The organism is Burkholderia sp. BCC1977, assembly GCF_905339595.1.
Taxonomy (GTDB): Bacteria; Pseudomonadota; Gammaproteobacteria; order Burkholderiales; family Burkholderiaceae; genus Burkholderia.
On the sequence record NZ_CAJPGQ010000032.1, the window covers coordinates 1 to 55,898 of the forward strand.

Annotated in this window: 55 protein-coding genes, 1 tRNA gene and 1 pseudogene (1 of these 57 running past the window's edge); 25 read left to right on the top strand and 32 right to left on the bottom strand. The window is 67.1% G+C overall.

Annotation, left to right across the window (positions count from 1 at the left end; genetic code table 11):
* Nucleotides 1–189, bottom strand: a pseudogene (locus U5771_RS23835) (malic enzyme); the annotation flags it as partial.
* Between the two features lie 100 nt (nt 190–289).
* Here U5771_RS23835 and thiL point away from each other — a divergent pair.
* Genes thiL through U5771_RS23850 form a run of 3 tightly spaced genes read left to right on the top strand, consistent with a single transcriptional unit; the run spans nt 290 to nt 2,391 of the window.
* Entirely contained in the window at nt 290–1,324 is a 1,035-nt protein-coding gene (gene thiL / locus U5771_RS23840) for a thiamine-phosphate kinase (RefSeq protein ID WP_322026234.1), read from the top strand.
* The gene (locus U5771_RS23845; protein WP_322026235.1) at nt 1,314–1,859 is read left to right on the top strand and encodes a phosphatidylglycerophosphatase A; all 546 of its coding nucleotides are present in this window, start codon (nt 1,314–1,316) and stop codon (nt 1,857–1,859) included. The genes thiL and U5771_RS23845 overlap by 11 nt, the downstream gene beginning before the upstream one ends.
* A gap of 31 nt (nt 1,860–1,890) precedes the next feature.
* Complete coding sequence (locus tag U5771_RS23850; RefSeq protein WP_322026236.1) at nt 1,891–2,391, top strand: CinA family protein; 501 nt, start codon at nt 1,891–1,893, stop codon at nt 2,389–2,391.
* A gap of 49 nt (nt 2,392–2,440) precedes the next feature.
* On the opposite strand, the gene U5771_RS23855 is transcribed toward U5771_RS23850, so the two are convergent.
* The 18 genes from U5771_RS23855 to mpl all read right to left on the bottom strand — a co-directional run bounded on the left by U5771_RS23855 (nt 2,441) and on the right by mpl (nt 22,369).
* Complete coding sequence (locus U5771_RS23855) at nt 2,441–3,499, bottom strand: haloacid dehalogenase-like hydrolase (RefSeq protein ID WP_322026237.1); 1,059 nt, start codon at nt 3,497–3,499, stop codon at nt 2,441–2,443.
* Between the two features lie 217 nt (nt 3,500–3,716).
* Entirely contained in the window at nt 3,717–4,559 is an 843-nt protein-coding gene (gene pyrF / locus U5771_RS23860; RefSeq protein WP_322026238.1) for an orotidine-5'-phosphate decarboxylase, read from the bottom strand.
* A gap of 39 nt (nt 4,560–4,598) precedes the next feature.
* Entirely contained in the window at nt 4,599–5,660 is a 1,062-nt protein-coding gene (locus U5771_RS23865; protein ID WP_322026239.1) for an aldose 1-epimerase, read from the bottom strand.
* 74 nt (nt 5,661–5,734) lie between these two features.
* A complete protein-coding gene (locus U5771_RS23870; RefSeq protein ID WP_322026240.1) occupies nt 5,735–6,550 on the bottom strand; it encodes an SDR family oxidoreductase in 816 nt (271 codons plus the stop codon).
* A gap of 23 nt (nt 6,551–6,573) precedes the next feature.
* Nucleotides 6,574–7,590, bottom strand: coding sequence for an L-arabinose ABC transporter permease AraH (gene araH, locus U5771_RS23875; protein WP_322026241.1), 1,017 nt, complete (start codon nt 7,588–7,590; stop codon nt 6,574–6,576).
* A gap of 90 nt (nt 7,591–7,680) precedes the next feature.
* A complete protein-coding gene (gene araG, locus U5771_RS23880; protein ID WP_322026242.1) occupies nt 7,681–9,192 on the bottom strand; it encodes an L-arabinose ABC transporter ATP-binding protein AraG in 1,512 nt (503 codons plus the stop codon).
* A 67-nt stretch (nt 9,193–9,259) separates the two neighbouring features.
* Nucleotides 9,260–10,255, bottom strand: a complete 996-nt coding sequence (locus U5771_RS23885) for an arabinose ABC transporter substrate-binding protein (RefSeq protein WP_322026243.1) — start codon at nt 10,253–10,255, stop codon at nt 9,260–9,262.
* Between the two features lie 102 nt (nt 10,256–10,357).
* On the bottom strand, nt 10,358–11,137 hold the full coding sequence (locus tag U5771_RS23890; protein ID WP_322026297.1) for an SDR family oxidoreductase: 780 nt from the start codon (nt 11,135–11,137) through the stop codon (nt 10,358–10,360).
* Nucleotides 11,137–11,814 (bottom strand): 2-dehydro-3-deoxy-6-phosphogalactonate aldolase, encoded by a 678-nt coding sequence (locus U5771_RS23895; protein WP_322026244.1) that lies wholly within the window; start codon nt 11,812–11,814, stop codon nt 11,137–11,139. Before U5771_RS23895 ends, U5771_RS23890 begins: the two co-directional genes overlap by 1 nt.
* Before the next feature lie 27 nt (nt 11,815–11,841).
* Nucleotides 11,842–12,867: a 2-dehydro-3-deoxygalactonokinase gene (locus tag U5771_RS23900; RefSeq protein ID WP_322026245.1), complete on the bottom strand. Its 1,026-nt coding sequence runs from the start codon at nt 12,865–12,867 to the stop codon at nt 11,842–11,844.
* Complete coding sequence (locus U5771_RS23905; RefSeq protein WP_040143370.1) at nt 12,864–13,763, bottom strand: IclR family transcriptional regulator; 900 nt, start codon at nt 13,761–13,763, stop codon at nt 12,864–12,866. Before U5771_RS23905 ends, U5771_RS23900 begins: the two co-directional genes overlap by 4 nt.
* Before the next feature lie 347 nt (nt 13,764–14,110).
* Complete coding sequence (locus tag U5771_RS23910) at nt 14,111–14,509, bottom strand: EF-hand domain-containing protein (RefSeq protein WP_322026246.1); 399 nt, start codon at nt 14,507–14,509, stop codon at nt 14,111–14,113.
* An 84-nt stretch (nt 14,510–14,593) separates the two neighbouring features.
* Nucleotides 14,594–16,204 (bottom strand): S10 family serine carboxypeptidase-like protein, encoded by a 1,611-nt coding sequence (locus tag U5771_RS23915; RefSeq protein WP_322026247.1) that lies wholly within the window; start codon nt 16,202–16,204, stop codon nt 14,594–14,596.
* 426 nt (nt 16,205–16,630) lie between these two features.
* The gene (gene mtgA / locus U5771_RS23920; protein WP_322026248.1) at nt 16,631–17,368 is read right to left on the bottom strand and encodes a monofunctional biosynthetic peptidoglycan transglycosylase; all 738 of its coding nucleotides are present in this window, start codon (nt 17,366–17,368) and stop codon (nt 16,631–16,633) included.
* A gap of 14 nt (nt 17,369–17,382) precedes the next feature.
* Nucleotides 17,383–18,249: a shikimate dehydrogenase gene (gene aroE / locus U5771_RS23925; protein ID WP_322026249.1), complete on the bottom strand. Its 867-nt coding sequence runs from the start codon at nt 18,247–18,249 to the stop codon at nt 17,383–17,385.
* On the bottom strand, nt 18,246–20,336 hold the full coding sequence (locus tag U5771_RS23930; protein ID WP_322026250.1) for an RNB domain-containing ribonuclease: 2,091 nt from the start codon (nt 20,334–20,336) through the stop codon (nt 18,246–18,248). Before U5771_RS23930 ends, aroE begins: the two co-directional genes overlap by 4 nt.
* 81 nt (nt 20,337–20,417) lie before the next feature.
* Entirely contained in the window at nt 20,418–20,987 is a 570-nt protein-coding gene (locus U5771_RS23935) for a YqiA/YcfP family alpha/beta fold hydrolase (protein WP_322026251.1), read from the bottom strand.
* On the bottom strand, nt 20,984–22,369 hold the full coding sequence (mpl, locus tag U5771_RS23940) for a UDP-N-acetylmuramate:L-alanyl-gamma-D-glutamyl-meso-diaminopimelate ligase (RefSeq protein ID WP_322026252.1): 1,386 nt from the start codon (nt 22,367–22,369) through the stop codon (nt 20,984–20,986). The genes U5771_RS23935 and mpl overlap by 4 nt, the downstream gene beginning before the upstream one ends.
* 233 nt (nt 22,370–22,602) lie before the next feature.
* On the opposite strand from mpl, the gene U5771_RS23945 reads away from it, so the two are divergent.
* The 10 genes from U5771_RS23945 (at nt 22,603) to U5771_RS23990 (ending at nt 30,864) form a co-directional block, all read left to right on the top strand.
* Nucleotides 22,603–23,247: a UDP-N-acetylmuramate--alanine ligase gene (locus tag U5771_RS23945; protein ID WP_322026253.1), complete on the top strand. Its 645-nt coding sequence runs from the start codon at nt 22,603–22,605 to the stop codon at nt 23,245–23,247.
* A 7-nt stretch (nt 23,248–23,254) separates the two neighbouring features.
* Nucleotides 23,255–23,809: a TlpA disulfide reductase family protein gene (locus tag U5771_RS23950; protein WP_322026254.1), complete on the top strand. Its 555-nt coding sequence runs from the start codon at nt 23,255–23,257 to the stop codon at nt 23,807–23,809.
* A 194-nt stretch (nt 23,810–24,003) separates the two neighbouring features.
* Complete coding sequence (gene aroQ, locus U5771_RS23955; protein ID WP_040143361.1) at nt 24,004–24,456, top strand: type II 3-dehydroquinate dehydratase; 453 nt, start codon at nt 24,004–24,006, stop codon at nt 24,454–24,456.
* Between the two features lie 64 nt (nt 24,457–24,520).
* Entirely contained in the window at nt 24,521–24,991 is a 471-nt protein-coding gene (gene accB, locus U5771_RS23960; protein ID WP_322026255.1) for an acetyl-CoA carboxylase biotin carboxyl carrier protein, read from the top strand.
* Between the two features lie 85 nt (nt 24,992–25,076).
* Nucleotides 25,077–26,444, top strand: coding sequence for an acetyl-CoA carboxylase biotin carboxylase subunit (accC, locus tag U5771_RS23965; protein ID WP_322026256.1), 1,368 nt, complete (start codon nt 25,077–25,079; stop codon nt 26,442–26,444).
* A 2-nt stretch (nt 26,445–26,446) separates the two neighbouring features.
* Entirely contained in the window at nt 26,447–27,349 is a 903-nt protein-coding gene (gene prmA / locus U5771_RS23970; RefSeq protein ID WP_322026257.1) for a 50S ribosomal protein L11 methyltransferase, read from the top strand.
* A gap of 45 nt (nt 27,350–27,394) precedes the next feature.
* Nucleotides 27,395–28,762, top strand: coding sequence for a DUF3426 domain-containing protein (locus U5771_RS23975; RefSeq protein ID WP_322026258.1), 1,368 nt, complete (start codon nt 27,395–27,397; stop codon nt 28,760–28,762).
* 72 nt (nt 28,763–28,834) lie between these two features.
* A complete protein-coding gene (gene tpx / locus U5771_RS23980; protein ID WP_322026259.1) occupies nt 28,835–29,338 on the top strand; it encodes a thiol peroxidase in 504 nt (167 codons plus the stop codon).
* Nucleotides 29,339–29,432: 94 nt separating this feature from the next.
* Complete coding sequence (locus U5771_RS23985; protein ID WP_322026260.1) at nt 29,433–30,371, top strand: carbohydrate kinase family protein; 939 nt, start codon at nt 29,433–29,435, stop codon at nt 30,369–30,371.
* Between the two features lie 19 nt (nt 30,372–30,390).
* Nucleotides 30,391–30,864, top strand: a complete 474-nt coding sequence (locus tag U5771_RS23990) for a glycine zipper 2TM domain-containing protein (protein WP_059465339.1) — start codon at nt 30,391–30,393, stop codon at nt 30,862–30,864.
* Nucleotides 30,865–31,083: 219 nt separating this feature from the next.
* On the opposite strand, the gene U5771_RS23995 is transcribed toward U5771_RS23990, so the two are convergent.
* The 7 genes from U5771_RS23995 to U5771_RS24025 form a co-directional block, all read right to left on the bottom strand.
* A complete protein-coding gene (locus U5771_RS23995) occupies nt 31,084–31,791 on the bottom strand; it encodes a histone H1-like DNA-binding protein (protein ID WP_044844205.1) in 708 nt (235 codons plus the stop codon).
* Nucleotides 31,792–31,819: 28 nt separating this feature from the next.
* Complete coding sequence (locus U5771_RS24000) at nt 31,820–32,146, bottom strand: hypothetical protein (protein ID WP_082088468.1); 327 nt, start codon at nt 32,144–32,146, stop codon at nt 31,820–31,822.
* An 82-nt stretch (nt 32,147–32,228) separates the two neighbouring features.
* The gene (locus U5771_RS24005; protein WP_044844206.1) at nt 32,229–33,440 is read right to left on the bottom strand and encodes a ribonucleotide-diphosphate reductase subunit beta; all 1,212 of its coding nucleotides are present in this window, start codon (nt 33,438–33,440) and stop codon (nt 32,229–32,231) included.
* 363 nt (nt 33,441–33,803) lie between these two features.
* On the bottom strand, nt 33,804–36,797 hold the full coding sequence (locus tag U5771_RS24010) for a ribonucleoside-diphosphate reductase subunit alpha (RefSeq protein WP_322026261.1): 2,994 nt from the start codon (nt 36,795–36,797) through the stop codon (nt 33,804–33,806).
* Between the two features lie 463 nt (nt 36,798–37,260).
* The gene (gene ampD / locus U5771_RS24015) at nt 37,261–37,848 is read right to left on the bottom strand and encodes a 1,6-anhydro-N-acetylmuramyl-L-alanine amidase AmpD (protein ID WP_322026262.1); all 588 of its coding nucleotides are present in this window, start codon (nt 37,846–37,848) and stop codon (nt 37,261–37,263) included.
* Nucleotides 37,845–38,162, bottom strand: a complete 318-nt coding sequence (locus U5771_RS24020; RefSeq protein ID WP_322026263.1) for a PP0621 family protein — start codon at nt 38,160–38,162, stop codon at nt 37,845–37,847. Before U5771_RS24020 ends, ampD begins: the two co-directional genes overlap by 4 nt.
* 13 nt (nt 38,163–38,175) lie before the next feature.
* Nucleotides 38,176–39,069: an inner membrane protein YpjD gene (locus U5771_RS24025; RefSeq protein ID WP_322026264.1), complete on the bottom strand. Its 894-nt coding sequence runs from the start codon at nt 39,067–39,069 to the stop codon at nt 38,176–38,178.
* Between the two features lie 89 nt (nt 39,070–39,158).
* Here U5771_RS24025 and ffh point away from each other — a divergent pair, with 89 nt between their 5' ends.
* A complete protein-coding gene (ffh, locus tag U5771_RS24030) occupies nt 39,159–40,526 on the top strand; it encodes a signal recognition particle protein (protein WP_322026265.1) in 1,368 nt (455 codons plus the stop codon).
* Between the two features lie 94 nt (nt 40,527–40,620).
* On the top strand, nt 40,621–41,172 hold the full coding sequence (locus tag U5771_RS24035; RefSeq protein WP_322026266.1) for a hypoxanthine-guanine phosphoribosyltransferase: 552 nt from the start codon (nt 40,621–40,623) through the stop codon (nt 41,170–41,172).
* A gap of 81 nt (nt 41,173–41,253) precedes the next feature.
* Here the strand turns inward: U5771_RS24035 and U5771_RS24040 are convergent, their stop codons facing one another.
* Both U5771_RS24040 and U5771_RS24045 read right to left on the bottom strand, forming a co-directional pair.
* Nucleotides 41,254–41,856 (bottom strand): MarC family protein, encoded by a 603-nt coding sequence (locus tag U5771_RS24040; protein ID WP_096472392.1) that lies wholly within the window; start codon nt 41,854–41,856, stop codon nt 41,254–41,256.
* A 21-nt stretch (nt 41,857–41,877) separates the two neighbouring features.
* Nucleotides 41,878–43,614, bottom strand: coding sequence for a proline--tRNA ligase (locus U5771_RS24045; protein ID WP_322026267.1), 1,737 nt, complete (start codon nt 43,612–43,614; stop codon nt 41,878–41,880).
* 227 nt (nt 43,615–43,841) lie between these two features.
* On the opposite strand from U5771_RS24045, the gene U5771_RS24050 reads away from it, so the two are divergent.
* The gene (locus tag U5771_RS24050; protein ID WP_322026268.1) at nt 43,842–44,489 is read left to right on the top strand and encodes an RNA pyrophosphohydrolase; all 648 of its coding nucleotides are present in this window, start codon (nt 43,842–43,844) and stop codon (nt 44,487–44,489) included.
* A 13-nt stretch (nt 44,490–44,502) separates the two neighbouring features.
* A complete protein-coding gene (locus U5771_RS24055; protein WP_322026269.1) occupies nt 44,503–45,111 on the top strand; it encodes a CNP1-like family protein in 609 nt (202 codons plus the stop codon).
* Nucleotides 45,112–45,214: 103 nt separating this feature from the next.
* On the opposite strand, the gene proB is transcribed toward U5771_RS24055, so the two are convergent.
* From proB to rplU, 4 genes are all read right to left on the bottom strand, one after another.
* A complete protein-coding gene (gene proB, locus U5771_RS24060; protein WP_059465328.1) occupies nt 45,215–46,333 on the bottom strand; it encodes a glutamate 5-kinase in 1,119 nt (372 codons plus the stop codon).
* 90 nt (nt 46,334–46,423) lie between these two features.
* Complete coding sequence (gene cgtA / locus U5771_RS24065; RefSeq protein ID WP_322026270.1) at nt 46,424–47,536, bottom strand: Obg family GTPase CgtA; 1,113 nt, start codon at nt 47,534–47,536, stop codon at nt 46,424–46,426.
* Between the two features lie 187 nt (nt 47,537–47,723).
* Nucleotides 47,724–47,987: a 50S ribosomal protein L27 gene (gene rpmA / locus U5771_RS24070; protein ID WP_006476999.1), complete on the bottom strand. Its 264-nt coding sequence runs from the start codon at nt 47,985–47,987 to the stop codon at nt 47,724–47,726.
* A gap of 24 nt (nt 47,988–48,011) precedes the next feature.
* Nucleotides 48,012–48,323 (bottom strand): 50S ribosomal protein L21, encoded by a 312-nt coding sequence (gene rplU / locus U5771_RS24075; RefSeq protein ID WP_027783472.1) that lies wholly within the window; start codon nt 48,321–48,323, stop codon nt 48,012–48,014.
* 210 nt (nt 48,324–48,533) lie between these two features.
* Between rplU and U5771_RS24080 the strand changes: the two genes are divergently transcribed.
* From U5771_RS24080 to zapD, 8 genes are all read left to right on the top strand, one after another.
* A complete protein-coding gene (locus U5771_RS24080; RefSeq protein ID WP_006752232.1) occupies nt 48,534–49,529 on the top strand; it encodes a polyprenyl synthetase family protein in 996 nt (331 codons plus the stop codon).
* Nucleotides 49,530–49,677: 148 nt separating this feature from the next.
* A tRNA-Pro gene (locus U5771_RS24085) sits at nt 49,678–49,754 on the top strand.
* 149 nt (nt 49,755–49,903) lie between these two features.
* Nucleotides 49,904–51,190 (top strand): HlyC/CorC family transporter, encoded by a 1,287-nt coding sequence (locus U5771_RS24090; RefSeq protein ID WP_322026271.1) that lies wholly within the window; start codon nt 49,904–49,906, stop codon nt 51,188–51,190.
* An 82-nt stretch (nt 51,191–51,272) separates the two neighbouring features.
* A complete protein-coding gene (locus U5771_RS24095) occupies nt 51,273–52,550 on the top strand; it encodes a GspE/PulE family protein (RefSeq protein ID WP_322026272.1) in 1,278 nt (425 codons plus the stop codon).
* A gap of 5 nt (nt 52,551–52,555) precedes the next feature.
* The gene (locus tag U5771_RS24100) at nt 52,556–53,761 is read left to right on the top strand and encodes a type II secretion system F family protein (RefSeq protein ID WP_322026273.1); all 1,206 of its coding nucleotides are present in this window, start codon (nt 52,556–52,558) and stop codon (nt 53,759–53,761) included.
* Between the two features lie 44 nt (nt 53,762–53,805).
* On the top strand, nt 53,806–54,717 hold the full coding sequence (locus tag U5771_RS24105) for an A24 family peptidase (protein WP_322026274.1): 912 nt from the start codon (nt 53,806–53,808) through the stop codon (nt 54,715–54,717).
* 84 nt (nt 54,718–54,801) lie between these two features.
* Nucleotides 54,802–55,410: a dephospho-CoA kinase gene (coaE, locus tag U5771_RS24110; RefSeq protein ID WP_322026275.1), complete on the top strand. Its 609-nt coding sequence runs from the start codon at nt 54,802–54,804 to the stop codon at nt 55,408–55,410.
* Between the two features lie 109 nt (nt 55,411–55,519).
* A protein-coding gene (gene zapD / locus U5771_RS24115) for a cell division protein ZapD (protein ID WP_322026276.1) crosses the window boundary here: on the top strand, nt 55,520–55,898 show its 5' portion. It continues 377 nt past the right edge of the window; the window shows 379 of its 756 coding nt (coding positions 1–379); it begins with the start codon at nt 55,520–55,522; its stop codon lies beyond the right edge, outside the window.

The following is a 55,898-nucleotide window of genomic DNA, read 5'->3' on the forward strand; positions in this document are numbered from 1 at the left end:
AACGCCCGGCGAATACGCGAGCGCGAGGTCGCGCTGGTTGATCATCTGCTTGGTCGGGGCGATCGCGATCTTCCCCGGCGTCGGGAACTCGTGATAGTCGAGAGCGGCTTCGCGGAGCTTGGCTTTGGAAGAGGATTGGGTCGACATGTGTCTCGTGACGGGCGGATTAGAATAACTGTTCGACGGCATTGTAGCGCCAATCGAAGGCCGTCAGACCGGCGATTCGGGTGCAACAGCCGCGACAAAAATGTACCGAACGGTGCAGGAACGGCGCCGTTCGCTGCGTACAATGCCGTTCCTTTCACCGCTTCCGGGTTCGTCCGCCGTGCCAGCCGCCCTGTCCGAGTTTTCGCTGATCGATCGCTTCTTCGCGCGCCGCGCGGCCCGGGGGGCGCGTGCGTCGACGCTCGGCATCGGTGACGATTGCGCGCTGATCGCGCCGCGATCCGGAAAATTGCTGGCTATTTCGACGGACATGCTGGTCGAAGGCCGCCATTTCTTCCCCGATGTCGCGCCCGACGCGCTCGGCCACAAGACGCTCGCGGTCAATCTGTCGGATCTCGCGGCGATGGGCGCCGAGCCGCGCGCGTTCACGCTCGCGTGCGCGCTGCCGCGTGCCGACGCGGCGTGGCTCGAGGCGTTCAGCAACGGGCTGTTCGCGCTCGCCGAGCGGTTCGGCTGCGAACTGATCGGCGGCGACACGACGAGCGGGCCGCTGAACCTGTGCGTGACCGTGTTCGGCGAAGTCGCGCCGGATGCGGCGCTGCGGCGCGATGCCGCGCGCGACGGCGACGACGTCTGGGTGTCCGGCACGCTCGGCGACGCCCGCGCGGGGCTCGGGCTCGCGCGCGGCGAATGGCGCGCCGGCGCGGACGAAGCCGCCGCGTTCCGGCAGGCGCTCGAGCGCCCGGAGCCGCGCATCGCGCTCGGGCTCGCGCTCGCGGGCGTCGCGCATGCGGCGCTCGACATCTCGGACGGCCTCGCCGGCGACCTGCGGCACATCCTGGCCCGCTCGAACGTGCGCGCCGAGATCGACGCGGACGCGGTGCCGCGCTCGGCCGCGCTCGCGACGCTGCCGCCCGACGTGCAGCGACGCTGCACGCTGGCCGGCGGCGACGACTACGAGCTGTGCTTCACCGCGCCGGCCGCGGCCCGCGCGGCGGTCGAGGCAGCGGGCGCGAGCGCCGGCGTTCGGGTCACGCGAGTCGGTACAATACACGCGTTGTCCTCGCCGTCGGAGCAGCCCGCGATCGCGTGGCGCGACGCCGCCGGCGCGCCCCTGACTCTTACGTTGCACGGTTTCGACCACTTCCATGCAGACTGACCCGACGACCGCGCACCCCGCGGCGGAGTCCGGCGCCGCCCGGAACGTGCCGCGGCGCGCCACCGCGCGCTTCATGCTGTCGCACCCGGCGCACATCGTGTCGCTCGGCTTCGGCAGCGGGCTCACGCCGTTCATGCCCGGCACGTTCGGCACGCTGTTCGGCTGGCTCACGTTCGTCGTGCTCAACCGCTATCTGACGGTGCCCGAATGGTGGGCGCTGATCGCGATCGGTTTCGCGGCGGGCACGTGGCTCACCGGGTTCACCGCGCGGAGGATGGGCACGACCGATCCGGGCGCCGTCGTCTGGGACGAAATCGTCGCGCTCTGGCTCGTGATGCTGTTCGTCACGCCCGCAACCTTCATCGGCCAGTTGTGGGCGTTCGTCGTGTTCCGCTGCTTCGACATGCTCAAGCCGCCGCCGATCCGCTATTTCGACCGTCGCGTGAAAGGCGGGCTCGGCATCATGGTCGACGACCTGATCGCCGCGTTCATGACGCTGCTCGTGATCGCCTTCTGGCGCTCCGTCGTCGGCTGACCGATTTCCCGACTCCCGTTTCCCGACGCGCATGCCAACCGATTCCGTCGTCCATCAGCTTGCGATCCGCGCAGGCAACAAGCTGCGTGACGAGCACCTGTCGCTCGCCACCGCCGAATCCTGCACGGGCGGCATGATCGCCGCCGCGATCACCGACATCTCCGGCAGCAGCCAGTGGTTCGAGCGCGGCTTCGTCACCTACTCGAACCAGGCCAAGATCGAGATGATCGGCGTGCCGCCCGACCTGATCGACAAACACGGCGCCGTCAGCGAGCCGGTCGCGCGCGCGATGGCCGAAGGCGCGCTGCGCAACAGCCGCGCGCAGGTCGCGCTGTCCGTCACCGGCATCGCCGGCCCGGCGGGCGGCAGCGAGAAGAAGCCGGTCGGCACCGTGTCGTTCGGCTGGAGCAACCGGCTGCATACCGACGTCGAGACCCTCGTGTTCAAGGGCGATCGCGAGCAGATCCGCACGCAGGCGGCCGTGCATGCGCTGCGCGGGCTGCTGAAGCTGCTCGACGAGCGCGAACGCTGATTCCCGATTCGCCCGCGCAACGGCAGGCGCGGCCGGCGCCCCTGCCCGCCTACTGGATCGCGTCGGGCTTCACGACGATCCAGTTCTTGTCCGCCGTGACCGGCAGGCCGAGCGCCTTCTGCTGCGCGGCCGATTCATCCGACCACGCGCGGATCTGCGCCATCTGCTTGTCCTTCTTGTTCACCCACACGCGCACGCCGCCGCGCGCCACGTCGGTCGCGTTCAGCAGCATGTAGCCGTCGGATTTCGGCGTGTCGCCCGCGACGAGCACCGGCTTCTTCCACTGGTCGATCCAGCCGGCGATCGAGCCCAGCTTGCCCTCGTACCACGTCATCGGGTTCATCAGGAACGGCGTGATCACGAGATCGCGATTCGCGGCCTCGTCGTACTTGCCGGCCTTGATCTGCAGCCGCGACGTGGTCAGCGCGCCCGTCGCCGGGTTGCGCAGCAGCGTCGTCACGCCGATCACGTTCTGCGGCTTCACGTTGTAGCCGTACTTCGGATCGGACAGCACCAGCCGCGCGAGTTCCTCGTGCGCGGCGGTCATCACGTAGACCTCGATCCCGTTCTCCCGCAGCGCGTTGTACAGCTCCTGCATGCCGCGGAAGAAGCGCGGCGGGTTCGCGACGCCGTCGACGACCTTGTCGCCCTGCCAGTAGCGGATCGGCACCGGCTTGCCGTCGGCGAGCATCGCGTCGACGTGGCGCTTCAGCTCCGCGAGCGACAGCCCCGCGAACGCCTGCGCGATCCACGGGTAGCAGACCAGGTCGTCGATCTCGCAGAGCCGGTAGTAGTAGCTCGTCAGCGATTCCTTGTAGTCGGCGGAATTCTTGAACGGGATCAGCTTCAGCGACGGATCGAGCGAGTCGCGCGTGAGCACGCCGTGGTTCTCGAGATACGGCAGCAGCGATTCCTCGAGGTCGTAGCGATAGGTCGTGTTGTCGGCATCGAACACCGCGTAGTCGCCGCGATGCGCGTGCGCGGCGATCAGCGCGTTCAGCGCCTTCGCGCTATCGGCCGGCCAGTGCGACAGGTCCGCCGCGTGGGCGAACGACATGCACAACGACGCGGCAAGCGCGCTCAGAAAACGTCGGGACAGCTTGGGCATGGCGTCGCTCCCTTTCTTGACATTCTGGTTACGGATCGATGACAAGCGGCAGCATCGCGCGATCGCGGCGCAGGCATGCGGTGCGGAAACGACGGGAAGTTGTTCGCGTGCGCCAGGGCGGCCGGCGCCGGAAACGTTGCGCGGCCCGCGGGCGCGGGGCGCAGCAAAAGGCCGCCCGGGCGGGCGGCCTGTGTCTCAACGATATTTCAGCGATATTTCAGCGATGCGCGTTGATCCTATCGCGCGTCTTCTGCGCGGCGAGCGCCGCGGCTTCGGCGAAATCCTCGCCCTGGCTCGCGTACAGGATCGCCCGCGACGAGTTGATCATCATCCCGGTGCCGTCGGCCGTGCGGCCCGCGTTGACGGTCGCCTGCACGTCGCCGCCCTGCGCGCCGATGCCGGGGATCAGGAGCGGCATGTCGCCGACGATCCCGCGCACGATCTCGATTTCGTTCGGGAACGTCGCGCCGACCACGAGGCCGAGCTGACCGTTCTTCGCATTCCACTTGTTCGCCGCGAGGTCGGCCACGACCTGGTACAGCGGCCGGCCCGGATGGCCGGCCCCACCGGTTTCCAGGAACTGCAGGTCCGACCCGCCCGGGTTCGACGTGCGGCACAGGACGATCACGCCCTTGCCTTCATGCTCGAAGTACGGCTCGACCGAGTCGTAGCCCATGTACGGGTTCACGGTGACCGCGTCCGCGCGATAGCGCTCGAACGCTTCGCGCGCGTACTGCTCGGCGGTGCTGCCGATGTCGCCGCGCTTCGCGTCGAGGATCACGGGCAGGCCCGGATGCTGGAGGTGGATGTGCGCGATCAGGCGCTCGAGCTGGTCTTCCGCGCGATGCGCGGCGAAGTACGCGATCTGCGGCTTGAACGCGCTCGCATACTGCGCGGTCGCGTCGACGATCTGCCGGCAGAATTCGAAGATCGCGTCGGGCTGGCCGTCGAACTGCACGGGAAAGCGCGACGGCTCGGGATCGAGGCCGACGCACAGCAGCGAATTCGTGCGCTGCCACGCGGCGCGCAGCGATTCGATGAAAGTAAGCGGGGAAGACATGGCGGATACTCGCGGCAAACCGTTGGTAGACCGCGTATTTTACCCGCGTCTCCGGCGTCCTTCGCGCGCGGCGGCGTCGATACGCGCATCGGCCCGCTCGACGGTGAACGCGAAACGCCGCGTGAGCCGCTCGCCCGGCGCGAGCAGCGTCATCCCGTGCTCAGCCGCGCCGCCCGGCAGGTTCACCGCATTGATCGGATGATCGACCGGCTCGAAGCAGAAGAAAGGCTCGCCGGGCGGCGTATAGAGCACGTATGCATCGGCGTCGGCCGCGACCGTCAGCGACAGCCCGCGGCGCGGCCAGCTCACCGTCGCGTGGCCGCCCCAGCCGGTGAACGCATGATTGACGAGCGTCGCCGGCAACGGATACGCGACGCCGAACTGCCAGGCCGGCGGCACGCTCACGTGCCGCACCGGCAGGAAATCCGCGCCCGACAGCCACAGGCCGCCCGCGGCCGCGGCCAGCTCGGTCGCGTCGTCACGCACCACGAACGGATGCATGCCGAGCCCGAACGGCAGCCGTGCGCGCCCCGCATTCTCGATCGTCAGCGCGATCGACAGCGTCGTGTCGTCCAGCGCGAACGACTGGATCGCGCGAAACGCGTACGGCGCGCCGCTCGCGCGATCGAGCGACAGCTGCAGCGTGGTGTCGGTCGCGTCGTCCACCTGCCACGGCGCGAGCCAGCCGTCGCCGTGAATCGGCAGCGGCTCGTCGCGGCGGTTGCGCGGCACCGCGACGCTGCGCCCGTCGCATTCGAAGCGGCCGTTGCCGATCCGGTTCGAGTACGGCAGCAGCGGATAGCACGCGAGCACGTTCGGGTCCGTCGCCGTTTCCGGGTGCTCGCAACGGCGGAACACCGGCACCAGCGCGCCATGGTCGCCGCGCCAGTCGAAGCGCGCGATGCCACCGCCCAGGTGCGGCAGCACGTCGAGACGCAGCGCCGCGTTCGACAGCGTGACGGCCGCCGCATGCGCGGCGCCGACGCCCTGCGCGAACGCGGCGGTCTGCGGGCCGGCGCTGACCGGCTGCGCGGCGGCAGCCAGGCGCGCGCGGCGCGACTGGCTCGTGGACGACGCTGCGCGCGAGGACGTGGCGGTCATGGTGAACTCCTTTCCTTCGTCGATGAAGCGATACGGGGCGTCGCGCGGTGCCGCGCGAACGCGAACACCGGCAATCAGGCCCAGCCGCCGTCGACCACCACATCCTGCGCGGTAATCATCCGGCTGTCGTCGGCCGCGAGAAACAGCGCCATCCGGGCGAGATCGTCCGGCAGCAGCTCGGCGTCGATGCACTGGCCGGCCTTGATCGCCGCCCGGCCCGCATCGTCGAGCCACAGCCTGCGCTGCTTGTCGGTCATCACCCAGCCGGGCACCAGCGAATTCACGCGGATCCCGAACGGGCCGAGATCGCGCGCGAGCCCGCGCGTGAGCCCCTGCACGGCCGCCTTCGCCATCACGTAGACGGGATAGCCGCCGTTCTTCAGCATCCAGCTGATCGAGCCGAGATTGATGATCGCGCCGCCGCCGCGCTGCTTCATGTCGTCGATCACCGCCTGTGCGGCGAAGAACTGGTGGCGCAGGTTCACCGCGATGCCCGCGTCGAACGACGCGGGCGTCACGTCGCCGATCGCGTGGCGCGTGTCGTTCGCCGCGTTGTTCACGAGCACCGCGATCGCGCCGATCCGTGCGCGGATCGCGTCGATCGCATGGCGCAGCGCGTCGATGTCGGTGAGGTCGCACGGGAGGAACAGCGGCGCGTGGCGTACATCCGGCGCCTGCGCGAGGCTTTCCGCGAGCGCCTGGCCCGCCTGCGCGTCGAGATCGACGAACGCGACGCGCGCGCCCTGCCGCGCGAAGTGTTCGACGAACGCCGCGCCGATGCCGGTCGCGCCGCCCGTGATCAGCACCGCGCGATCCTCGAGGCTCGGGTAGCGCGCAAAGCGCGCGTCGCTCGCGGCGTGCGGATCCTGCGCGGAAGTTTCGATGGTCATGCGAATCGTCTCCGTGGCATCGGTCAGTCGCGTACGCCGCGATTCTTCAGCTGGTCGAGCAGCACGGCCGCGAGCAGGATCGCGCCGCGCACCAGGTACTGGTAGAACGCGTCGATGTTCAGCAGGTTCATCACGTTCTCGACGGTGCCCATGATCAGCACGCCGATCACGACGCCCGAGATCGTCGCGCGACCGCCCATCAGCGACACGCCGCCGAGCACGCACGCGGAGATCACGTTCAGCTCGAAGCCCTGCGCGGCGTTCGGCTGGCCCGACGTGATGCGCGATGCGAGGATCACGCCGGCCAGCGCCGTCACCGCGCCCTGGATCAGGAAGATGTACACGCGCGTGCGTTCGACGTTGATCCCCGCGAGACGCGACGCCTCGGGGTTGCCGCCGATCGCGAGCGTGTTGCGGCCGTACACGGTCTGGTTCAGCAGCACGCCGAACACGATGAAGCACAGGAGCGTGACCCAGATCGGCAGCGATACGCCGAAGAGCGAGAGCCCGCCGAGCGCGATGAACGTATCCGACGACACGCCGACCGCCTGCCCCTTCGACACGATGAAGCCGAGCCCGCGCACGATTTCCATCGTCGCGAGCGTCGTGATCAGCGCGTTGATGCGCAGGTACGCGATCACCGCGCCGTTCACGAAGCCGATCGCCGCACCGGCCGCGACCGCCGCGACGATCGCGACGAACGTGTTGTCGGTCGCGTTCAGCACCATCGCGCACAGCACGCCCGAGAATGCGACGGTCGAGCCGATCGACAGGTCGAAGTCGCGCGAGGCCAGACAGAACATCATCGTGCACGCGACCATCCCGATCTGCGAGATCGACAGCGCGAGGCCGAGCATGTTGTCGATCGAGAAGAAGTGATCGACCGTCAGCGACATCGTCACGAACATCACCGCGAAGATCGCGATCAGGCTGTATTCGGTAAGGTGCTGCCACCACTTCTGGCGGTCGCCCTGCTGTGGAACCAGCGCGTCGGCCGATGGCTTCACGGCTGCGCTGGCGAGGTTTTCCCTGACTTGCATGGTTGTGTCTCCTGCTCCTGCATCGCGCGGCCCGCGCCGCGCGTGATCGATTCGAATGTCGTGCGTCGCCCGCGGCGACCTGAAACCGCGTCAGGCCGCCTCGACGACGCTCGTCTGCGGCAGCGCGAGGCTCAGCACCGCATGCTCGTTCGCCTGCTCGCGCGGCAGCTCGCCCGCAATCCGCCCTTCGCGCATCACGACGATGCGGTCGGACACGCCGAGCACTTCCGGCAGTTCCGACGACACCATCACGATCGCGCAGCCGCGCTCCGCGAGCCGGTAGATCACGTCGTAGATCTCGTGCTTCGCGCCGACGTCGATGCCGCGCGTCGGCTCGTCGAGGATCACGACCTTCAGGTCGGGCTCCGCGAGCCAGCGCGACAGGATCGCCTTCTGCTGGTTGCCGCCCGACAGGAAGCGGATCTTCTGCCGCCGGTTCGGCGTCTTGATCTTCAGCCGCTGGATGAAGCGGTCGGCCGTTTCGCTTTCGGTCTTGCGATCGATGAAGAGCCCCGCGCGCAGCGAATGACGGCGGCAGCTGATGTTGATGTTCTCCGCGACCGACGCCATCGCGATGATCCCTTCCTCCTTGCGGTCTTCCGGGCACAGCACGATGCCGTGGCGGATCGCGTCGCCGGTGCGCTTCACCTCGATGCGCTTGCCGTCGAGCGTCAGCACGCCCGCGCGCCGGCGGTCGGCACCGTACACGAGCCGCATCAGTTCGCTGCGCCCCGCGCCGACCAGCCCGAAGAAGCCGACGATCTCGCCCGCGCGCACCGAGAAGCTCGCGGGTTCGCGCAGCGCGGCGCCGTCGACGCCTTCTGCCGACAACCGCACGTCGCCGAGCGCGCGCGGCGCGTAATGGTAGATGTCCGCGATCTCGCGCCCGACCATCTCGGCGACCAGCCACTCGCGCGGCACGTCGGCGAGCGCTTCGTGCGACGCGATCTTGCGCCCGTCGCGGAAGATCGTGCACGCGTCGCACAGCCGGTAGATCTCGTCCATCCGGTGCGAGATGTAGATCAGCGCGCGACCCTGCGCACGCAGGTCGTCGACGAGCTTGAACAGCACCTCGGTCTCGCGATGCGACAGCGAGCTCGTCGGTTCGTCGAGCGCGATCACGCGCGCATTGCGCATCAGCGCCTTGCAGATCTCGACCATCTGCCGCTGCGCGATCGACAGCCGCCCGAGCTTCGCATCGGGATCGAGATCGACCCCCATCGCGGCGAGCCGCTCGCGCACGTGGCGCTTCGCCTCGCCCTTCCTCACCCAGCCGAGCGCATTCGGCAGGCGGCCGAGCAGCAGGTTCTCCGCGACCGTCAGGTCGGGCACGTACTGCAGTTCCTGGTGAATCACTGCAATGCCGGCCGCGATCGACGCGGCCGCACTCGAAAAATGCACCGGCTGGCCGTCGACCAGCACGCTGCCCGCATCGGGCTGGTATTCGCCGCCGAGAATCTTCAGCAGCGTCGACTTGCCCGCGCCGTTCTCGCCCATCAGGCCATGCACCTCGCCCGCGTGCACGTCGAACGAGATGCCGTCGAGTGCGCGCACGCCGGGAAACACCTTGCCGATATTGTCAAAACGCAGTGCCGCTGACACGTCGTCTCCCCACTTGCAGATCCATCGACCGCCGGCCGCCGCATCGCCGCGGCAGCCGGCGGGCTGCTTACTTCGACGCGAGCCCCATCTCCTCGCGCACCTTCGACACGTTGTCGCGCGTCGCGAGCATGCCGGTGGTCAGCGTGAGCGGCGCCGGCGCCTTGCCCTGCGTGATCCACGTGTACATCAGCTCGGAGGTTTCCTCGCCGTGGCGCTTCGGGCTGATGATCACGGTGCCGTAGAAGCCCGTCGGCTGCGGCTTCTTGAACTCGTTGAGCGCCGAATCGGAACCGCCGATGCCGATGCCGATCATGTTGTCCGCCTTGAAGCCGCGCCCTTCGGCCGCGCGCACCGCGCCAAGCACGGCCTCGTCGTTCAGGCCGTAGGCGACCCAGTGCTTGAACTGCGGGTTCTTGGTGAGCGCGATGTTCGCCGCGTTGAATGCGTTCTCGGTGTCGGTCTTCGCCTGCGGCGCCGTGATCACGTTCGCCTTCGGGAAGCCGGCCGCCACCAGCGCGTCGGTCGCGCCGCTCGTGCGGTCGTGCGCGGTCGGCAGTTGCTCGTAGGTGATGTCGATCGCGCCGACGTCCTTCATGTTCCAGCCGCGCTTCTTGATCTCGGCCGCGATGCCGTCGCCGACCTGCTTGCCGATGTTGTACGCGGAGATCCCCATGTGCGGCACCGCCTCGAGCGGCTTGCCCGCGCCGTCGACGAGGCGGTCGTCGACCGTCATCATCTTCAGGTTGTGCGACTTCGCCTTCGCGACGATGCCCGGCCCGAGCTTCACGTCGGGCGTGCAGATGATGAAGCCCTGCGCCTTCTGCGCGGACAGGTTGTCGATCGCGCTCATCACCTTCTCGCCCGACGGCGCGCCGATCTTCACGAGCGTGAAGCCCTTGTCCTTCGCGGCCATCTCGGCGAACTTCCATTCATCCTGGAACCACGGCTCTTCGGGCTGCTTCACGAGGAAGCCGATCTTGACCGGATCGGCCGCGTGCGCGACCGGGCTTCCCATCACCACCGCGGCCGCGGCGGCCAGCGTTACGAACGTTCTGCGTTTCATCTCCAGTGTCTCCTTGTCTTCATCGAACAGGAATCAGCCGCTTGTTGGTTTCGACGCAGCGTGCGCGCGGCCGTCGCACGTGCGGTCTTTCGAATCGTCGGGTCAATCGTGGTACAGCGCCGCGCGCCCGCCGTCGACGGTGATGCACGCGGCATTGATGAACGGCGCCTCGTCGGAGGCGAGGAACACGGCCGTCATCGCGACTTCCTCCGGTTTGCCGATCCGCTTCATCGGCTGCAGCGCCAGCGTCTCGGCGCGCGCCGCGGCCGGGTCGGCCTGCGCGTCCCACCAGTCGCGCGTGAGCTGCGTCTCGATGTAGCCGGGCGCGATCGCGTTCACGCGCACGTTGCGCGCCGCGTATTCGATGCCGAGCGCGCGCGTGAGCCCGAGCACGCCGTGTTTCGCGACCGGGTACGGAAAGCAGCCCGGGATGATCCGGAACGCATGCGTCGACGCGATGTTCACGATGCTGCCGCGGCCGCGTTCGACCATCCCCGGCAGCGCCGCGCGGCAGCCGTGCCACACGCCGTCGAGGTCGACCGCGAAACAGCGGCGCCAGTCGTCGTCCGTCATCGTCAGCGGATCGGCGAACACGTTGATGCCGGCGTTGTTCACCAGCACGTCGAGCGCGCCGAATGCGGCTTCGGTCTGCACGAGCGCATCGCGCACCGAATCCTGCCGGGCGACGTCCGCATGCAGCGCCAGCACGCGCGCGCCGTCGACGGCATCGGCGATCGCCGCAGCCGTGCGCTGCGCTTGCGGGAAGTCGAGGTCGACGAGTGCCACGGCCGCGCCCTCGCGCACGAACGCCTGCGCGATCGCGGCGCCGATCCCGCGGCCCGCGCCCGTCACCATCGCGACCTTGCCCGCGAGGCGCCCCATCATGCGACTCCGCCGCGCGCCGCGCGCAGGCCGGCCTGGAACGCGCGCGCGTTCGCCGCGGTCGCGTCCGCCGACTGGCCGGGCCGGTACAGCGCCGAGCCGAGCCCGAAGCCGTTGGCACCGGCCGCGAGGAACGGCTGCATGTTGTCCGGCGAAATCCCGCCGACCGGAATCAGCGGCACCGCACGGTCGATCACCGCGCGCCACGCCTTCACGACGGGCACGCCCAGTTGCTCGGCCGGGAACATCTTCAGCACGTCGGCACCGTTCGCGAGCGCGGCGAACGCCTCGGTCGGCGTCGCGACGCCCGGCGCGCTCGCGAGCCCGCGCTCGCTCGCACGGCGGATCACGGCCGCGTCGCTGTGCGGCATCACGATCAGCGTGCCGCCCGCGTCCTGCACGCGATCGACGAATTCGGCGCGCAGCACGGTGCCCGCGCCGACGATCATGTCGTCGGGCAGCACGCGGCGCAGCGCCGCGATGCTGTCGAACGGATCGGGCGAGTTGAGCGGCACCTCGACGATCCGGAAGCCGGCTTCGTACAGCGCAAGGCCGTGGTCGGCGGCGTCGGCGGGCGTGATGCCACGCATGATCGCGATCAGCGGGCACGCGTCGAACGCGCGCATCAGTGCGGCGTGCGGCGTGTACGGCGCGGGCAGCGTAAGGTCGGACGACATCAGCGGTTCCTCTTCAATCCAGTCGGTTCATTGGTCGGCGCAAACGGGTTCGCCGTCCGCGCGCACGAGTCCGGCACGCGACGCGATCCACCACAAGCCGCGCTCGGTCGCCTGTGCGACGACGCGTGCGTGCGTGCAGCCGAACACGCTCAACGCGTCGACGTAGCGCGCGCACAATCCGTCGTCGCCGATCAGCAGCAGCGGCTGGTTCGCGAGCGCGACACCGCGCTCCGCGAGCATCGCGTCGAGCGCGTTGAGCTCATGGCCGATCAGCAGGCCGGACAGGTAATCGCCCTGCGCATCGGGTGCGAGCCGGTCGGTCAGGCCGAGCGTGCGCGTGCTGAAGATCGTCGCGAGCAGCCCCGCGCGCTGCGCGCCGCGGGCCACCGCGACGCCGCGCGCGAACGCCGCGCGGTCGGGCGACGCGCTCGCGCGCATCGTGCGGCCGAGGATCGTGTGATCGCGCAGCGCCGCGAACAGCTCGCCCGTCATGAAGGTCTGGAAGCGCTCGATGAGCCCGTCCTTCACCCACGCCCATTTCGCGTGCGTGCCCGGCAATCCGATCAGTAGCCCTGAACGATCGGCGTCAAGCATGGGATCGTTCGCGAGTGCGCCGAATATCTGCGTTTCTTCGCCGCGCATCACGTCGGGCAATTCGCCCGTCGCGATCACGCCCGGCACGATCGACACCGCCGTGCCGCGCGCCGTCGTCACCGTGACGAGGCCCGCGACCAGCGCGTCGGCGCCGGCCGGCACCGCGACGTACGGCGCCTCGCGCCAGCCCTGCGCGCTGCCGACCATCCCGGCGGCCAGCACCGGCACGCCCGGCGCGCGGTCGAGCCAGTCGCCGCACGCTTCCTCGAACACGACGTCGAAGGCACGCGCGCCGCCGGCCGGCACGTGCATCACGCCCGCCGCGCGGCTGCGCGTGTCGAGCAGCGCGCCGTGCGTGTCGAACAGATACGCGCGCAGCGACGTCGTGCCCCAGTCGAGCGCGATCAGCGACGGAGCGGCGGAGTTGGCATCCGGAACGGTCCGGGTCGAATGGGTCATCGTTTGATCCTGCGGGTACCCTGCGGCGGGCTCCAGCCCAGTTCCGCGGAAATGGCTCGCGCTTCGCGCTGCACGAGCGGAATCAGTTCGTCCATCCGGTCGTGCGGCATGTACGGAATCGTGCTCGCGACCGACACGGCCGCGACGATCGCGCCCGACGCGTCGCGGATCGGCGCGGCCACGCAGCGGATCGACGCCTCGTTTTCCTCGAGGTCGAACGTGTAGCCGCCGGCCGCGTAATGCGCCATGCGCTGCAGGAACGCGCTCGTCTCGGGCCGGTTGTCCGGCTTGAAATTGACGCCGGCCAGCGCGCGCCGCGCGGCTTCGAACAGCGAGCGCCACAGGTCCGGATCGAGGTCGAGCATCATGGCCTTGCCGATGCCGGTCGACGCGAGCGGCATCCGGTGGCCCACCCGCGAACGCATCTCGAGGCCGCGCGTGCCGGGAATCTTGTCGATGTACAGCACGTCGTCGCCGTCGCGCACGCCGAGGTGGATCGTGTCGAGCGTCGCTTCCGCGAGCGCTTCGAGGTGCGGCCGCGCGACCGCCGTGAGCGGCATCTGCTCGAGCGCGATCGTGCCGAGCTCGATCAGCTTCGGGCCGAGCAGGTAGCCGCCCTGCACCTGGCGCAGGTAGCGCGCCTGCACGAGGCTGCTGACGAGACGGTGCGTCGTGCTGCGCGTCGTGCCGAGCGCGGCGCCGATCGCACGCATGTCGCGCGCGCCGTTCGCGATCGCTTCGAGGATCGCGAGACCGCGCAGCAGCGTCTGCGTGCCGGCCTGCTGCGCGGCGAGATCGAGCGGCGTGCTGGTCGCGCCGATGCTGTCGGTCAGCGGCGCATCGTCCGGCGTCGCGCGCCGGGCGTCGAGAGCAAGGGTATCGGGCATCTTGGTCATGGAACGGGCTTCTTCAACGGATTCGGTGAAGCCGCTGTCGCGAGGCCGGAACGAGGTCGGGCGTCGCGGCAACGCGGCGGTCGATGCACCGAGGAAAGCGCCCGGCGAACTTCATGGAAGGTGTCTCCGTGTGCGTCGGGCGCCGCGCGATGCGTGGGTCCGAAGCTGTTGATGTGCTTCGGATTGTAGGAGCGCACGCACTCGTCTCCAATATTTGAATGCGTTGTCCAGATAATGAGAAAGCAGGCAAAAGCCGCGGCATTCGTCGCGAAACGGCCGCACCATGCGCACGGGGGCGGAACCCGACGCGTCGCGGGTTCCGCCCCCGTTAGCCACGCGCGCCGCGCTTACTGCTGGTTCGTGCTGCGCGCCTGCATGTAGCGCTGCACGTCGGAGAACGACACGCGGCCGCTCCCGCTCGCGTCGATCTGCCGGAAGTGGTTCGCGACGTAGCCGAGGCCGGCCGCGCGCGCCTGCGCTTCGGTGATCGAACCGGTGTTCTGCGTATCGGCCGTGCCGAACTGCCGCGCGAGCTTGCGCACCACCTGCGCGTGCAGCGCCGCGCCGGTCGTCTGCGTGCCGGCGGTCGGCTTGCGCGCGGCCGGCGGCACGTACGGATCGCCGAGCTGCGCCTGGCGTGCGCGCGCCGGGGTGGCGGCGTCGCTCGCCTGCGCGAACGCGGACACGGATGCTGCAAAGCCGGCGCATGCGAGCGCCGCGGCAACGACGATGAAACGTTTCTTCATGTCAGGCTCCAGTCTGGAATGAGGTCGTCGACGGCCGGCGCACGGCGCCGCCACGGGCGCGCGTCGCCAGGCCAGCACATCGCATCAGCGCGCGGCCGCGTTGTAGAAAGTCACGAGGTCGGCTTTCTCCTGCGGACGCGACGTATCGTCGAGATAGACCATGTGTCCACCCTGATAGTCCTTGATCGTCAGGTTCGGTTGCGAGCCGAGCCGCGCGAGGTCGAGCTCGGTCTGGTAGAACGGCGTCGCGATGTCGTGATACCCGTTCAGCGACAGCACCTTCAGCGACGGATTCAGCGTCAGCGCAGCCGCAAGATCGGGAATCGTGTCGGGCATCGCGAGGCCGTCGTGGGTCCAGTCCCAGGTCTGGATCGCATTGCTGCTGAGCGAATAGGCCGACTGCGCGCTGTACTTCAGCACGTTCGGCAGGTAGCTGCCGATCGTGTCGGTGAACGGCTTCGTGATGAACGTGCTCGACGGGTCGCCGTCCGCGGCGAGCGGGCTCGACGACGGCACGTTCACGCGTGCGTCGTAGCGGCCGATCAGCGTGCCCGGGATCAGCGACACCTGGAAGCTGTTGTCGAAGAAGGTCGGGACCACGTTGAAGTCCGCATTCCACAGCGACTGCTTCACGCCGGTCGAATTCACCATCGTCGTGACGAGCGTCGGCCCAGGCGGCGTATGGCTCGCGAGATACGCGTTCACGGCGGGCGCGTAGCTGCCGGCCGTCAGGAGGCGCATCTGGTCCGAGTACTGCGGCAGGCTCGACGGGTTCGGATTGTCGAGCTGGTAGTACGCGCCGACCGTGCCGTAGGACGGCACGAAGCCCGCGCAGCTCACCGGGCTCGAACCGTTGTTCGAGTTGCCGATGTAGTCGCTCGCCATGTCGCAGTTCGCGTTGTAGTTCAGGATCGACGACTGCAGCACGATGCCGGCGAGCTTCACGCCGGCCGTCTCCAGCAGGTTCGCGAGCACGTCGGTGCGCGGCGTGCCGTACGACTCGCCGAACAGGTACTTCGGCGAATCGTTGCGCTGGTTCACGGCGAGGTAGCGCGTCACGAAGTCGCGGAACGCGCCGCCGTCCTGGTCGACGCCCCAGAAGGTCTGGTTCGTGTTCGGCGCGATCGCCTCGGAGAAGCCGGTGCCGATCGCATCGACGAACACGAGATCGGTCGTATCGAGCAGGCTTTCCGCGTTGTCGACGAACGGGAACGTCGCGTTGTTCGCGTTCGGATCGCCCGTCTGGATCCGTTTCGGACCGAACGAGCCGAGATGCAGCCACACCGATGCGGAACCGGGGCCGCCGTTGTACAGGAACGTAACGGGCCGCTTCGCCGCGGGCTGGTTGTCGGCGGTGTATGCGATGTAGAAGAACGATGCTTCGGGCGCGCCCGTCTGCGGATTGCGCGCGACGAGGTGGCCGGCGGTGGCGGTGTAACGGATCGTCTTGCCGTTCAGCGTGATCTGGTGATGGGTGACGGCGGCCTTTTCGACCGCGGCGGACGCGTCGAGCGACGCGGTCGCGCTCGACGAATAACTGTTGGGATCGTTGTACGGCCTGTCCACCTGAGCGGCGGGATCGGCTGAATTGGCGGCACCTGCTGCGGATGACGACGTCACGTCGTCGTTGCAGGCCGTCAGAATCAGCGAAGAGAACACAACCCCCAACAACAGCTTCGCTTTGCTCGCTGGCATCGTTGCTTTCCTTCTCTCGAATGTTTTTTGTGTCGAGCAGCCGGGTAAGCCGCCCCCCGCCTCGATTGCGGCCGATGAGCCGAGGCGCTGGCCAATATACGCGAGCAGGTCGGCTTTGAAAAATTTGGAAATATTTGATCGATAGTCGGTGCAGCGCACACCTTTCAGGAATGCTTCGATTCGCGATCCATCGATTTTCAGTCGCCTTTCATCTGCTTTCGTGTTTACCCGGAAACACTAAAACCGCGCGAATTTCGTGCCATATCGGCAAACAAAATCCCGCACCTGCAGGCATTGCTCAGCAAAGCGAAATAGACGGATTCGTCTAATGGATGGGACCCGAAATGCGGGCGACACGAATGCGCTGCAGCGCACCAATGGCGCGCCGGCGACGGAACGGACAATGTGACGGCGCGCTCGCGCCGCTCACTGCGATTGCGGAAGCTCGGCCGCGCCCATCCGGCGGGCGATGACGGCCGCGCGCTGCGCCTGGTAGGCCGAGCCGCGGTGCGCGTCGAACCAGCGCGGCTTCGGCAGCATCACCGCGAGGCGCGCCGACTGCCACGCGCCGAGCCGGCTCGCGGGGATCTTGTAGTAATAGCGGGCGGCGGCCTCGGCGCCGTACACGCCGCGGCCCCACTCGACCGAATTCAGGTAGATCTCGAAGATCCGCTCCTTGTCGAGCACCGTCTCGAGCATCCACGTGATGATCAGCTCCTGCCCCTTGCGGATGTAGCTCTTCTCGCGTGACAGGAACAGGTTGCGCGCGAGCTGCTGCGTGATCGTCGAACCGCCCGCGACGATCCGGCCGCGCGCCTTGTTCTTCTCCCACGCCTGCAGGATCGCATCGACGTCGTAGCCGTTGTTGGTCGCGAAGGTCGAATCCTCCGACGCGATCAGCGCGCGCTTCAGGTTGCGCGCGATCTGGTCGTACGGCACCCACTGGTGCTGGATCCGCGCGGGCGGGTTGTCGCGCGACAGCCACCATGCGTCGGTACGCATGAACGCGGTGGAACCGGGATCGATCATCGACCACAGCGCGATCTGCACGAGATAGAACAGCTGCGTCGCGAGCCACGCGCCCGCGAACACCGACCCCGCATAGACGATCCAGCGGGTCGGGCTGATCGTCCGCGTGCGCTGCGTGCCGCTTACCGCCACCACCTGCCGCGCTCCGGTCAGGCCGCCGCGAGCGCCTGGCGCAGCGCGGCCAGCACCGGTGCGCCGTCCGGCCGCACGCCGCGCCAGATGAAGAACGATTCGGCCGCCTGCTCGACCAGCATCCCGAGCCCGTCGGCCGTGCGCGCGCCGAGCGACGCCGCATGCTGCATGAACACCGTCGGCTGCGCGCCGTACATCATGTCGTACGCGAGCGTGCCCGCGCCGAACGCGGCCGCGTCGCACGCCGGCAGCGCCGCATCGAGGCTGCCGGCCGTCGCGTTGACGATCACGTCGTACGGTTCGGCACGCACGCAGTCCGGGCCGCCGCCCGACAGCACGCAGCCCGCGTCGTGCGCGGCCTGCGTGAACTGGCCGACGAGCGCCTCGGCCTTGCTCGCGGTGCGGTTCACGATCGTGATCGACAGCGGCGCGCGCTCGAGCATCGGCAGCACGACGCCGCGCGCCGCGCCGCCCGCGCCGAGCAGCAGGATGCGCGCGCCCGCGAGCGACACGCCGAGATTCAATTCGATGTCGCGCACGAGGCCGACGCCGTCGGTGTTGTCGCCGTAGAGGCGGCCGTCGGCGTCGATGCGCAGCGTGTTCACCGCGCCCGCCGCGGCCGCGCGCGGCGACAGCGTGTCGGCGAGCGCATGCGCGTCGAGCTTGAACGGCACCGTCACGTTCGCACCGCGTCCGCCTTCGGCGATGAACGCGCGCACGGCGGCCTCGAAGCCGTCGACCGGCGCGAGCCGGTGCGCGTAGACGATCGCCTCGCCCGTCTGCGCGGCGAACTGCGCGTGGATGAACGGCGACTTGCTGTGCGCCACCGGATTGCCGAACACCACGTAGCGGTCGGCGCCGCTCGTCGACGCGGCTGCGTTCATGATGCGCGCCCCTCTTCGCTGTCCTGGCCGTTGCCGTTCGCGGCCTCGCCGCCTTCGACCGCCGCGCCGTCCGCTTCGGCGAGTGCCTCGGCCTCGGTTTCCGCCGACGCGTCTTCCGCATCGACCAGCGTGTCGTCGCCGCCTTCGGTCTCGTCTTCGTCGTCGGCCGCCTCGCCGCTCGTCACGGTCGGCGCGTCGAGCACGTTCAGGAGTCGCACCGACGCCTCGATCGTCAGCTCGTCGAGCGACATCACGTCGAGCAGCACGCGCGTACCGCGCGCATGCACGCCGAGCCCCGGCACGTGCAGCAGCAGCGGGATTTCCTCGAGGCGCACGAGATCGCCCTTCACGACGCTCGCGACGACCTGCTTCTTCTGCTCCTGCGCGAGCCAGCGCAGGCACCAGAAGTACTCCATCCGGCGCTGGTAGTCGGCGTACGCGGTATAGGTGTCGTCGAAGCCCTGCACGACCGCGTACAGGTCGGCGTCCTTCGGCTTGAACGGCGCGGCAAGCTTCGCGGTGACGCCGTGCTGCACGCACGCGAGCAGTTGCCACTGGTTCACGAGGTCGACGTAGCGGCGCAGCGGCGACGTGCTCCACGCGTACTGCGCGACGCCGAGGCCTTCGTGCGGCGCGGCCGTCGTCTGCATCCGCGTGCGCTTCGGGCCCGGCGCGCCGAAGCCGCGCTGCGAGCGATAGATGCCCGGCACCGTGTGATCGTGCAGGAACGCGCCCCACGTCGAGTTCGCGAGGATCGCGAGCTCGGACACGATGAGATCGAGCGGCGACCCGCGGCGACGCGGCGTGATCGTCACCTGCTCGCCTTCGACGTAGAAGTTGTAGTCGGTGTTGCGCTGCACTTCGCGCTTCAGGCCGTAGCCCGCGCGCGCGACCTGGCGCTTCTCGAACAGCGCCTGCGCGAGCGGCCACAGCACGGCGATGTCGTCCTTGTGCGGGTAGTCGCCGGTGCCGGCCGCGAGCGTCTCTTCATTGACGAGCTCGTCGAGCGTGTTGTGACGCAGGTTGTTCTTCACGAACACGAGTTCGGCGCGCGTCTCGTTCGCGACGATGTCCTGCGTCTCGCGGTTGACGATGATGTACAGCGACAGCGCCGGACGGTAATCGCCTTCCTTCAGCGTGAACACGTCGACGACGTCGTCCGGCAGCATCGTGATCTTGTCGCCCGGCATGTAGACGGTCGACAGGCGCGCACGCGCGATCGCATCGACCGCGTCGCCGCGCACGATGCCGAGCGCCGGCGCCGCGATGTGCACGCCGATCCGCACGCGACCGTCGGACAGGTGCTCGACCGAGAACGCGTCGTCGATTTCGGTCGTCGTGATGTCGTCGATCGAGAACGCCTGGACGTCCGCGCGCGGCAGGTCGTCCGGCAGCGGGCCGACCGTGACGGCCGGGAAGCCCGTGCCGTGCGGGAAGAATTCCGCGAGAAAACGCGCCTCGTGCAGCGCACGCGGCGACGCGATGCCGCCGCAGTCGAGCATCAGCCGCGCCGGCGACACGCCGCGCGCGCCGGCCGCCGCTTCCATCGCCTTGTATTCGATCGCGTTCTTGTCCGGCCGCGTCAGCAGCCCGAGCACCTTGCCCGCGAACGCTTCCGGCAGCTTGCCGGCCTTCAGTTCCTCTTCATACTGCGCCTGGACGAGCGCCTGCTGGCGCTTGCGCTCGAGCGACGCCAGCGCCATCTTGAGCTGCTCTTCCGGCGCGCGCTGGTACTGGCCGCGCCCCTTGCGGCGGAAGTAGACGGGCGAGCCGTGCAGCCGCAGCACCAGCGCCGCGCGCTCGACCGCGCCGTAGCTCGCGCCGAAGTATTCCGCGGCCAGCGCCGTATACGCGAATTCGTCGGCCGGCGCGCACTCCCACAGGAAATCCAGGTCGATCTGCTGCGCGGCCGTATCGGCTTCCTGCATCAGCTCGCTCGCGGCCGGCTTCTCGAATTCGATCAGCACGTCTTTTGCGCGCACCTTCGCCCGCCGCCCGCCGGGCAACTCGACCTGAAACGCGTCGCCCTGGCGCGACAGCACGCTGCCCGCCTTGAAACTGCCCGATTCCTCGAAGAAAACGTTCACTCAGTACTCTCGTTCAGACTGCCGGGCGCCGCATCGGCGGCGCCGCATGATGATGGGAATTCGATCGGCATGACGCCGGGTTCATGACGTTCGGTCGTCGCAAAAGGCGAGAACGTCGTCGACATAGTCGGCAAATTCGCTGATTCCGTGATCGCTGCCTTCGATCACGCGCGTTTTCGCGCCCGGGTAGTGGGCGAGCATCTCGCGGTAGTCCAGCACTTCGTCGCCCGTCGCCGCGAACAGATAGTAGCGTTCGGGCCGCGAAATCGCCGGCACGCGCAGCGCATCGAGCTCGTGCAGGTGATGGCGTTCGACGACGATCGACCCGCCGCCGTGCCACAGCGGCTGTTCGCCCAGATGCTGTTCGAGATCGCGCTGCGGCACGATCGCCGGATTCAGCAGCACCGCCTTCCAGCCGTGCTTTTCGGCGAGCCAGGTCGCGTAGTAACCGCCGAGCGAGCTGCCGATCACCGTTACGTCGCGCGCACCGGCCACCTCGGCTTCCGCGACGGCGATCGCCTCGAGCGGCGACACCGACAGCGACGGGCAGCGCCACTCGCGCATGCGGCCGAGTTCGGCCATGCGCGCGGCGAGCAGCCGCGACTTCTGCGACTCCGGCGACGACCGGAACCCGTGCAGGTACAGGATCACGCGCGGCTCCCGAGCGCGTCGAGCAGCTTCTGGTGCACGCCGCCGAACCCGCCGTTGCTCATCACGAGCACGTGGTCGCCCGGGCGCGCGGCCCCGACGACCGACTTCACCAGCAGATGGAGATCGTCGAACGCGCGGGCCTTGTCGCCGAGCGGCGCGAGCGCGTCGCCGAGGTTCCAGCCGAGCGCGTCGCGCCCGGTCGGCGCGCCGTAACCGAACACCAGATCGGCGTCGGCGAGGCTGGCCGGCAGTTGCGCCTTCATCACGCCGAGCTTCATCGTGTTCGAACGCGGCTCGAGCACGGCGAGAATGCGGGAGTTTTGGCGGCCGATGCGCGCACGAAGGCCGGCGATCGTGGTTTCGATCGCGGTCGGATGGTGCGCGAAGTCGTCGTAGACGGTTACGCCGTCCACGCTGCCGCGCACTTCCATGCGGCGCTTCACGTTGCGGAACGATGCGAGGGATTCGGCGGCCTGCGCGGGCGGCACGCCGACGTGGCGGGCGGCGGCGATCGCCGCGAGCGCGTTCATCCGGTTGTGGTCGCCCTGCACCTGCCACGCGACTTCACCGACACGCTCGGCCTGCGAATACACCGCGAACCGCTCGTCGACCGGCACGCCGTCCTCGGCCGGCAGCGCCTGCCAGCCGCCGTCGACGCCGAAGCGCTCGACCTCGCTCCAGCAGCCGCGCGCGAGCACGCGCTCCAGCGCATCCGAGCGGCCGTTGGTCACGATCCGGCCGACGCCCGGCACGGTGCGCACGAGATGATGGAATTGCGTTTCGATCGCGGCGAGATCCGGGAAGATGTCGGCGTGATCGAATTCGAGATTGTTGAGCACCGCGGTGCGCGGCCGGTAGTGGACGAACTTCGAGCGCTTGTCGAAGAACGCCGTGTCGTATTCGTCGGCCTCGATCACGAAGAAGCTCGAATCGGTCAGCCGCGCCGACACGCCGAAGTTCAGCGGCACGCCGCCGATCAGGAAGCCGGGGTTCAGGCCGGCATCTTCCAGCAGCCATGCGAGCATCGACGACGTGGTCGTCTTGCCGTGCGTGCCAGCGACCGCCAGCACCCACTTGCCGGCGAGCACGTGCTCGCCGAGCCATTGCGGGCCCGATACATAAGGCAGGCCGCGGTCGAGGATCGCCTCCATCAGCGGGTTGCCGCGCGTGACGACGTTGCCGATCACGAACAGGTCGGGCTTCAGGTCGATCTGCTCGGCGCCGTAGCCCTCGATCAGCGTGATGCCCTGCGCCTCGAGCTGCGTGCTCATCGGCGGATAGACGCCCGCGTCGCAACCCGTCACCGTGTGGCCCGCCTCGCGCGCGAGCACGGCGAGACCGCCCATGAAGGTGCCGCAGATGCCAAGAATGTGGATGTGCATAGATGAATGCTTTCGCGCCGCCGGGCGCCGTCGATTCGGAAAGATGGTCTGCGGCACGCCGGACAGGCCGCCCGGCCAACGACTTTCGCCGCGACACAAAGACCGTCATTGTAACTGACGGCCCGCCGTGCCCGGCGGCCCGAACGATGGATCGGGACGCCGCACGGCGCCGCGGGCAGCACGCAGCCGCACCGCGTTCGACCGTGGCGGCGATCGAGTATGATTGCCGGATCATGTCTCGCAAACCCCTTGTCGACCCGCGGCGCGCCCGCGAGGAAATCGCCCAGTCCGCCGCCCGCCTGATCGCGGAGGACGGCCTCGATTACGCCAGCGCGAAACGCAAGGCCGCGCGCCAGCTGTTCGGCGATACGCGCGTTGCCGGCGAATGGCTGCCGGATAACGACCTGATCGAGGAAGAACTGCGCGAGTACCTCGCGCTGTTCCAGAGCGACACGCAGCCGGACGAACTGCGCCGCCTGCGTGAGATCGCGCTCGACTGGATGCGCCGGCTCGCCGAGTTCAATCCGTATGTGACGGGCGCGGTGCTGAACGGCACCGCGAACGCGCATTCGGACATCCATTTGCAGATATTCACCGACAACCCGAAGGACGTCGCGATCTACCTGCTGAACCAGAACGTTCAGTACGACGTGTCCGAGACGCGGCATTTCGCCGGTCGCGCGGACGTCGAGACGCTCAGCTTCCTGTGGCGCCCGCGGCGCGACGTGGACGCAACCGGCATTCACGTCGCGCTCTACGCGAGCGACGACCTGCGCGGCGCGGTCAAGGCCGACGCGCGCGGCCGGGTCGCCCGCGCGGACGCCGCCGCATTGCGTGCGCTCCTCGAAGCCAGCAACGCCCCTTCCGAACCGGAATGATTCAACGATGATGATGAAACGCATGTTGGCACTCGCGGTGGTCGCGGCCGCCGCCGTCGCCGGCGGGCTCGCCGCCGGCCACTGGTTCCGCGGCGGCAGCGCCGACGACGGCGTCGCCGTCGCCGCGCCCGCCGCGCAGGGCACCCCGGTCGACCAGCTGTGGGCCGCGTCGCTGACCGGCGTCGACGGCAAGCCGGCGTCGCTCGCTTCCTTCAAGGGCCAGAAGGTCGTGGTCAATTTCTGGGCGTCGTGGTGCGGCCCGTGCGTCGAGGAGATGCCGGAGCTCGTCGCGCTGTCGCATCAATACAAGCAGAAAGGCATCCGCTTCATCGGGATCGGCGTCGATTCCGAGCAGAACGTGAAGAACTTTCTGCAGAAGGTGAAGGTCGACTATCCGGTTTTCGTCAGCGGTTATGCGGGCGCCGATCTGGCCCGTAATTTCGGAAATACCGCCGGCGCGCTGCCGTTTACGGTCGTCATCGACGAAACCGGCAAGATTCGCGAGACAAAATTAGGACAAATCCAACCGGCCGAGCTGAAAAAGACCCTGGACGCGTTGTGATCGCCCTGAACAACGGCCCGCACGTTGGCGGCGATTTGTGCGTCGATCGCCGCAATTTCACGTGAATTCGCCGATACTTTGCCGCCGCGCCGGTAATTCTTGCAGGTCCGATGCGCCTGGCCGTTCGGCAAAACTAGACAAATTTCTCTAAATAGCGCTAAAGTTCGCGCAATTCCGCAGAAATAGAAGCGACCATGACACGATTGCTGGTGCTGCACGGCCCCAACCTGAACCTTCTCGGCACCCGGGAACCGGAGGTGTACGGCCGCGTCACGCTCGCGCAGATCGATCAGGCGCTTGCCGCGCGGGCTCAGGAAGCCGGCGCCGAACTGTCGTCGTTCCAGAGCAACCATGAAGGCGCGCTCGTCGACCGCATCCAGGCCGCGCGGGAGGAACAGACCGATTTCATCCTGATCAATCCCGCCGCGTATACGCACACGAGCGTCGCGATCCGGGACGCGATCGCCGGCGTTGGCATCCCGTTCGTCGAGGTTCATCTGTCGAACGTGCACCGCCGCGAAGCGTTCAGGCATCACTCCTACTTTTCCGACCAGGCCGAAGGCGTGATCTGCGGGCTCGGCTGGAAAGGTTATCTGTACGCGCTCGAGTACGCGCTGGACAAGCTGCAAGGCGCGTCGCGCGGCTGATTTCGCGATCTAGATTCAGCGCCGGTCCCACCGGCGCTTTCACGTATTGAAAGGGGAATTCCCGATGGATCTTCGTAAGCTGAAAACTCTGATCGACCTCGTCTCCGAATCCGGCATCTCCGAGCTGGAAGTGACGGAAGGCGAAGGCAAGGTGCGTATCGTCAAGAACGCGCCGCCGGTCTACGTGCAGCCGACGGCTGGGTTTGCCCCGCAAGTCAGCGCGCCGATCCCGTCGGTCGCGCTGCCGACCGAAGGCGCTGCCGCGCCGGCAGCAGGCGGCGCCGCACCGGCGGTCCCGCAAGGCCACGTCGTGACGTCGCCGATGGTCGGCACGTTCTACCGCGCACCGTCGCCGGGCGCGGACCCGTTCACCCAGGTCGGTGACACGGTCAAGGAAGGCCAGACCATCTGCATCATCGAAGCGATGAAGCTGCTCAACGAGATCGAGTCGGACAAGGCCGGCGTGATCAAGGAAATCCTCGTCGAGAACGGCCAGGCCGTCGAATACGGCCAGCCGCTTTTCGTGATCGGCTAAGTCCGCCGCGCGGCCCATCCGGCCGCGCGCCGCCGATGCTCGCCAGGCGCCGTTCGCGCGCCCCTCGAAGAGACGAATACTCGCTATGTTTGAAAAAATCCTCATTGCCAACCGCGGTGAAATCGCGCTGCGCATCCAGCGTGCGTGCCGCGAGCTCGGCGTCAAGACGGTGGTCGTCTACTCGGAAGCCGACAAGGAAGCCAAGTACGTGCGCCTCGCGGACGAGGCCGTCTGTATCGGCCCGGCTCCGTCGAACCTGAGCTACCTGAACATGCCGGCGCTGATCAGCGCCGCGGAAGTCACCGATGCCGAGGCGATCCACCCCGGCTACGGCTTCCTGTCGGAGAACGCCGACTTCGCGGAGCGCGTCGAACAGTCGGGCTTCACGTTCATCGGCCCGCGTCCGGAAACGATCCGCCTGATGGGCGACAAGGTCACCGCGAAGCAGACCATGATCAAGACCGGCGTGCCGTGCGTGCCGGGTTCGGAAGGCGCGTTGCCGGAAGATCCGAAGGAGATCGTGAAGATTGCGCGCGCGATCGGCTATCCGGTCATCATCAAGGCAGCGGGCGGCGGCGGCGGACGCGGGATGCGCGTCGTGCACACCGAGGCCGCGCTCGTCAACGCGGTCAACATGACCCGCGAGGAAGCCGGCCGTGCGTTCGGCAACCCGCAGGTGTACATGGAGAAGTTCCTCGAGAACCCGCGCCACATCGAAATCCAGGTGCTGTCGGACGCGCACAAGAACGCGATCTGGCTCGGCGAGCGCGACTGCTCGATGCAGCGCCGTCACCAGAAGGTGATCGAGGAAGCGCCGGCGCCCGGCATTCCGCGCCGCCTGATCGAGCGCATCGGCGACCGCTGCGCGGACGCATGCAAGAAGATGGGCTACCTCGGCGCGGGCACGTTCGAATTCCTGTACGAAAACAACGAGTTCTACTTCATCGAGATGAACACGCGCGTGCAGGTCGAGCACCCGGTGTCGGAGATGATCACGGGCGTCGACATCGTGCAGGAACAGATCCGCATCGCGGCCGGCGAGAAGATCACGCTGCGCCAGCGCGACATCCAGTTCCGCGGACATGCGATCGAATGCCGGATCAACGCGGAAGATCCGTTCAAGTTCACGCCGTCGCCGGGCCGGATCACGTCGTGGCATACGCCGGGCGGCCCCGGCGTGCGCGTCGACTCGCATGCGTACAATGGCTATTTCGTGCCGCCGAACTATGATTCGATGATCGGCAAGCTGATCACCTACGGCGCGACGCGCGACCAGGCGATCCGCCGGATGCGCATCGCGCTGTCGGAAATGGTCGTCGAAGGCATCCAGACCAACATCCCGCTGCACCGCGAGCTGATGATCGACTCGAAGTTCGTCGAAGGCGGCACCAGCATCCACTACCTCGAAAACCGGCTCGCGCAGAAGCAGCAGGTCGCACCGGAAGAAGCGTAAGCATGAGCTACCGCGAACTCGTCGTCGAACTGGCCCGTGAGCATGCGGAGGCGCTGTCCGACGCGCTGCTCGACCTCGGCGCGCTGTCGGTGTCCGTCGAAGACGCCGACGCCGACACGCCCGACGAACAGCCGCTCTTCGGCGAGCCGGGCCTGGTTCCCGACCGCACCGCGTGGCAGCACTCGCGCGTGATCGCGCTGCTGTCGCCCGATCACGACCCGGCCGTGCTGCTCGCGGCGGCCACGAACGAAATCGGTGTCGCCGAGACGCCGAAGTTCGACGTGCGCGAAGTCGAGGAACAGGACTGGGTGCGGCTCACGCAGTCGCAATTCGAGCCGATTCCGATCGGCGAACGGATCTGGGTCGTGCCGTCGTGGCACGACGCACCCGACCCCGACGCGCTGATCCTCGAACTCGACCCCGGTCTCGCCTTCGGCACCGGCAGCCACCCGACCACGCGCCTGTGCATGGAATGGCTCGAACAGTCGGTAAAGCCCGGCCAGTCGGTACTCGACTACGGCTGCGGCTCGGGCATTCTCGCGATCCTCGCGCGGAAATGCGGGGCGAACCCCGTGGTCGGCATCGATATTGATCCGCAGGCGGTCGAATCGGCGCGGCAGAACAGCGAACGCAACCATGCGGAAGTCACGTACGGGCTGCCCGACGCGTGTCCGGCCGGCGAATTCGACATCGTCGTCGCCAACATCCTGTCGAACCCGCTGAAGCTGATGGCGTCGATGCTCGCATCGAAGGTGAAACCGGGCGGGCGCATCGCGCTGTCGGGCGTGCTCGCGCGCCAGGCAGACGAAGTCGCGGCCGTCTATGCGCGCTACGTCGACATCTCGGTCTGGCGCGAACACGAAGGTTGGGTATGCCTCGCCGGAACCCGGCGGGAAAGCCATTAGAATAGCGCTGTCCTTCACTCTGGCCAGCAGGCCGCCCGGCTCGACATGCTTCTTGCGACGCGCTGCCCTCATTGCGAAACCGTCTTCCGGCTGCAGCAGGAACAGCTCTCGCTGCATGACGGGCTCGTGCGCTGCGGACACTGCCAGCAGGTCTTCAACGCATCGCAGTCGCTCGTGCCCGATCCGGCGCAGCAGCCGGAACCCGCACTGACCGAAGCGGCGCCGGCCGAGCCGGCCGCCGCCGACCCGCAACACGAAGCCGCGCCCGCGCGGCTCTTCACCACCGACGCACCGGTCGAGCCGGCGTCCGGTTCCGATTACAAGCCGGAAGGCTGGGACATGTGGGCGCCGTGGCTCGATGCCGGCGTCGACCCGTCCCTGCAGCACAACGTGCAGACCATACGCGCCGAGCCGCTGGTGCCGCTCGCGCTGCCGGCCACGGATGCCGGTGTGGTTCACCTGTCCGGCACGCCGGCGCCGATCGCCTCGCAGCCGGCCGAGTTGCACGCCGTCGCCGCGCGATCGGCCGGACCGGATGCGGTGCCGCCCGAAACCGACGAACCGCTCACGCCGCTCACCGAACCCGATCCGCGCGAACCGCGCTTCGTCACGCCCGCGCCATCGGCCGAACACGCCGCAGCAGCACCCGTCGAACCGGTCGGCAACGCGCGCTTCGCCGTGCCCGACGACGAGCACGCGCCACGTGAACCGCGCTTCGCGTTCAGGCCGGTACAAGCCGAAGCCGAACTCGAGCCGAAACTCGAACCCGAACCCGACACTCACGCCGAACGCGCCGCCGCACCGGCCGCAGCCGCCAGCGAACCGGCCGTCCAACTGGCCGTCCAACCGGCCGTCCCCTTCCCCGCCGCACTGACCGACGACGATCGCCCGCACTTCGCCGTGACCCGCGAAACGCGCGCGCCGCAGCGACGCGGGATGCTCGGCGGCTTTTTCGGCGGGCTCGTCGCCGCCGCACTCGCGGTCCTGCTCGTCGCGCAACTCGCGTGGTGGCAGCGCGAAACCGTGATGATCTACTGGCCCGTCACGCAGGGCTGGTTCCGGCAGGCGTGCGCGCCGCTCGGCTGCACGGTCGCGCCGCCGCGCGCGATCGACGGCCTGCGGCTCGACGCAGCCGACCTGCGCCAGCTCGACGGCCCGCGCGTGCTGGAACTGAAGGTGCCGCTGACGAACCGCTATCGCGTCGCGCTCGCCTACCCGTCGCTCGAGCTGACGCTGCTCAACGACACGAATCACGTGACCGTGCGCCGCGTGCTCGCGCCGCGCGACTACGTGCGCCCGGGCACGCCGATCGACGCCGGGCTGCCGCCCGGCACGACGCAGACGATGGTCGTCCGTCTCGACACGAACGGCGCGCCCGCCTCGAATTTCCGCGTCCAGATCTTCTATCCGTGACGCCCCGCGGCGCGCGCCTGCGCGCCGTCTCAACCCGCGCGCCGCAGCGGCGCGCTATTTCGGAGCACGAACATGAGCAAAGTTACGCTGGGTGGCAACCCGATCGATCTCGCCGGCACGTTCCCGGCCGTCGGCTCGCAAGCCCCCGACTTCACGCTGGTCGGCAAGGACCTCGCCGATCTGTCGCTCGCCAGCTTCGCCGGCAAGCGCAAGGTGCTGAACATCGTCCCGAGCCTCGACACGCCCACCTGCGCGACGTCGACCCGCAAGTTCAACGAAGCCGCATCGTCGCTCGACAACACGGTCGTGGTGGTCGTATCCGGCGACCTGCCGTTCGCCGCCACGCGCTTCTGCACGACCGAAGGCCTCGCGAACGTCGTGACGGCTTCGACGTTCCGCGGCGGCCGCGCATTCGCGGACGCGTACGGCGTCGACGTGACGAGCGGCCCGCTGAACGGCCTGACGGCCCGCGCGGTCGTCGTGCTCGACGCGCAGGACAAGGTGCTCCACGCGGAACTCGTCGGCGAGATCAAGGACGAGCCGAACTACGACGCAGCGCTCGCCGCACTGAAGTAACCCGCTGCCGCCCGGCCCTGCCGCGCGAGGCCCGACGGCCTGCGCGTGCCTGCCGGGCGGCCGCTTCCCTTTGCTCTCTACAGGAACGCACGCCTTGACTACGCTGATTTGCGGCTCGCTCGCCTACGACAACATCATGACCTTCGAAGGCCGGTTTCGCGAGCACATCCTGCCCGACCAGGTTCACCTGCTGAACGTGAGCTTCCTCGTGCCGACGATGCGTCGCGAATTCGGCGGTTGCGCGGGGAACATCGCTTATGCGCTGCACCTGCTCGGCGGCGACGCGCGCATCATGGCGACGGTCGGCGCGAACGACGCCGATCGCTATCTCGAGCGTCTCGACAGCCTCGGCCTGTCCAGGGCCAGCGTGCGCGTGGTGCCCGAAACGCACACCGCGCAGGCGATGATCACGACCGATCTCGAAAACAACCAGATCACCGCATTCCACCCGGGCGCGATGATGCAGTCCCACCTGAACCGCGCGGACGAAGTGTCGGGCGTGAAGCTCGGCATCGTCGCGCCGGACGGCTTCGACGGGATGGTCCAGCACGCCGAGCAATTCGCGAAGGCCGGCATCCCGTTCATCTTCGATCCGGGCCAGGGCCTGCCGCTGTTCGACGGTGCGACGCTGCGCCGCATCATTGAACTCGCGACCTTTGTCGCGGTCAACGACTACGAGGGCAAGCTCGTCAGCGACAAGACGGGCTGGTCCGAACAAGAAATCGCCAGCCGGGTTCAGGCGTTGATCATCACGCGCGGCGAGCACGGCGCCACCATTCTTCACAAAAACGGCGAAGAACAGATTCCGGTCGTGCAAGCCGAGCGTGTCGTCGATCCGACCGGCTGCGGCGACGCCTTCCGGGGCGGCCTGCTGTACGGCATCGAGAATGGCCTCGACTGGGCAACCACGGGCCGCCTCGCGAGCCTCATGGGCTCGATCAAGATTGCCCACCAGGGGCCCCAGACTTACGCACTGACGCGCGCCGAGATCGACGCGCGCTTCGAGGCTGCCTTCGGTTACAGTCTCAAATGAATATTGTGGGAGAGCAAAGATGTTGACCAAGAAAACCCTCACGCTGGCGGCCATGCTGACGGCCACGCTGACGCTCGCCGGCTGCTTCACGGCGCCGGGCTCGGCGGATGTCTATAGCGTCGGCCAGGCGCAGCGCGAGCAAACCGTCCGCATGGGCACAGTCGAAAGCGTCCGCGCGGTACGCATCCAGTCCGACGGCGGCGGCAGCGCGATCGGCACGCTCGGCGGCGGTGCGCTCGGCGCCGTTGCGGGCAGCGCGATCGGCGGCGGCAAGGGATCGATCCTGACGGCCATCGCGGGCGGCCTCGTCGGCGCGGTCGCGGGCAACGCGGTCGGCGAAAACCTCAGCACGGCGAACGGTGTCGAAATCACCGTGCGCCTCGACAACGGCGACCTGCGCTCGATCACGCAGGCGGCGAGCGGCGAAATGTTCCGCGCCGGCGAACGCGTACGACTGCTGTCGAGCGGCGGTGTCACGCGCGTCACGCACTAACGAGCATCCTCAGCACGCGGCGCAAGCCGCGGTCGAACGCATGTGCGAAGCTGCACATGCGTTTTTTTTCGTCCGTGCCCGGCAGGCAACCGGCCGGCACATCGATGAACGCGGACGAAAAAAATCCCGCCACCTGAGCCAGATGGCGGGATCGATTGAGTAGCGCTACTCAACCCGCGGACACCACGTGAGTGTCCGGGTGGTACGGGTCAGCCGCGATTACGGACGGCTGCCGGTCGGGAACGGCCATGCCGCTGCCGGGTTGAGCGCGGTCTTCACGCCCGATGCCGGCGCGACCGATGCGGTCGACGCAGTGGTTGCCGGTGCAGCCTTCTTCACGACGGCCTTCTTCGGAGCAGCAGCCTTCTTCGGTGCAGCAGCCTTCTTCGCCGGAGCGGCGGCCTTCGGTGCAGCGGCGGCCTTCGGAGCAGCAGCAGCCTTCGGTGCAGCAGCAGCCTTCTTCGCAGGGGCAGCCTTCTTCGCGGGCGCAGCCTTCTTCGCCGCAGCCTTCTTCGCAGGCGCAGCCTTCTTGGCGGCAGCCTTCTTCGCCGGTGCGGCCTTCTTCGCAGCAGCCTTCTTCGCCGGTGCGGCCTTCTTCGCCGCAACCTTCTTCACTGCGACTTTCTTCGCTGCAACCTTCTTCGCAGCGGCCTTCTTCGCCGGTGCTGCCTTCTTCGCGGCAACCTTCTTCACCGCGACCTTCTTGGCTGCAACCTTCTTCGTTGCGACCTTCTTTGCCGCGACCTTCTTCGCAGCGGCCTTCTTCGCCGGTGCTGCCTTCTTCGCGGCAACCTTCTTCACCGCGACCTTCTTCGCAGCAACCTTCTTCACTGCAGCGGCCTTCTTCGCCGGCGCAGCAGCCTTCTTCGCAACGGTCTTCTTGGCAGCAACCTTCTTAGCAGCCGGTTTCTTCTTGGCAGTAGCCATGTTGTTCTCCTTCAGGTTCAGATGAGAGTCAGTTCAAACTACACCCTTCGTCAAAACCCGCTTCCCGCGGACGCTGTTCAGGACGTGCGCTTCGAAGCGGGCTATTCATCGGCGTACGCGGATACCACGCGCTTACGCTAATGAATACGGTATGGCGCGCGTGACCCCATGGCCTCGCGCGCCAAATCAAGTCGGTAGCCGGCGCACCTCGCGCCGCCACCCCTAATCGCTTGATCAAGCGGACCGCCACACGGCCGTCCGCTTTTTCCGGAGGGAAGTTTGCCCATCCCACTGAAGGGTTCGCAAAGTGCCGATCATGTCGTTGGGCCGTTAAGGCACCGGGCATGCTTTGCATCAGGCGTTCTTGCTCCTAAACCTTGGGCCGGGGCCGAGAGGCCGCCGGCTGCTCCATCATGCGACGGGTTCGCTGCTGCGGGTTATTCCCAGGACAGCGCGCCGCCCGTCTGATACTCGATCACACGCGTCTCGAAGAAGTTGCGTTCCTTCTTCAGGTCGATCATCTCGCTCATCCACGGGAACGGGTTTTCCTCGTTCGGGAACAGCGGGTCGAGGCCGATCTGCTGGCAACGGCGGTTGCTGATGAAGCGCAGATAGCTCTTGAACATCGACGCGTTCAGACCCAGCACGCCGCGCGGCATCGTGTCCTCGGCGTAGCGGTATTCGAGTTCGACAGCCTGCTTGAACAGCTCGCGGATCTCGGCGCGGAATTCCGCGGTCCAGAGATGCGGATTCTCGAGCTTGATCTGGTTGATCAGGTCGATGCCGAAATTGCAGTGCATCGACTCGTCGCGCAGGATGTACTGATATTGCTCTGCAGCACCCGTCATCTTGTTCTGGCGGCCGAGCGCGAGGATCTGCGTGAAGCCGACATAGAAGAACAGGCCTTCCATGATGCAGGCGAACACGATCAGCGACTTCAGCAGCTTCTGATCCGCTTCGAGCGTGCCGGTCTTGAAGGCCGGATCCGTCAGCGTGTGGATGAACGGGATCAGGAATTCGTCCTTCGCGCGGATCGACGTGACCTCGTGGTACGCGTTGAAGATCTCGCCTTCGTCGAGACCGAGCGATTCGACAATGTATTGGTACGCGTGCGTGTGGATCGCCTCTTCGAACGCCTGGCGCAGCAGGAACTGCCGGCACTCGGGCGCCGTGATGTGGCGGTACGTGCCGAGCACGATGTTGTTCGCGGCGAGCGAATCGGCCGTCACGAAGAAGCCGAGGTTGCGCTTGACGATGCGGCGCTCGTCCTCGGTCAGGCCGTTCGGGTCCTTCCACAGTGCGATGTCGCGGGACATGTTGATTTCCTGCGGCATCCAGTGGTTCGCGCAACCCGCCAGATACTTTTCCCACGCCCACTTGTACTTGAACGGCACCAGCTGATTGACGTCAGTCTGGCCGTTGATGATGCGCTTGTCGGCGACGTTGACCCGCGCTTCCGAACCGCCAGCGGGAACAGCCGATGCTTGCGGCGGCACCGCAAGATCGCCTTCGAAAATGTCGCGGACCTGATGGGCGGCAGGCGTTGCAGCCTGCATTCCGACAGCCATCCCTGCGGAGGTGCGCAACGCGTTTTGCTGCGCTCCGCTCGCGGGGGTTACGGCAGTCTTCTCGTCATCCCAGTTGAGCATAAATTCTCACCATCAATTTAGAACGGTTTGTACCATCTTTTCCTGAGCGATAAAAGGGTTCGCTCACGAAAAATCCCTTTTTCGATTCGCGTTGCGACCTCGATACAACACTTTGAGCAACGCATCGTCGTTCATGCAGAGCGCGACGTGAGTCAAGCATGGTTCGCGAGGTGCGCCCGACGCATCGAACGCTGATCGAAACGCGACGTCGTCGGGGATGTTTCGATCGCTTGTCACTGCCTGCAACGCGAGTAGCGCGTTACAGATTCCTTATCATTTTTTTAGTAGAGAGCGGCGCACACTTCAACCTCGATCGGTTGTCGTGCGCGCCGCCCGAACCTTCTTCAGGTCATGCGCGCCGCGTTACTGGCAGGCTTCGCACTCGTCGAAGCCCGGATCGCCCGGACGCATCGTGCACACCGGACCGTCTGCTTCGACCGGCGCCAGCGCCGGTGCCGCGTTGACCGCACCCGACGAGGCATCGCCGCCTGCCGCACCGAAGCCGCCCGCCGCGCCTTGCGCGCCGCCGCTGCTCGAGCCGCCGCTCGTCGGCACTGCGTTCAGCGCGCCGTGTGCGACCGTCGACTTCTCGACGTGCGTCGCCGCCATCGTGCGGAGGTAGTAGGTCGTCTTCAGACCGCGCAGCCAGGCGAGCTTGTAGACCTCGTCGAGCTTCTTGCCCGACGCGCCGCCCATGTAGATGTTCAGCGACTGCGCCTGGTCGATCCACTTCTGACGACGCGATGCCGCTTCGACCAGCCACGTCGGGTCGACTTCGAACGCGGTCGCGTAGATCGCGCGCAGGTCGGCCGGGATGCGGTCGATGCGCGACAGCATGCCGTCGAAGTACTTCAGGTCGGCGACCATCACTTCGTCCCACAGGCCGCGTTCCTTCAGGTCGCGAACGAGGTACTCGTTCACCACCGTGAATTCGCCCGACAGGTTCGACTTCACGTACAGGTTCTGGAAGGTCGGCTCGATGCAGGCCGACACGCCGATGATGTTCGAGATCGTCGCCGTCGGCGCGATCGCGACGCAGTTCGAGTTGCGCATGCCGTGCGTGGCGATCCGCGAACGCAGCGTCGTCCAGTCGAGCGACTCGGACGTGTCGACCTCGACGTAGCCGCCGCGCGCTTCGGCCAGCAGCTTCAGCGTGTCCTGCGGGAGGATGCCGCGATCCCACAGCGAACCGCGGTAGCTCGAGTAGCGGCCGCGCTCCTCGGCCAGCTCGGTCGACGCGTGGTATGCGTAGTAGCAGACCGCTTCCATCGAACGATCGGCGAACTCGACCGCTTCGATCGACGCGTACGGCGTGCGCAGCAGGTGCAGGCAGTCCTGGAAGCCCATGATGCCCATGCCGACCGGACGGTGCTTCAGGTTCGAGTTACGCGCCTTCGGCACCGCGTAGTAGTTGATGTCGATCACGTTGTCGAGCATGCGCATCGCGACGCTGATCGTGCGCTTCAGCTTGTCGTGGTCGAGCGCGTAGCTGCCGTCGGCCTGCTTCACCAGGTGGGCGACGAGGTTCACCGAGCCCAGGTTGCACACTGCGATCTCGGTGTCGCTCGTGTTCAGCGTGATTTCCGTGCACAGGTTCGACGAGTGGACGACGCCGACGTGCTGCTGCGGCGAGCGCACGTTGCACGGATCCTTGAACGTGATCCACGGGTGGCCCGTTTCGAACAGCATGCCGAGCATCTTGCGCCAGAGCTGCGCCGCCGGGATCTTCTTGAACAGCTTGATCTCGCCGCGCGCGACCTTGTCTTCGTAAGCCGTGTAAGCCGCCTCGAACTCCGCGCCGAACTTGTCGTGCAGGTCCGGGCAGGTCGACGGCGAGAACAGCGTCCAGTCGGCGCCTTCCATCACGCGCTTCATGAACAGGTCGGGAATCCAGTTCGCCGTGTTCATGTCGTGCGTACGGCGGCGGTCGTCGCCGGTGTTCTTGCGCAGCTCGAGGAATTCCTCGATGTCGAGGTGCCACGATTCCAGGTACGCGCACACCGCGCCCTTGCGCTTGCCGCCCTGGTTGACCGCGACGGCCGTGTCGTTGACGACCTTCAGGAACGGGACCACGCCTTGCGACTTGCCGTTCGTGCCCTTGATATGCGAGCCGAGTGCGCGCACGCGGGTCCAGTCGTTGCCGAGACCGCCGGCGAACTTCGACAGCAGCGCGTTTTCCTTCAGCGCTTCGTAGATGCCGTCGAGGTCGTCCGCGACCGTCGTCAGGTAGCACGACGACAGCTGCGAGCGGTGCGTGCCCGAGTTGAACAGCGTCGGCGTCGAGCTCATGAAGTCGAAGCTCGACAGCACGTTGTAGAACTCGATCGCGCGCGTTTCGCGGTCGATCTCGTTCAGCGACAGGCCCATCGCGACGCGCATGAAGAATGCCTGCGGCATTTCGATGCGCGAGCCGTCGACGTGCAGGAAGTAGCGGTCGTACAGCGTCTGCAGGCCGAGGTAGCCGAACTGCAGGTCGCGGTTCGCGTCGAGCGCTTCGCCGAGACGCTTCAGGTCGAACTGCAGCAGCTTGTCGTCGAGCAGGCCGGCGTCGACGCCGCGCTTCAGGAACTGCGGGAAGTATTCCGCGTAACGGGCCGACATCTCGGCCTGGACCACTTCCTCGCCGAGGATCTCGCGACGGATCGTGTGCAGCAGGATGCGGGCCGTGACCTGGCTGTACGCCGGATCCTTTTCGATCATCGTGCGCGCAGCGAGGATCGCCGAGTCGTAGACCTGGCTCATCGGCACGCCGTCGTACAGGTTCTTCACCGTTTCCGCGACGATCGGGTCAGGGTTAACCGCAGCGCCGAGACCGTCGCATGCCGACACGATCAGCGCGCGCAGTGCGTTCAGGTCGAGCGGACGCGTGACGCCGTTGTCGACGACGTTGATGCCGGTGCTCGACTCGCCGCCCGCGGCCGCCGCTTCCTCGCCCGCGTGCTGGCGCTCGAGGTGGCGCTTCTCGCGATACAGCACGTACGCACGCGCGACGTTGTGCTCGCCGCCGCGCATCAGCGCGAGTTCGACCTGGTCCTGGATGTCTTCGATATGGAACGTACCGCCGTTCGGGCGGCTGCGCACGAGCGCGCGCACGACGTTGTGCGTCAGCTGCTCGACGAGTTCGCGTACGCGTGCCGATGCCGCGCCCTGCCCGCCGTTGACGGCCAGGAAAGCCTTGGTCACCGCAATCGCGATCTTCGAAGGCTCGAACGACACCACGCTGCCGTTGCGGCGGATCACCTTGTAGTCGGCGAACGTGGCCTGCGGCGCGAGCGCCTGCGCGCCCTGTTCGGTCCCGCCGAGCGGACGGCTCGAGGCGCTCTCGTACTGGGACGTCGCGTTGTCGGTGGTTTGCATGTGCAAAGCTCCTGGTGTTGGATGGTGCGGAGAGAACCGCGGATTAAAACGAACGCTGCGCAATGGGGTGCGCGAGCGGTAAGAGGCGAGCGATGCGTCGGGGAAGCCGGTTCGGTCGATGCGCGACAACCGATCCGGTCGTGTGCTTCGTCATGTGTACCCTGCCCCGTCGAAGTTCGCTGCGCTTGATCGCGACGCCCGGACCGCCCGGCCTGGCGCGCCGCCCTGAGAACCCTGGCCGCCGGCGTTGCCCGCCGGCCGGTGCCGCTCGGGTTTCCCCTGCAACACACACTATATCTAGTACAGAACCGCTCAACTGGCACCAAGTATAGTGGACATTCGGACGAGGTCAAAACGGATAATTTGCGCTGGAGGTATTGACATCACCCCCGCCCCGCGCAGGCGCAGACGTGACAAGGCATTGGTCGGAAAAAAAAATTTCGCCGGCTCAAAAACCCTGCGCTCAGTGCTGACGGAAAGGAAAGTATTCGGCGGAAAAGCCGGCATCGCCTGCGAAGCGTTGCCAATCGAAGTGCGGACCCGGGTCGGTCTTGCGGCCCGGCGCGACGTCGGAATGCCCGGCCACCGCATCGATCGGGTAGCGCGCGGCGAGCGTGCGTGCGAGTACGCCGAGCGTCGCGTACTGCGCCGCGTCGAACGGCACGTCGTCCGCGCCTTCGAGCTCGATGCCGATCGAGAAGTCGTTGCAGCGCGGCCGGCCGAAGAACTCGGACGCGCCCGCATGCCATGCGCGCTCGTCGCACGACACGAACTGCACGAGCTCGCCGTCGCGGCGGATCAGGAAGTGCGCGGACACGCGCACGCCGCGCAGGTGGCTCTGGTAATAGGGATGCGCATCGCAATCGAGGCGATTCAGGAACAGCGCCTCGATCGCGTCGCCGCCGAACTCGCCGGGCGGCAGGCTGATGTTATGGACGACGACGAGCGTCGGCACCGCACCCGCGGGCCGCGCCTCGACATTCGGCGACGGCGCGTGGCGCGCTTCGCGCACCCAGCCGTTCGCGTCGACCGACAGCGCCGCGTCGCTCATCGGGCGTCGTGGCCGCTCGCGCGGGCGCCGTGGCGCTGCGCGTGCTCGGTGCTGCAGAAATACTCGCCGCCCGCGGCGACGGCGTCGCCCTGCGGCGTATGCACGCCGCATTCGGCGCAGCGCACCATCGGTTCGGGCAGCGAGCGCGCGTCGCCGTTCGGGCGTGCGCTACCGGCGCCGCCGGAACCGGGCGCGCCGTCGTAGCCGCCACCGCGGCCAGTGCGCGCCTGCGCGTGCTCCTGGGCCTGGCGCAGCTTGCGCGTGAGCCACGAGCCCGCGAAGAAGAGAAGAATCAGGAGAAGAATCTGTCGCATCGGAAACCTGCGTTCAAACCACGGAGCGGTGCAGCAGCACCTCGAAAACGAACCGGCTGCCGACATACGCGAGCAGCAGCGCGGCAAACGACACGAGCACCCAGCGCGCGGCGCCGCGCCCGCGCCAGCCCGACGTCTTGTGGGCGACCAGCAGGCCGCCGAACATCAGCCACGACAGCACCGCGAACACGGTCTTGTGATCGAGCCGCAGCGCGCGCGCATCGACCTGCTCGCTGAACAGGATCCCCGACGCGAGCGTCAGCGTCAGCAGCACGAAGCCGGCGCCGATCAGGCGGAACAGCAGCTTCTCGAGCGTGAGCAGCGGCGGCAGCGTTTCGAGCCAGCTCGCGATCCAGCCGGTCGAGCCGTCGCGCCCGCCGCTCCTCAGCGACTGCAGGCGCCGCTCGACCATCAGCATCAGCACCGCGTGCAGCGCGGCGATCGCGAACAGGCCGTACGCGATGTTCGCGATCAGGAAGTGCATCTTGAACAGCGGCGCTGCGGCATAAGGCAGCACCCGCACGCCGCCGAACACGAGCGGCAGCAGCGACGCGGCGCACGCGAGCGGCAGCACCAGCAGGCGCAGGCTGTCGAGCGGGAAGAAGAAGCTCTCGATCCAGTAGATGCCGGCGCCGAGCCAGAACATCGCGGACAGCGCGAACGCGAAGCCGAAGATCATCGCGTCGTGCGGAAAGATCGTCATGTGCAGCAGCACGCCGTGCGCGACGAGCGCCGCGAACAGCAGCGCGCGGCCGGTGCCGCTCATCCCCGACGCGGCGGACGCCGGAACCGGCACGGCCGGCACGCTCGCGACGAGCGGCGTCGCACCCTGGCGGTGCGTGCGCCAGCCTGCGACGGCGAGGCCGCCGTACAGGAATGCGGTGAGGGCATACAGTACAATATCCATGTTCGAAGTTTACACTAGGCCCCCTTCCCGCGACGGCTCCCTTTGTTCGGTTCCGTTGCGCCTTCGGGCCCCACTGTCCATCGCTCCCCATGCTCGACAATCTCACTCAACGGATGGCGCGCGTCGTCAAGACGCTGCGCGGCGAGGCCCGGCTTACCGAGGCGAACACCCAGGAGATGCTCCGCGAGGTGCGTCTCGCGCTGCTGGAGGCCGACGTCGCGCTGCCCGTCGTCCGCGAATTCATCGCCAAGGTCAAGGAAAAGGCGCTCGGCGAGGACGTGATCAGCAGCCTGTCGCCGGGTCAGGCGCTCGTCGGCGTGGTCCAGAAGGAACTGACCGCCGTGATCGGCGGCGACTACGAAGGCAAGGCCGCCGAGCTGAACCTCGCCGTCACGCCGCCCGCCGTGATCCTGATGGCCGGCCTGCAGGGCGCCGGCAAGACCACGACCGCCGGCAAGCTCGCGAAGCTGCTGCGCGAGAAGTACAAGAAGAAGGTGCTGACGGTGTCGTGCGACGTGTATCGCCCGGCCGCCATCATGCAGCTGAAAACGGTGAGCGAACAGGTCGGCGCCGATTTCTTCCCGTCGACGCCGGATCAAAAGCCCGTCGACATCGCACTCGCGGCCGTCGACTGGGCGAAGCGCCACTACCATGACGTGCTGATCGTCGACACGGCCGGCCGCCTCGGCATCGACGAGGCGATGATGCAGGAAATCGCCGCGCTGCACGGCACGCTGAAGCCGGCCGAAACGCTGTTCGTCGTCGACGCGATGCTCGGCCAGGACGCGGTCAACACCGCGAAGGCGTTCAACGACGCGCTGCCGCTCACCGGCGTCGTGCTGACCAAGCTCGACGGCGATTCGCGCGGCGGTGCCGCGCTGTCGGTGCGCCACATCACGGGCAAGCCGATCAAGTTCGTCGGCGTCGCCGAAAAGCTCGACGGCCTCGAGGTGTTCCACCCGGACCGGATGGCGAACCGGATCCTCGGCATGGGCGACATCCTCGCGCTCGTCGAGGAAGCCCAGCGCGGCGTCGACGTGCAGGCCGCGCAGAAGCTCGCCGACAAGGTCAAGAAAGGCGGCGACTTCGACCTGAACGATTTCCGCGCACAGATCTCGCAGATGAAGAACATGGGCGGCCTGTCGTCGCTGATGGACAAGCTGCCCGCGCAATTCCAGCAGGCGGCGGCCGGCGCCGACATGGGCCAGGCCGAGAAGTCGATCCGCCGGATGGAAGGGATCATCAGCTCGATGACGCCCGCCGAGCGCGCCAAACCCGAGATCATCAAGGCGACGCGCAAGCGCCGCATTGCAGCCGGCGCGGGCGTGCCGGTGCAGGAAGTCAACCGGATGCTGAACCAGTACGACCAGATGCGTACGATGATGAAGAAGCTGAAGGGCGGCAACATGCAGAAGATGATGCGCGGTCTGAAGGGCATGATGCCCGGCATGCGCTGATTCCGCCCGTCGGCCGGCGCGCGGGTTTTTGCCGTAGCGCGCGCCGGCCGTTCTGCTTCATTCTTATTTGTATACCGACTGCCCGCCAGAACACATGAACCGCGAAGAAGCCCTCCACATTTTCGACCACTCCGAAGAGATCGTCTCGGCCGATGCCGTCAACGCATCGATCGCCCGGATGGCCGACGCGATCCGCGCCGACATCGGCGACGCGTTCCCGCTCGTTCTCTCGGTGATGGGTGGCGCCGCGGTGTTTACCGGGATGCTGCTGCCGCATCTCGATTTCCCGCTGGAATTCGACTACATCCACCTGACCCGCTACCGCAACACGACGCAGGGCAGCCCGGAGATGCACTGGCGCGTCGCGCCGCGCGAGTCGGTGAAGGACCGGATCGTGCTCGTGCTCGACGACATCCTCGACGAAGGCGAGACGATGGCCGCGATCCGCGACCGCATCCTCGACATGGGTGCGAAGCGCTTCATGTCCGCCGTGCTGTGCGAGAAGACGCTCGCGAAGGCGAAACCGCTGCACCCCGACTTCTGCGGCTTCTCGGTGCCGGACCGCTACGTGTTCGGCTGCGGGATGGACGCAAAGGGCTACTGGCGCAACCTGCCGACGATCCGTGCGCTGACCACGAACGTCTGACCGCCCTGCCCGCGATAAAGAAAAAGCGGCGCTCCGGTTTCCCGGAGCGCCGCTTTTTTTCGTCGGCACGCGCCGCCCGTGCTACAGCTGGTGCACGAACGCCCGGATGCCGGCCAGCAGCATCTCGACCGAGATCGCGACGAGCACGAGGCCCATCAGCCGCTCGAACGCGGCGACGGTCCGCTCGCCGAGCCACTGCTGGATCCGTTCGGCCAGCACCAGCGTGATCGCGCAGACGATCATCGTGACCGTCAGCGCACCGACCCACTCGAACATCTTGCCCGGCGCCTGCGACGTCAGCAGCATCACCGTCGCGAGCGCGGACGGCCCGGCAAGCGCCGGAATCGCAAGCGGCACGATGAACGGTTCGCCGCCCGCGCGCGGATCGCTGCCGAGCGCGCCGTCCGGATGCGGGAAGATCATCCGCAGCGCGATCAGGAACAGCACGATCCCGCCGCCGAGCCGCAGCGACAGGTCGGTGAGGTTCATCATCCGCAGGAAGCGATCGCCGACCACCATGAAGAACAGCAGGATCACGAACGCGATCCCCACTTCACGCAGGATCAGCTTCACGCGCCGCTCGCGCGGCACGTCCCGCATCGCCGTGATGAACAACGGGATGTTGCCGAGCGGATCCGTGATCAGCACGAGGAGCACGGTGGCCGACAGGAAGGTGTATTCCACCGTGTCCCCCGGTCGCAGCGCTTAGCGCGCGAGCGCGGCGCGGATCTTCTCCGCCACCGTCGCCGCAGCCGCGTCGGCCGGCAGCAGCGTCGCTTCGGCGTCGCGGCGGCCCTGGTACTCGATCTTGCCTTCCTTCAGGCCGCGCTCGCCGATCACCAGGCGATGCGGCACGCCGATCAGCTCCCAGTCGGCGAACATCACGCCCGGGCGCTCGCCGCGATCGTCGAGGATCACGTCGATGCCGGCGGCGGCCAGTTCCGCGTACAGCTTGTCGGCGGCCTCGCGGACCATGTCGCTGCGGTCATAGCCCATCGGGCACAGCACGACCTCGAACGGTGCGATCGACTCGGGCCAGATGATGCCCTTGTCGTCGAAGTTCTGTTCGATCGCCGCGCCGAGAATACGCGTGACGCCGACGCCGTAGCAGCCCATCAGCATCGGCTGCGGCTTGCCCGACTCGTCGAGGAACGTCGCGCCCATCGCTTCCGAGTACTTGGTGCCGAGCTGGAACACGTGGCCGACTTCGATGCCGCGGCAGATGTCGATCGCACCCTTGCCGTCCGGCGACGGATCGCCCTTCTGCACGTTGCGCACGTCGGCGACGTCCGGCTCCGGCAGGTCGCGGCCCCAGTTCACGCCCGCGATGTGATAGTCGACCTCGTTCGCGCCGACAACGAAGTCGCTCATGTTCGCGACCGTGCGATCGGCGATCACCTTCACCGGCTTCTTCGTGCCGACCGGGCCGAGATAGCCCGGCGGCGTGCCGAACCACTCGACGATTTCCTGCTCGGTCGCGAAGCGGTGGTTCTTCAGCCCCGGCAGCTTCGACACCTTGATCTCGTTCAGGTCGTGGTCGCCGCGCAGCATCACGAGCCAGATGGTCGGCTCGGCGCCTTCGTTGTCGGTGGCGAGCACGATCGACTTGATCGTGCGCGCGAGCGGGATCGCCAGCAGCTCGGCGACGGCTTCGCACTTCGCCTTGCCGGGCGTCGCGACCTTCTCCATCGCTTCGGCCGGCGCCGCGCGTTCGGCGATCAGCGGCAGCGCTTCGGCTGCCTCGATGTTCGCCGCGAAGTCGGACGCCGGGTTGTAGGCGATCGCGTCCTCGCCGGTATCGGCGATCACGTGGAACTCGTGCGAGAAGTTGCCGCCGATCGAGCCGCTGTCGGCCGCGACCGCACGGAACTCGAGGCCGAGGCGCGTGAAGATGCGCACGTATGCGTCATACATCTTGCGATACGACTCGTTCAGGCCGGCCGCGTCCTTGTCGAACGAGTACGCGTCCTTCATGATGAATTCGCGACCGCGCATCACGCCGAAGCGCGGACGGATCTCGTCGCGGAACTTCGTCTGGATCTGGTAGAAGTTCACCGGCATCTGCCGGTAGCTCTTGATCTGGTTGCGCGCGATGTCGGTGACGACTTCCTCGTGCGTCGGCCCGATCACGAAGTCGTTGTCCTTGCGGTCCTTGAAGCGCAGCAGCTCGGGGCCGTACTGTTCCCAGCGACCCGATTCCTGCCACAGCTCGGCCGGTTGCACGGCCGGCATCAGCAGCTCGATGGCGCCTGCCCGGTTCATTTCCTCGCGCACGATCGCCTCGACCTTGCGAATCGAACGCAGGCCGACCGGCAGGTAGTTGTAGATGCCGCCGGCGACGCGACGAATCATGCCGGCGCGCACCATCAGCTTGTGGCTGACGATCTCTGCGTCGGCCGGTGCTTCTTTGAGGGTGCCGATAAAGAAACGGGAAGCTTTCATGCGGACGGTTCCAAATACGGCGCCCCAGGCGGGGCGCCCGAAAAAGTTTCAAGGTGAAAAAGCTGCGCGCGGCGAACAACGATGGACGACGATGGCGCAGACGACGTAGCAGACAAATCAGGGACACTTCAGCCGGCGTACCCCGCGCGGATTCGCTCCGTCACGGTGCGCAGCGCCCGTTATCTGTTTATAATCAAAGCAATTTTAAAGGATTCGAAGGTGGTTGTATGCTGGATCGTGAAGGCTTTCGCCCGAACGTCGGCATCATCCTCTTGAACGCGCGCAACGAGGTGTTTTGGGGCAAGCGGCTCCGCGAGCATTCCTGGCAGTTTCCTCAAGGTGGGATCAAGTACGGCGAGACCCCCATGCAGGCGATGTACCGGGAACTGCACGAGGAGACGGGCCTGCACCCGGAACACGTCAAGATAATCGGCCGCACTCGCGACTGGTTGCGTTACGAGGTGCCTGACAAGTTCATCAAACGCGAAGTACGCGGCCATTACCGCGGCCAGAAGCAGATCTGGTTCCTGCTGCGGATGGTCGGACGCGATTGCGACATTTGCTTGCGCGCGACCGATCACCCGGAGTTCGATGCGTGGCGCTGGAACGAGTACTGGGTGCCGCTCGATGCGGTGATCGAGTTCAAGCGGGATGTCTATCAGTTGGCGCTGACGGAACTGTCGCGCTTCCTGCGCCGCCCGGCGCAGCGAGCCGAAAAGCCGCGTGGGCCGCGTCTGTCGCGCTATCCGCGCGTCATTGGCGCGCAGGTCCAGCAGACGCTGACGATTGTCGACACATCGGTAGTCTGTTCGGAGATCGAAGTGGAGGCGAGCACGCTCGACGAGATGCCGCCCCGCGAGATCGTCGGCAAATGACGAGTCGGACTGCATGACCGGGCGCGACCTTGGTGTCGCGCCCTTTTTTTACGAGGATTGCATATTGAAAGCGATTGCACTCGCGCTCGCATCGATTGTCGCGGCGGCCACGCTGGCCGGTTGCGCGAATTCGAAGACGCCGACCAACAAGGATGACAGCGAGTTCGTGTACCTGCTGGACCGCCAGGGCAACTGGAAGGAAAACCCGGTCGACACGCTGCCGCCGCTGCCGCAAGCGGGCGACCTGCTGCCGTTCAACGTGTCGCAGAACACGCCGCTCAAGTTCTCCGTCGATGCGAAGTCGCTCGCGGTCGGTACCGATGGCGTCGTACGCTATGCCGTCGTCATCACGAGCCCGGCTGGCGCGCGCAACGTGAACTACGAAGGCATCCGCTGCGACACCTACGAATGGCGTCAGTATGCAGGCCTGAATTCGGATCACGACGGCTGGGACCGCACGGTCGAGAACGACTGGCGCCGCATCGAGAACGGCGAGTTGAACGCATACCACTCGGCGCTGTACCAGGACTACTTCTGCTCGAACAAGATGCCGCAGGGCACGACCCAGCAGATCCTCGAGAACATCAAGTTCCATCGCACCGCGATGAGTCAGCTGCGCTGACCGCGCAACGCAGGCCGGCTGCCCGGCCCTGCTTTCGCACCACCGCAACAAAAAGCCCGCGCAATGCGGGCTTTTCATTGTCTCGCGACGCCCGGCCGGATGGTTACACGAGCACGAGGTTGTCGCGGTGAATCAGCTCCGGCTCCAGCATGTAGCCGAGCACCGTCTCGATCTCGCCGCTCGGCTTGCGGTGAATCAGCTTCGTTTCCGCGCTGCTGTAGTTCGTGAGGCCACGCGCCACTTCACGCCCGTCGGGGCCGACGCACGCGATCACCTCGCCGCGTGCGAACGCGCCCTGCACGCCGATCACGCCGATCGGCAGCAGGCTCTTGCCGCCGGCCGTCAGCTTCTCGACCGCGCCTGCATCGATCACGACGTGCCCGCGTACCTGCAGGTGATCGGCCATCCATTGCTTGCGCGCGGCCATCCGCGCGGTGCGCGCGATCAGTTGCGTGCCGATCGCCTCGCCCGCCGCCAGCCGCACCAGCACGTCGGCTTCGCGGCCGCTCGCGATCACCGTGTTCGCGCCGCTGTGCGCTGCGCGCTTCGCCGCGAGGATCTTCGTGAGCATCCCGCCGCGACCGAGGCTCGAGCCTGCGCCGCCCGCCATTGCCTCGAGCTCCGGCGCGCCCGCACTGGCTTCCGCGACCAGCGTCGCGTTCGGATCCTTGCGCGGATCGGCGGTGAACAGCCCCGACTGGTCGGTCAGGATGATCAGCGCATCGCCTTCGATCAGGTTCGCGACGAGCGCGCCGAGCGTGTCGTTGTCGCCGAACTTGATTTCGTCGGTGACGACCGTGTCGTTCTCGTTGATGATCGGCACGACGCCGAGCCGCAGCAGCGTCAGCAGCGTCGAGCGCGCATTCAGGTAGCGTTCGCGATCGGCCAGATCGGCGTGCGTCAGCAGGATCTGCGCGGTACGGATATCGTGCTCGGTAAAGCGGCTCTCATAGACTTGCGCGAGCCCCATCTGGCCGACCGCGGCGGCCGCCTGCAACTCGTCGATCTCGCGCGGACGCTTGCTCCAGCCGAGCCGCTGCATCCCTTCGGCAATCGCGCCCGAACTGACGAGCACCACTTCCTTGCCCTGCGCGCGCAGTGCGGCGATCTGGGCTGCCCAGCGGCCGATCGCAGCATGATCGAGCCCCTTGCCGTCGTTGGTCACGAGGCTGGAGCCCACCTTCACCACCAATCGCTTCGAATCCGCGATGATCGAACGCATCGTGCACTGTCTCCTGTATCTGATGCCTGCCCGGCCGGGCGCGATTGAATTCCGGCACCGGGCGCGACGCCCGGTGCGTTTCGGGCCCGCTCAGGCGTCGTCGCCGGGCGTCGCACCGCCATCGGCGGACGGCGCATCGCGGAACCGCACGTCCGCGGCCAGATCTTCCTCTTCCGCCGCACGATGCGCGTCCGAATGCTCGGCGAGGTAATCGTAGATCGCGTAGCACAGCGCTTCGCAGCCCTGGCCCGTGAGCGCCGAAATCTCGAACACCGGGCCGTCCCAGCCGAAACGGTCGAGGAAATCGGCAACCCGCGCCTCGCGCTCGTCTTCCGGCACCATGTCGAGCTTGTTGAGGACGAGCCAGCGCGGCTTCTCGTAGAGCGCCTCGTCGTACTTGCGCAGCTCGCCGACGATCGCCGTCGCTTCCGCGACCGGATCGACGCTTTCGTCGAACGGAGCCAGATCGACGAGATGCAGCAGCACGCCGGTACGCTGCAGGTGTCGCAGGAACTGGTGACCGAGGCCCGCGCCTTCGGCGGCGCCCTCGATCAGCCCCGGAATATCGGCGATCACGAAGCTCTTGCTCGGGCCGACCCGCACGACGCCAAGGTTCGGCGCGAGCGTCGTGAACGGATAATCGGCGATCTTCGGCTTCGCGTTCGACACCGACGAGATGAAGGTCGACTTGCCGGCGTTCGGCATGCCGAGCAGCCCGACATCGGCGAGCACCTTCAGCTCGAGCCGCAGCATGCGCCGTTCGCCGGGCTTGCCGTCGGTTTTCTGGCGCGGCGCGCGGTTCGTGCTCGACTTGAAATGCAGGTTGCCGAGACCGCCTGCGCCGCCCTTCGCGAGCATCACCTGCTGGTCGTGCTCGGTCAGGTCGGCGATCAGTTCGCCCGTGTCCATGTCGGTCACGACCGTGCCGACCGGCATGCGCAGCGTGACGTCGTCACCGCCCTTGCCGTAGCAATCCGAGCCGCGACCGTTTTCGCCGTTGCGCGCCAGGTGCTTCTTCGCGTAACGGTAGTCGATCAGCGTGTTGATGTTGCGGTCGGCGATCGCGTAGACGTTGCCGCCCCGGCCGCCGTCGCCGCCGTCCGGCCCGCCGAACGGAACGAATTTCTCGCGGCGCATCGACGCGCTGCCATCGCCTCCGTCGCCGGCGATGACTTCGATTCGTGCTTCGTCAATGAACTTCATTCGTCACTCCGACCAGTATTTCCGCTATTGTGCCGCGCGCCGGCGCGCTTGAACAATCTGCCATTCGGCCGATTGCCCGCCGTTTCGCGACAGCCGCACGCGCGCACATGCGCGCGGCGGCCAAATAAAAAAAGGCCCCGCGAAGACTGCGGGGCCTTTCGGCTACGAAGCCCGTGGGTGCCTGAACTTAGGCAGCCGCCGGGACAACGATGACCAGATGCTTCTTGTCCGCGCCCTTGGTCGCGAACTTGACGTGACCGTCGACCAGCGCGAACAGGGTGTGATCCTTGCCCATGCCGACGTTCTCGCCAGCGTGCATGCGCGTACCGCGCTGACGCACGATGATGCCGCCGGCGTTGATCGCCTGGCCGCCGTACACTTTCACGCCGAGACGTTTCGACTCGGAGTCGCGGCCGTTCCGGGAAGAGCCGCCTGCCTTTTTGTGTGCCATCTGATTGCTCCTTTACCGAGGCGCTTACGCGTTGATCGCGTCGATGCGCAGCTCAGTGTAGTTCTGGCGGTGGCCGCCGTGCTTTTGGTAGTGCTTCCGGCGACGCATCTTGAAGATGGTGACCTTGGCATGACGACCGTGCGACACAACGGTGGCCTTGACGGAAGCCCCACTGACCAGCGGCGCACCGAACTTAATCGATTCGCCTTCGCCCACTGCGAGAACCTGGTCGAGCGTGATTTCAGCGTCAATGTCAGCCGGTATCTGTTCTACTTTGAGTTTTTCGCCAACGGCAACCTTGTACTGCTTGCCGCCGGTTTTTATGACCGCGTACATTGAGAACCTCACTCTGGATCCAATTTTTCCGCACACCACGCGCGGAAAACACGTGATTATACATGGGGTTAGCACCCAAGTCAAAGCCCATCCACGATTGCCGCGCGCAAGCCCTGGCTGGCCGGCCAAAATCACCAGGCAGACACGTCCGACAGACCGGGATATCTCGGATTCGACTTATAATCCGCGGCATCACCCATTTCGATCATCATGTCGTCGTCCACCGCCTCCCCCACCCTCAGCGCCGCCCACCTGCTCGCCCCGATCACAAGCGACATGGAGCAGGTGAATCGCGTTATCCGGCAAAGCCTCGCGTCCGACGTGCTGCTGATCAACCAGATCGCCGAGTACATCATCGGCGCGGGCGGCAAGCGGCTGCGTCCGGCCCTGCTGCTGCTCGTCGCCGGCGCGCTCGGCGAGACTTCGCACCAGCGGCACGTGCTGGCCGCCGTCGTCGAGTTCATTCACACGGCCACGCTGCTGCATGACGACGTCGTCGACGAATCCGAACTGCGGCGCGGCCGCCAGACGGCCAACGCGCTGTTCGGCAATGCGGCGAGCGTGCTGGTAGGCGACTACCTCTATTCACGCTCGTTCGAGATGATGGTCGGCGTCGGCAAGATGCGCGTGATGGAAATCCTGTCGGAAGCGACGACGATCATTTCCGAAGGCGAAGTGCTGCAGCTGCTGAACATGCACGACGCGGACGTCGACGAGACACGCTACATGCAGGTGATCCGCTACAAGACGGCGAAGCTGTTCGAGGCATCGGCCCGCCTGGGCGCGGTGCTCGCCGGCGCCGATGCGCCGACCGAAGCCGCCGCAGCCGAATACGGCCGCCGGATCGGCACCGCGTTCCAGATCATGGACGACTGGCTCGACTACGCGGGCACGGCCGAAGCCATGGGCAAGAATGCCGGCGACGACCTGCGCGAAGGCAAGCCGACGCTCCCGCTCATCTATCTGATCGAACGCGGCACGCCCGAACAGTCGGCGCTCGCCCGCGAGGCGATCGAACAAGGCGGCACCGATCGCTTCGACACGATCTTCGACGCGATCACGCGTTCGGGTGCGCTCGACCATACGCTCGAATGCGCGCGCCAGGAAGCACAGGCCGCGGCCGCCGCGATCACCGCGTTCCCGGATTCGATCTACAAGGAAAGCCTGCTCGCGTTGTGCTCGTACTCGACGTCGCGTCAGTCGTAAGCGCGCCGCGAACGAGAGGCGATACTTTTCTCGAAAAATTTCTTCATCAAGGTATTCCCTTTTCGAAAAAACATCGTTATAGTTACGTTCTTGCTTGAGACGACGCAGCGATCTTCACGAAGGCGGCGAAGTCGGAAGAGCAAAAAATCGGGGTGTAGCTTAGCCTGGTAGAGCGCTACGTTCGGGACGTAGAGGCCGGAGGTTCGAATCCTCTCACCCCGACCAGATTTTGAAAAAACCGTGCACCATGTGCACGGTTTTTTTTTGCCTGCTCGTTGCCTGGGCGCGCAAGCCCTCGTGCCACGCGACACATCCCGGCCGCCGGCCTCTGCTATATTTCCTCCATCCCTGTCCTTCACTGCCCCTTCTGACGCGTGGACCAAATTCCCTTATGGGCGCAAATCGGCGCCGTCTTCCTGCTTCTCCTCTGCTCCAGCTTCTTTTCCATTTCCGAGACCGCGATGATGGCGCTCAACCGCCATCGGCTGAAGCATCTCGCCGGCCAGGGCGTGCTCGGCGCGAAAACCACGCAGGGCCTCCTCACGCGCACCGACCTGCTGCTCAGCGTGATCCTGATCGGCAACAACCTGTTCAACACGATCATCCCGGTCCTGACGACCTCGCTCGCGCTGCACACGTTCGGCCGTAACAACCTCGCGCTGTCGATCGCGACCGGCATCGTCGCGTTCCTGATCATCGTGTTCGCGGAAATCGCGCCGAAGATCGTCGGCGCGACCTTTCCCGAGCGCATCGCGCTGCCCGCCAGTCTCGTGATCGCGCCGCTGATGCGCGTGTTCAAGCCGGTCGTCTGGTTCGTCAACGCGCTCGCGAACGGCGTGCTCTGGGTGCTGCGCATCAATACGAAGAAGGGCCGCGACCAGCGGATGTCGGCCGACGAGCTGCGCGCGATCGTGCTCGAGTCGAGCAGCTTCATGCCGACCAAGCACCGCAGCATCCTGCTCAACCTGTTCGACCTCGAGAACATCACGGTCGACGACGTGATGGTGCCGCGCCGCCAGATCGAGTCGCTCAACTTCTACGCGCCGCTCGACGACATCCTGCATCAGCTCGAGACCTGCTATCACAACCGCCTGGTCGTCTACGAAGGCGACATCGACAAGGTGCTCGGCGTGCTGCACGTGCGCAAGACACTCACCGCCCTGCACAACCAGGATTTCGACCGCGAAACGTTGCGCACGCTGCTCGCCGAGCCGTACTACGTGCCGTCCGGCACGCCGGTCGTCCAGCAGCTCCAGTATTTCCAGGAAAGCCGGCAGCGAACCGCGCTCGTCGTCAACGAGTACGGCGAACTCGAGGGGCTCGTCACGCCCGAGGACATCATCGAGGAACTGATCGGCGAATTCACGACGTCGATGCCGCGCGGCGAACGCGCGGGCGGCTGGGACGAGAAAGGCGAATGCATCGTCGCTGCCAGCATGCCGCTGCGCGAACTGAACCGATGGCTGCACCTGCAACTGCCGACCGACGGACCGAAGACGCTCAACGGCCTGATCCTCGAAATCCTCGAGGAAATTCCCGAAGGCGACGTGTGCCTGAAAATCCGCGACGTGATGCTCGAGGTCATGCGCAGCGACGACCAGGCCGTGCGCACCGTCAAGCTCTTCAAGCCGCGCAGCACGCGCGCACGCGCCGCGCGCTAGCCGAACGGCCGACTGTCGGCGCCGCTCGCGATACGCGACCATTTGCCGGTCACGATCAACAGGCGGCCGAGCGCCGGCTCACATGCACTTCCCATCTCCCGGGGCGCCGCTGCGCACGCAGCGGCCGCCTGTCTCCACCGACGCATCGCCCGCTGAAACGCCCCGTTCGCTCGATGCGACGCAACTCGACGACTCGCCCGCCGTACGGCTGCTGACCGACACGCTGCACGCCGCCCGCGTGCGCGACGCGTCCGACATCCACATCGAACCGTTCGAAGCAGGCTGGCGCATCCGCCTGCGCATCGACGGCGTCCTGCATGAACACGCGCGGCCGCCCGCTCATCTGCGCGACGCGCTCGTGACGCGGATCAAGGTGCTCGCCCGCATGGACATCGCCGAGCGCCGGCTTCCGCAGGATGGCCGGCTGCGCATCGCGGTCGACGGCGGGATGCGCGGCGACTTCCGGGTCAGCTCGCTGCCCACGCTGTTCGGCGAGAAGCTCGTGTTGCGCCGCCTCGAAACGCTGCCGCCCGACCTCACGCTTGCGCGCCTCGGCTTCGACGCGCGGCAAGCCTCGGCAATGGAAGCCGCGATACGCGCACCGCACGGGCTCGTGCTCGTCACCGGCCCGACCGGCAGCGGCAAGACGCTGTCGCTCTACTGCGCGCTGCAAATGCTCGACCGCGATGCGCACAACGTCTGCACGGTCGAGGACCCGGCCGAGATTCAGCTCGACGGCATCAACCAGGTCGGCGTGGCCGAAAAATCCGGGCTTACCTTCGCCACCGCGCTGCGCGCGCTGCTGCGGCAGGATCCGGACGTCATCATGGTCGGCGAGATTCGCGATGCGGAGACGGCCGACGTCGCGATCAAGGCTGCACAGACCGGGCACCTCGTGCTGTCGACGCTGCACACGAACGACGCGCCGGCAGCCGTCGCGCGACTGCTCGACATCGGTGTCGCGCCGTACAACCTGGCGGCCGCGCTGCGCCTCGTCACCGCGCAACGCCTCGTTCGGCGTCTGTGCGCCACCTGCCGCGTGCGTTCGGACGCGTCGGCGCACGCGCTGCGCGAAGCAGGCTGCGATTCGGCGGCACTGGCATCCGGATGGCGCCCGTTCGTCGCGCGCGGTTGTGCCGCCTGTCACGGCATCGGTTATCGAGGCCGGATCGGCCTGCATCAGACGATGCCCGTTTCACCGGAGATGGCGGAACGCATCGTCGCGCGCGCAAGCGTCGGCGCGCTCGCGCAATGCGCGGCAGCCGAGGGCGTACGCAGCCTGCGCGACGCGGCACTCGCGCACGTTCGCGACGGCACGACGAGCGTCGCGGAAGCGCTGGCCGCGACGCCTGACGCGTAATCGCGATGCCTACCCCGCCGCACGAAACCCGCTTCGCGTGGCGCGGCCGTCGTCGCGACGGTGCGCCATGCCGCGGGAACGTCATCGCCTTCGATGCAGCCGCCGCGCGTGCAGCGCTCGCGCGCGACGGCGTCGCGGTGTTGTCGCTCGACGTCCGCGGCACGGCCCGGCCACCGGCGGCCGGCGCACGGGAGGTCACGCGCTTCACGCGTCAGCTCGCGAGCCTGCTGCAAGCCGGACTGCCGCTCGCACCGTCGCTCGAGATGCTCGCCCGTACCCGCACACGCGACGGTCTGCCGCGCATCGCCGCCGGCCTCGCACGCGAGATCGTCGGCGGGCAACGCTTCGCCGCCGCGCTCGCACGCTATCCGTCCCAGTTCGGCACGCTGTACCGCCAGTTGATCGAGGTGGGCGAGGCATCGGGCGCGCTCGGCACCGTACTGACCCGCGTCGCGGAGCACCGCGAACGCGCCGACGCGCAATGGCGCAAGCTGCGTGCCGCGCTCGCCTACCCGGTCGCCGTCATCGTGTTCGCGCTCGCGATCTCGGCCGCGCTGATGGTGTGGGTCGTGCCGACGTTCCGGCAGATCTTCGACGGCTTCGGCGCGGCACTGCCGGCGCCGACCCGTGCCCTGCTCGCCCTCTCGTCCGCGACATCAGCTTGGGGCGGCACGTTCGTCGCCGGTGCAGCGGTGGCGGGACTCGCCGCGCGCCACGCGCTGCGGCGCTCGCCATCGCTGCGCTACACGGCCGCGCGGCACGTGCTGAATGCGCCGCTCGTCGGTAGCGCGCTCACGCGGTTCGCGACCGCGCGCTGGTGCCGCTCGCTTGCCACGCTGCTCGGTGCGGGCGTCCCGCTCGCCGATGCATTCGCCACGCTCGAACGCACCGCCGGCCATCCAGTGTTCGAACAGGCCACCGCGCAGATCGCGACGCGCGTGCTGCGCGGCGCGCGTCTTGCCGATGCGATGCAGGCGGCGGGCTGCTTCCCGGACGACGTCGTGCAGCCGATCGCCGTCGCCGAGGAAACCGGTGCGCTCGACACGATGCTCGCCGATATCGCCGCGCTATGCGAGCGTCAGCTCGACGCGCGCCTCGATGCGCTCGCCGCGCTCGGCGAGCCGCTGATCGTGATCGTTCTGGGCGCACTCGTCGGCGGCCTCGTGATCGCGATGTATCTGCCCATCCTTCAGCTGGGCAACGTGGTGTAGCATCGCAACCGATTCTGTCGCCTTTCAAGCCCGAACCCGAGCCCATGACGTCCGCGCCCCTGACCACCGTTTTCGACTCGCCCGACAGCACGTTGCTCGCGCTGGCGATGCTGCCGCCCGTGGTGCAGTATGCCTTCGCCGTCGTGCTCGGCCTGTGTGTCGGCAGCTTCGTGAATGTCGTCGTGCACCGGATTCCGGTGATGATGCAGCGTGCCTGGCAGGCCGAAATCGCGGAAGCGACGGGCAGCGCGAGCGCACCGCCGGACGACGGCTATCCGCCGCACTACGATCTGTGGCGCCCGCGCAGCGCCTGTCCGCATTGCGGTCACGTGCTGCGCGCGTGGGAGAACATCCCGCTCGTCAGCTACCTGCTGTTGCGCGGGCGCTGCCGTCAGTGCGGCCATGCGATCGGCGTGCGCTATCCGCTCGTCGAGCTCGCCGGTGCGCTGCTCGCTGCCGGGTCGCTCGCCGCGTTCGGCCCCACCGTCGCCGCACTCGCCGCGTTCGGGCTGTGCGCCGCGCTGCTGGCAATGAGCGCGATCGATATCCGGACCGGCTACCTGCCCGATTCGATGACGCTGCCGCTGCTGTGGGCCGGGATCGCACTGAACCTCGGCGGCACGTTCACGTCGCTGCGTTCGGCCGTGGTCGGCGCGATGGCCGGCTACCTGTTCCTGTGGTCGGTCTACTGGCTGTTCAAATGGCTGCGCGGCATCGAGGGCATCGGCTTCGGCGACCTGAAGCTGCTCGCCGCGCTCGGCGCATGGATGGGCTGGGCCGCGCTGCCGCAGGTCGTGCTGTTCGCCGCGGTGACGGGCGCGCTCGTCGGGCTCGTCGCGACCTGGCGCGGGCGCATGCGTTTCGAAGAGCCGATTCCGTTCGGCCCGTTCCTCGCGGCAGGCGGCGTCGCGACGCTGTTTTTCGGCACCCCTTTCTATTCGGCGCTCGGCGGCTGACATGACGCACCGCCGGCGTCCGCTTTGTTCGCTGCGTCGCGGGGAGGCGCTTCGCTTCCTTGTGGCGACCCGGCGGAGGCTCACATGTTTGCAATAGGACTCACCGGCGGCATCGGCAGCGGCAAGACGACCGTCGCCGACATGTTCGCCGCACGCGGTGCATCGCTCGTCGATACCGACCTGATCGCGCACCGCATCACCGCACCTGCCGGTCTCGCGATGCCGGCGATCGAGCACGCATTCGGACCGGACTTCGTCGCGGCCGACGGCTCGCTCGATCGCGCGAAGATGCGCGCACTCATTTTCAGCGACGACGACGCACGCCGGCGCCTCGAAGCGATCACGCATCCGCTGATCCGCGCCGAGACCGATCGCGAGGCCCGCGAAGCGCAGGGCCCTTACGTGATCTTCGTCGTGCCGCTGCTCGTGGAGTCAGGTAATTGGAAGGCGCGCAGCGATCGCGTGCTGGTCGTCGACTGCCCGGTCGAAACGCAGATCGCACGTGTGATGCGACGCAATGATTTCACGCGCGAACAGGTCGAAGCGATCATCGCAAGACAGGCAACGCGCGAAGCGCGTCTCGCGGCGGCCGACGACGTGATCGTCAACGACGCGACGACACCCGATGCGCTCGCCGCGCAGGTGGACGCACTGCACCATCGCTATCTCGGATTCGCGGCCGCCGCGCACTGACCGCCGCGCGCGATCGTGATGGTGTACGAAATTGGTGCGTTGCTAGGGTAGAGCGTGAGCATTAGAATGTCCTGCATTGTTTCAATCCCTACCCTAGAGGCGAGCGCGCTTGATTCTTTACGAGTATCCGTTCAACGAGCGAATTCGCACGCTGTTGCGCCTCGAAGACCTGTTCGAGCGCTTCGCGTTCTTTTTGGCTCAGGAGGACCCGCGTGAACATCACGTCGCGCTGACGACGCTGTTCGAGATCGCCGAGGTCACCGGCCGCGCGGACCTGAAATCGGATCTGATGAAGGAGCTCGAACGTCAACGCCAGACGCTCGCCCCCTTTCGCGGCAATCCGGGCATCGAACAGAATGCGCTCGAAGCCGTGCTCGGCGAAATCGAGCAGACGCTCGCCAATCTTGCGCAGATGCAGGGCAAGACCGGGCAGCATCTGGTCGACAACGAGTGGCTCGCCAGCATCCGCAGCCGCGCGGTGATTCCCG

Excerpts from the sequence above, each read along its gene's own strand:
- thiL (WP_322026234.1), top strand. The coding sequence starts at position 290 with ATGCCGTTCCTTTCACCGCTTCCGGGTTCGTCCGCCGTGCCAGCCGCC.
- U5771_RS23845 (WP_322026235.1), top strand. The coding sequence starts at position 1,314 with ATGCAGACTGACCCGACGACCGCGCACCCCGCGGCGGAGTCCGGCGCC.
- U5771_RS23900 (WP_322026245.1), bottom strand. The coding sequence starts at position 12,867 with ATGACCCATTCGACCCGGACCGTTCCGGATGCCAACTCCGCCGCTCCG.
- mpl (WP_322026252.1), bottom strand. The coding sequence starts at position 22,369 with ATGCACATCCACATTCTTGGCATCTGCGGCACCTTCATGGGCGGTCTC.
- accB (WP_322026255.1), top strand. The coding sequence starts at position 24,521 with ATGGATCTTCGTAAGCTGAAAACTCTGATCGACCTCGTCTCCGAATCC.
- rpmA (WP_006476999.1), bottom strand. The coding sequence starts at position 47,987 with ATGGCACACAAAAAGGCAGGCGGCTCTTCCCGGAACGGCCGCGACTCC.
- U5771_RS23870 (WP_322026240.1), bottom strand. The coding sequence starts at position 6,550 with ATGACCATCGAAACTTCCGCGCAGGATCCGCACGCCGCGAGCGACGCG.
- prmA (WP_322026257.1), top strand. The coding sequence starts at position 26,447 with ATGAGCTACCGCGAACTCGTCGTCGAACTGGCCCGTGAGCATGCGGAG.
- U5771_RS23975 (WP_322026258.1), top strand. The coding sequence starts at position 27,395 with ATGCTTCTTGCGACGCGCTGCCCTCATTGCGAAACCGTCTTCCGGCTG.
- U5771_RS23990 (WP_059465339.1), top strand. The coding sequence starts at position 30,391 with ATGTTGACCAAGAAAACCCTCACGCTGGCGGCCATGCTGACGGCCACG.
- U5771_RS24025 (WP_322026264.1), bottom strand. The coding sequence starts at position 39,069 with ATGGATATTGTACTGTATGCCCTCACCGCATTCCTGTACGGCGGCCTC.
- araH (WP_322026241.1), bottom strand. The coding sequence starts at position 7,590 with ATGCAAGTCAGGGAAAACCTCGCCAGCGCAGCCGTGAAGCCATCGGCC.
- pyrF (WP_322026238.1), bottom strand. The coding sequence starts at position 4,559 with ATGTCTTCCCCGCTTACTTTCATCGAATCGCTGCGCGCCGCGTGGCAG.
- U5771_RS24080 (WP_006752232.1), top strand. The coding sequence starts at position 48,534 with ATGTCGTCGTCCACCGCCTCCCCCACCCTCAGCGCCGCCCACCTGCTC.
- U5771_RS23995 (WP_044844205.1), bottom strand. The coding sequence starts at position 31,791 with ATGGCTACTGCCAAGAAGAAACCGGCTGCTAAGAAGGTTGCTGCCAAG.
- tpx (WP_322026259.1), top strand. The coding sequence starts at position 28,835 with ATGAGCAAAGTTACGCTGGGTGGCAACCCGATCGATCTCGCCGGCACG.
- U5771_RS24020 (WP_322026263.1), bottom strand. The coding sequence starts at position 38,162 with ATGCGACAGATTCTTCTCCTGATTCTTCTCTTCTTCGCGGGCTCGTGG.
- U5771_RS24010 (WP_322026261.1), bottom strand. The coding sequence starts at position 36,797 with ATGCAAACCACCGACAACGCGACGTCCCAGTACGAGAGCGCCTCGAGC.
- U5771_RS24045 (WP_322026267.1), bottom strand. The coding sequence starts at position 43,614 with ATGAAAGCTTCCCGTTTCTTTATCGGCACCCTCAAAGAAGCACCGGCC.
- U5771_RS23855 (WP_322026237.1), bottom strand. The coding sequence starts at position 3,499 with ATGCCCAAGCTGTCCCGACGTTTTCTGAGCGCGCTTGCCGCGTCGTTG.
- U5771_RS23910 (WP_322026246.1), bottom strand. The coding sequence starts at position 14,509 with ATGAAGAAACGTTTCATCGTCGTTGCCGCGGCGCTCGCATGCGCCGGC.
- accC (WP_322026256.1), top strand. The coding sequence starts at position 25,077 with ATGTTTGAAAAAATCCTCATTGCCAACCGCGGTGAAATCGCGCTGCGC.
- U5771_RS23905 (WP_040143370.1), bottom strand. The coding sequence starts at position 13,763 with ATGACCAAGATGCCCGATACCCTTGCTCTCGACGCCCGGCGCGCGACG.
- U5771_RS23885 (WP_322026243.1), bottom strand. The coding sequence starts at position 10,255 with ATGAAACGCAGAACGTTCGTAACGCTGGCCGCCGCGGCCGCGGTGGTG.
- U5771_RS24100 (WP_322026273.1), top strand. The coding sequence starts at position 52,556 with ATGCCTACCCCGCCGCACGAAACCCGCTTCGCGTGGCGCGGCCGTCGT.
- U5771_RS23945 (WP_322026253.1), top strand. The coding sequence starts at position 22,603 with ATGTCTCGCAAACCCCTTGTCGACCCGCGGCGCGCCCGCGAGGAAATC.
- aroE (WP_322026249.1), bottom strand. The coding sequence starts at position 18,249 with ATGAACGCAGCCGCGTCGACGAGCGGCGCCGACCGCTACGTGGTGTTC.
- U5771_RS24035 (WP_322026266.1), top strand. The coding sequence starts at position 40,621 with ATGAACCGCGAAGAAGCCCTCCACATTTTCGACCACTCCGAAGAGATC.
- U5771_RS23895 (WP_322026244.1), bottom strand. The coding sequence starts at position 11,814 with ATGTCGTCCGACCTTACGCTGCCCGCGCCGTACACGCCGCACGCCGCA.
- U5771_RS24105 (WP_322026274.1), top strand. The coding sequence starts at position 53,806 with ATGACGTCCGCGCCCCTGACCACCGTTTTCGACTCGCCCGACAGCACG.
- coaE (WP_322026275.1), top strand. The coding sequence starts at position 54,802 with ATGTTTGCAATAGGACTCACCGGCGGCATCGGCAGCGGCAAGACGACC.
- cgtA (WP_322026270.1), bottom strand. The coding sequence starts at position 47,536 with ATGAAGTTCATTGACGAAGCACGAATCGAAGTCATCGCCGGCGACGGA.
- U5771_RS24095 (WP_322026272.1), top strand. The coding sequence starts at position 51,273 with ATGCACTTCCCATCTCCCGGGGCGCCGCTGCGCACGCAGCGGCCGCCT.
- U5771_RS23950 (WP_322026254.1), top strand. The coding sequence starts at position 23,255 with ATGATGATGAAACGCATGTTGGCACTCGCGGTGGTCGCGGCCGCCGCC.
- U5771_RS24050 (WP_322026268.1), top strand. The coding sequence starts at position 43,842 with ATGCTGGATCGTGAAGGCTTTCGCCCGAACGTCGGCATCATCCTCTTG.
- ampD (WP_322026262.1), bottom strand. The coding sequence starts at position 37,848 with ATGAGCGACGCGGCGCTGTCGGTCGACGCGAACGGCTGGGTGCGCGAA.
- U5771_RS23850 (WP_322026236.1), top strand. The coding sequence starts at position 1,891 with ATGCCAACCGATTCCGTCGTCCATCAGCTTGCGATCCGCGCAGGCAAC.
- U5771_RS24055 (WP_322026269.1), top strand. The coding sequence starts at position 44,503 with ATGACCGGGCGCGACCTTGGTGTCGCGCCCTTTTTTTACGAGGATTGC.
- U5771_RS24000 (WP_082088468.1), bottom strand. The coding sequence starts at position 32,146 with ATGCAAAGCATGCCCGGTGCCTTAACGGCCCAACGACATGATCGGCAC.
- aroQ (WP_040143361.1), top strand. The coding sequence starts at position 24,004 with ATGACACGATTGCTGGTGCTGCACGGCCCCAACCTGAACCTTCTCGGC.
- U5771_RS24005 (WP_044844206.1), bottom strand. The coding sequence starts at position 33,440 with ATGCTCAACTGGGATGACGAGAAGACTGCCGTAACCCCCGCGAGCGGA.
- ffh (WP_322026265.1), top strand. The coding sequence starts at position 39,159 with ATGCTCGACAATCTCACTCAACGGATGGCGCGCGTCGTCAAGACGCTG.
- rplU (WP_027783472.1), bottom strand. The coding sequence starts at position 48,323 with ATGTACGCGGTCATAAAAACCGGCGGCAAGCAGTACAAGGTTGCCGTT.
- proB (WP_059465328.1), bottom strand. The coding sequence starts at position 46,333 with ATGCGTTCGATCATCGCGGATTCGAAGCGATTGGTGGTGAAGGTGGGC.
- U5771_RS23915 (WP_322026247.1), bottom strand. The coding sequence starts at position 16,204 with ATGCCAGCGAGCAAAGCGAAGCTGTTGTTGGGGGTTGTGTTCTCTTCG.
- U5771_RS23865 (WP_322026239.1), bottom strand. The coding sequence starts at position 5,660 with ATGACCGCCACGTCCTCGCGCGCAGCGTCGTCCACGAGCCAGTCGCGC.
- U5771_RS23890 (WP_322026297.1), bottom strand. The coding sequence starts at position 11,137 with ATGGGGCGCCTCGCGGGCAAGGTCGCGATGGTGACGGGCGCGGGCCGC.